The 57,671-nt window shown below is 60.9% G+C and carries 47 protein-coding genes, 1 pseudogene and 1 riboswitch (1 of these 49 running past the window's edge); of the genes and pseudogenes, 22 read left to right on the top strand and 26 right to left on the bottom strand.

Annotated elements, in window-relative coordinates; genetic code table 11:
* On the bottom strand, positions 1–65 hold the 5' end (the start) of the coding sequence (locus tag ACR0AC_RS12815) for an ABC transporter substrate-binding protein (RefSeq protein WP_170453811.1). 1,294 nt of this gene lie to the left of the window's left edge; 65 of the gene's 1,359 nt are visible here — the first part of the coding sequence; its start codon is at positions 63–65; the stop codon falls past the left edge of the window.
* A 220-nt stretch (positions 66–285) separates the two neighbouring features.
* On the opposite strand from ACR0AC_RS12815, the gene ACR0AC_RS12810 reads away from it, so the two are divergent.
* From ACR0AC_RS12810 to ACR0AC_RS12770, 9 genes and pseudogenes are all read left to right on the top strand, one after another.
* Positions 286–1,314, top strand: coding sequence for a substrate-binding domain-containing protein (locus ACR0AC_RS12810; RefSeq protein ID WP_170453812.1), 1,029 nt, complete (start codon positions 286–288; stop codon positions 1,312–1,314).
* A gap of 4 nt (positions 1,315–1,318) precedes the next feature.
* A pseudogene (locus ACR0AC_RS12805) lies at positions 1,319–2,620 on the top strand (GH1 family beta-glucosidase); the annotation flags it as partial.
* Positions 2,621–2,638: 18 nt separating this feature from the next.
* Positions 2,639–3,646 (top strand): glucokinase, encoded by a 1,008-nt coding sequence (locus ACR0AC_RS12800; RefSeq protein ID WP_480874038.1) that lies wholly within the window; start codon positions 2,639–2,641, stop codon positions 3,644–3,646.
* Between the two features lie 34 nt (positions 3,647–3,680).
* Positions 3,681–4,607 carry a carbohydrate kinase family protein gene (locus ACR0AC_RS12795; RefSeq protein WP_480873863.1) on the top strand — a complete coding sequence of 309 codons (927 nt, stop codon included), beginning with the start codon at positions 3,681–3,683 and terminating at the stop codon, positions 4,605–4,607.
* Positions 4,608–4,625: 18 nt separating this feature from the next.
* The gene (locus tag ACR0AC_RS12790; protein ID WP_170453815.1) at positions 4,626–5,291 is read left to right on the top strand and encodes a D-lyxose/D-mannose family sugar isomerase; all 666 of its coding nucleotides are present in this window, start codon (positions 4,626–4,628) and stop codon (positions 5,289–5,291) included.
* A 59-nt stretch (positions 5,292–5,350) separates the two neighbouring features.
* Positions 5,351–5,554, top strand: a riboswitch (cobalamin riboswitch).
* 99 nt (positions 5,555–5,653) lie between these two features.
* On the top strand, positions 5,654–6,010 hold the full coding sequence (locus tag ACR0AC_RS12785) for a DUF1636 family protein (protein ID WP_480873860.1): 357 nt from the start codon (positions 5,654–5,656) through the stop codon (positions 6,008–6,010).
* Positions 6,007–6,783, top strand: a complete 777-nt coding sequence (locus ACR0AC_RS12780; RefSeq protein WP_480873857.1) for an ABC transporter ATP-binding protein — start codon at positions 6,007–6,009, stop codon at positions 6,781–6,783. Before ACR0AC_RS12785 ends, ACR0AC_RS12780 begins: the two co-directional genes overlap by 4 nt.
* A gap of 12 nt (positions 6,784–6,795) precedes the next feature.
* A complete protein-coding gene (locus ACR0AC_RS12775; RefSeq protein ID WP_480873854.1) occupies positions 6,796–7,746 on the top strand; it encodes an ABC transporter substrate-binding protein in 951 nt (316 codons plus the stop codon).
* Position 7,747: 1 nt separating this feature from the next.
* On the top strand, positions 7,748–8,758 hold the full coding sequence (locus ACR0AC_RS12770; RefSeq protein WP_480873852.1) for a FecCD family ABC transporter permease: 1,011 nt from the start codon (positions 7,748–7,750) through the stop codon (positions 8,756–8,758).
* A 2-nt stretch (positions 8,759–8,760) separates the two neighbouring features.
* Here the strand turns inward: ACR0AC_RS12770 and ACR0AC_RS12765 are convergent, their stop codons facing one another.
* On the bottom strand, positions 8,761–9,774 hold the full coding sequence (locus tag ACR0AC_RS12765) for a LacI family DNA-binding transcriptional regulator (protein WP_170622184.1): 1,014 nt from the start codon (positions 9,772–9,774) through the stop codon (positions 8,761–8,763).
* Positions 9,775–10,005: 231 nt separating this feature from the next.
* Here ACR0AC_RS12765 and ACR0AC_RS12760 point away from each other — a divergent pair, with 231 nt between their 5' ends.
* The 5 genes from ACR0AC_RS12760 (at position 10,006) to ACR0AC_RS12740 (ending at position 15,227) form a co-directional block, all read left to right on the top strand.
* A complete protein-coding gene (locus tag ACR0AC_RS12760; protein ID WP_480781206.1) occupies positions 10,006–11,310 on the top strand; it encodes an extracellular solute-binding protein in 1,305 nt (434 codons plus the stop codon).
* A 72-nt stretch (positions 11,311–11,382) separates the two neighbouring features.
* Entirely contained in the window at positions 11,383–12,264 is an 882-nt protein-coding gene (locus ACR0AC_RS12755) for an ABC transporter permease subunit (RefSeq protein ID WP_170453821.1), read from the top strand.
* A 12-nt stretch (positions 12,265–12,276) separates the two neighbouring features.
* On the top strand, positions 12,277–13,170 hold the full coding sequence (locus ACR0AC_RS12750) for an ABC transporter permease subunit (RefSeq protein ID WP_170453822.1): 894 nt from the start codon (positions 12,277–12,279) through the stop codon (positions 13,168–13,170).
* Positions 13,171–13,182: 12 nt separating this feature from the next.
* A complete protein-coding gene (locus ACR0AC_RS12745) occupies positions 13,183–14,229 on the top strand; it encodes a sn-glycerol-3-phosphate import ATP-binding protein UgpC (RefSeq protein WP_170453824.1) in 1,047 nt (348 codons plus the stop codon).
* Positions 14,226–15,227 carry an endonuclease/exonuclease/phosphatase family protein gene (locus ACR0AC_RS12740; RefSeq protein ID WP_480873846.1) on the top strand — a complete coding sequence of 334 codons (1,002 nt, stop codon included), beginning with the start codon at positions 14,226–14,228 and terminating at the stop codon, positions 15,225–15,227. Before ACR0AC_RS12745 ends, ACR0AC_RS12740 begins: the two co-directional genes overlap by 4 nt.
* 21 nt (positions 15,228–15,248) lie before the next feature.
* On the opposite strand, the gene ACR0AC_RS12735 is transcribed toward ACR0AC_RS12740, so the two are convergent.
* Complete coding sequence (locus tag ACR0AC_RS12735; protein ID WP_480873843.1) at positions 15,249–16,163, bottom strand: LysR family transcriptional regulator; 915 nt, start codon at positions 16,161–16,163, stop codon at positions 15,249–15,251.
* A 116-nt stretch (positions 16,164–16,279) separates the two neighbouring features.
* Here ACR0AC_RS12735 and ACR0AC_RS12730 point away from each other — a divergent pair, with 116 nt between their 5' ends.
* Complete coding sequence (locus ACR0AC_RS12730; RefSeq protein WP_480873841.1) at positions 16,280–17,830, top strand: proton-conducting transporter transmembrane domain-containing protein; 1,551 nt, start codon at positions 16,280–16,282, stop codon at positions 17,828–17,830.
* A 14-nt stretch (positions 17,831–17,844) separates the two neighbouring features.
* The gene (locus ACR0AC_RS12725) at positions 17,845–20,256 is read left to right on the top strand and encodes a YbcC family protein (RefSeq protein WP_480873839.1); all 2,412 of its coding nucleotides are present in this window, start codon (positions 17,845–17,847) and stop codon (positions 20,254–20,256) included.
* Between the two features lie 48 nt (positions 20,257–20,304).
* Here the strand turns inward: ACR0AC_RS12725 and ACR0AC_RS12720 are convergent, their stop codons facing one another.
* The 10 genes from ACR0AC_RS12720 to ACR0AC_RS12675 form a co-directional block, all read right to left on the bottom strand.
* The gene (locus ACR0AC_RS12720; RefSeq protein WP_480873836.1) at positions 20,305–21,450 is read right to left on the bottom strand and encodes an iron-containing alcohol dehydrogenase; all 1,146 of its coding nucleotides are present in this window, start codon (positions 21,448–21,450) and stop codon (positions 20,305–20,307) included.
* Positions 21,447–22,829: an aldehyde dehydrogenase family protein gene (locus tag ACR0AC_RS12715; protein WP_480873833.1), complete on the bottom strand. Its 1,383-nt coding sequence runs from the start codon at positions 22,827–22,829 to the stop codon at positions 21,447–21,449. The genes ACR0AC_RS12720 and ACR0AC_RS12715 overlap by 4 nt, the downstream gene beginning before the upstream one ends.
* Before the next feature lie 94 nt (positions 22,830–22,923).
* Positions 22,924–24,285 (bottom strand): glutamine synthetase family protein, encoded by a 1,362-nt coding sequence (locus tag ACR0AC_RS12710; protein WP_480873831.1) that lies wholly within the window; start codon positions 24,283–24,285, stop codon positions 22,924–22,926.
* Entirely contained in the window at positions 24,282–25,031 is a 750-nt protein-coding gene (locus tag ACR0AC_RS12705) for an N-formylglutamate amidohydrolase (protein ID WP_480873829.1), read from the bottom strand. Before ACR0AC_RS12705 ends, ACR0AC_RS12710 begins: the two co-directional genes overlap by 4 nt.
* Before the next feature lie 16 nt (positions 25,032–25,047).
* Complete coding sequence (locus ACR0AC_RS12700) at positions 25,048–25,821, bottom strand: inositol monophosphatase family protein (RefSeq protein WP_480873826.1); 774 nt, start codon at positions 25,819–25,821, stop codon at positions 25,048–25,050.
* Between the two features lie 44 nt (positions 25,822–25,865).
* On the bottom strand, positions 25,866–28,310 hold the full coding sequence (locus tag ACR0AC_RS12695; RefSeq protein WP_480873823.1) for a GcvT family protein: 2,445 nt from the start codon (positions 28,308–28,310) through the stop codon (positions 25,866–25,868).
* A gap of 8 nt (positions 28,311–28,318) precedes the next feature.
* The gene (locus ACR0AC_RS12690) at positions 28,319–29,200 is read right to left on the bottom strand and encodes a phosphotransferase (RefSeq protein ID WP_480873820.1); all 882 of its coding nucleotides are present in this window, start codon (positions 29,198–29,200) and stop codon (positions 28,319–28,321) included.
* A gap of 1 nt (position 29,201) precedes the next feature.
* Positions 29,202–31,193 (bottom strand): ABC transporter permease, encoded by a 1,992-nt coding sequence (locus tag ACR0AC_RS12685; RefSeq protein WP_480873818.1) that lies wholly within the window; start codon positions 31,191–31,193, stop codon positions 29,202–29,204.
* Positions 31,190–32,212, bottom strand: a complete 1,023-nt coding sequence (locus tag ACR0AC_RS12680) for a quaternary amine ABC transporter ATP-binding protein (protein ID WP_480873815.1) — start codon at positions 32,210–32,212, stop codon at positions 31,190–31,192. Before ACR0AC_RS12680 ends, ACR0AC_RS12685 begins: the two co-directional genes overlap by 4 nt.
* 76 nt (positions 32,213–32,288) lie before the next feature.
* Positions 32,289–33,230, bottom strand: coding sequence for an ABC transporter substrate-binding protein (locus tag ACR0AC_RS12675; protein ID WP_170632431.1), 942 nt, complete (start codon positions 33,228–33,230; stop codon positions 32,289–32,291).
* A gap of 181 nt (positions 33,231–33,411) precedes the next feature.
* Between ACR0AC_RS12675 and ACR0AC_RS12670 the strand changes: the two genes are divergently transcribed.
* Positions 33,412–34,215 carry a DeoR/GlpR family DNA-binding transcription regulator gene (locus ACR0AC_RS12670; RefSeq protein ID WP_480873813.1) on the top strand — a complete coding sequence of 268 codons (804 nt, stop codon included), beginning with the start codon at positions 33,412–33,414 and terminating at the stop codon, positions 34,213–34,215.
* Here ACR0AC_RS12670 and ACR0AC_RS12665 read toward each other — a convergent pair.
* From ACR0AC_RS12665 to hutI, 10 genes are all read right to left on the bottom strand, one after another.
* Positions 34,212–34,973, bottom strand: coding sequence for a methyltransferase domain-containing protein (locus ACR0AC_RS12665; RefSeq protein ID WP_480873810.1), 762 nt, complete (start codon positions 34,971–34,973; stop codon positions 34,212–34,214). The genes ACR0AC_RS12670 and ACR0AC_RS12665 overlap by 4 nt on opposite strands.
* Positions 34,970–35,587 carry a pimeloyl-ACP methyl esterase BioG family protein gene (locus ACR0AC_RS12660; protein WP_480873807.1) on the bottom strand — a complete coding sequence of 206 codons (618 nt, stop codon included), beginning with the start codon at positions 35,585–35,587 and terminating at the stop codon, positions 34,970–34,972. Before ACR0AC_RS12660 ends, ACR0AC_RS12665 begins: the two co-directional genes overlap by 4 nt.
* Positions 35,584–36,870: an adenosylmethionine--8-amino-7-oxononanoate transaminase gene (gene bioA, locus ACR0AC_RS12655; protein WP_480873804.1), complete on the bottom strand. Its 1,287-nt coding sequence runs from the start codon at positions 36,868–36,870 to the stop codon at positions 35,584–35,586. Before bioA ends, ACR0AC_RS12660 begins: the two co-directional genes overlap by 4 nt.
* The gene (gene bioD, locus ACR0AC_RS12650; RefSeq protein WP_480873801.1) at positions 36,867–37,487 is read right to left on the bottom strand and encodes a dethiobiotin synthase; all 621 of its coding nucleotides are present in this window, start codon (positions 37,485–37,487) and stop codon (positions 36,867–36,869) included. Before bioD ends, bioA begins: the two co-directional genes overlap by 4 nt.
* Positions 37,484–38,617 (bottom strand): 8-amino-7-oxononanoate synthase, encoded by a 1,134-nt coding sequence (locus ACR0AC_RS12645; protein WP_480873798.1) that lies wholly within the window; start codon positions 38,615–38,617, stop codon positions 37,484–37,486. Before ACR0AC_RS12645 ends, bioD begins: the two co-directional genes overlap by 4 nt.
* The gene (bioB, locus tag ACR0AC_RS12640; protein WP_170453854.1) at positions 38,614–39,594 is read right to left on the bottom strand and encodes a biotin synthase BioB; all 981 of its coding nucleotides are present in this window, start codon (positions 39,592–39,594) and stop codon (positions 38,614–38,616) included. Before bioB ends, ACR0AC_RS12645 begins: the two co-directional genes overlap by 4 nt.
* Positions 39,595–39,739: 145 nt before the next feature.
* Positions 39,740–41,422, bottom strand: a complete 1,683-nt coding sequence (gene hutU, locus ACR0AC_RS12635) for a urocanate hydratase (protein WP_480873796.1) — start codon at positions 41,420–41,422, stop codon at positions 39,740–39,742.
* Positions 41,419–42,213, bottom strand: a complete 795-nt coding sequence (gene hutG, locus ACR0AC_RS12630; protein ID WP_480873793.1) for an N-formylglutamate deformylase — start codon at positions 42,211–42,213, stop codon at positions 41,419–41,421. Before hutG ends, hutU begins: the two co-directional genes overlap by 4 nt.
* Positions 42,210–43,748 carry a histidine ammonia-lyase gene (hutH, locus tag ACR0AC_RS12625; protein WP_480873790.1) on the bottom strand — a complete coding sequence of 513 codons (1,539 nt, stop codon included), beginning with the start codon at positions 43,746–43,748 and terminating at the stop codon, positions 42,210–42,212. Before hutH ends, hutG begins: the two co-directional genes overlap by 4 nt.
* The gene (gene hutI, locus ACR0AC_RS12620; RefSeq protein ID WP_170453861.1) at positions 43,745–44,953 is read right to left on the bottom strand and encodes an imidazolonepropionase; all 1,209 of its coding nucleotides are present in this window, start codon (positions 44,951–44,953) and stop codon (positions 43,745–43,747) included. Before hutI ends, hutH begins: the two co-directional genes overlap by 4 nt.
* A gap of 80 nt (positions 44,954–45,033) precedes the next feature.
* Between hutI and ACR0AC_RS12615 the strand changes: the two genes are divergently transcribed.
* Complete coding sequence (locus ACR0AC_RS12615; protein ID WP_170453863.1) at positions 45,034–46,398, top strand: formimidoylglutamate deiminase; 1,365 nt, start codon at positions 45,034–45,036, stop codon at positions 46,396–46,398.
* Between the two features lie 74 nt (positions 46,399–46,472).
* Positions 46,473–47,174, top strand: coding sequence for a GntR family transcriptional regulator (locus ACR0AC_RS12610; protein ID WP_480584762.1), 702 nt, complete (start codon positions 46,473–46,475; stop codon positions 47,172–47,174).
* On the opposite strand, the gene phnY is transcribed toward ACR0AC_RS12610, so the two are convergent.
* Positions 47,168–48,613: a phosphonoacetaldehyde dehydrogenase gene (gene phnY / locus ACR0AC_RS12605; protein WP_480873786.1), complete on the bottom strand. Its 1,446-nt coding sequence runs from the start codon at positions 48,611–48,613 to the stop codon at positions 47,168–47,170. The two genes, ACR0AC_RS12610 and phnY, sit on opposite strands and share 7 nt — an antisense overlap.
* 76 nt (positions 48,614–48,689) lie before the next feature.
* Positions 48,690–49,655 carry a LysR family transcriptional regulator gene (locus ACR0AC_RS12600; RefSeq protein WP_480873785.1) on the bottom strand — a complete coding sequence of 322 codons (966 nt, stop codon included), beginning with the start codon at positions 49,653–49,655 and terminating at the stop codon, positions 48,690–48,692.
* Between the two features lie 359 nt (positions 49,656–50,014).
* Here ACR0AC_RS12600 and ACR0AC_RS12595 point away from each other — a divergent pair, with 359 nt between their 5' ends.
* The 3 genes from ACR0AC_RS12595 (at position 50,015) to ACR0AC_RS12585 (ending at position 56,925) form a co-directional block, all read left to right on the top strand.
* Positions 50,015–53,752: a beta strand repeat-containing protein gene (locus tag ACR0AC_RS12595; RefSeq protein ID WP_480873783.1), complete on the top strand. Its 3,738-nt coding sequence runs from the start codon at positions 50,015–50,017 to the stop codon at positions 53,750–53,752.
* Positions 53,753–53,815: 63 nt separating this feature from the next.
* The gene (locus ACR0AC_RS12590) at positions 53,816–55,558 is read left to right on the top strand and encodes a type I secretion system permease/ATPase (RefSeq protein WP_480873782.1); all 1,743 of its coding nucleotides are present in this window, start codon (positions 53,816–53,818) and stop codon (positions 55,556–55,558) included.
* On the top strand, positions 55,555–56,925 hold the full coding sequence (locus ACR0AC_RS12585) for an HlyD family type I secretion periplasmic adaptor subunit (RefSeq protein WP_480873780.1): 1,371 nt from the start codon (positions 55,555–55,557) through the stop codon (positions 56,923–56,925). The genes ACR0AC_RS12590 and ACR0AC_RS12585 overlap by 4 nt, the downstream gene beginning before the upstream one ends.
* Positions 56,926–57,028: 103 nt before the next feature.
* On the opposite strand, the gene ACR0AC_RS12580 is transcribed toward ACR0AC_RS12585, so the two are convergent.
* Positions 57,029–57,646, bottom strand: a complete 618-nt coding sequence (locus ACR0AC_RS12580; protein WP_170453869.1) for a TetR/AcrR family transcriptional regulator — start codon at positions 57,644–57,646, stop codon at positions 57,029–57,031.
* Positions 57,647–57,671 lie beyond the last annotated feature (25 nt).

Below are 57,671 nucleotides of genomic sequence, written 5' to 3'. Positions count from 1 at the left end.
TCGGCATGCGCGGACCCGGCCATCAGGGCGAGCACCGCCGCGCCTGCATATAGCGAGTGTTTCATCAATAATCCTCCCAAGACAACAACGCGCTTCTGAGATTCGTTTTTCAAAGCGCTTTGGATGCGGAACTTTATCCGCTAACATTCAGCCTCTGTCAACAATCTGTTTCTGATACTGCACTATGGTTGGCAGAGTTCGAATTGACGGAATACAGGTTGACGAATGGTCGATTTGGCCACAAAACAAGTTTAACACCTCATTTGAAGGCGCTTTGAACCGCTCATGAACCTGAAACAGCTCTCGGAAGTCCTGGGTCTTTCACAGACAACCGTCAGCCGCGCGCTGAACGGCTATCCGGAGGTGAGCGAGGATACGAGGGTTCGGGTTCAGGCCGCTGCGCAGAAACATGGATACCGACCGAACAGCCGGGCCAAAGGGCTGGCGACGGGCAAATCCATGGTGATCGGGCATGTGATCCCCAGCTCATCCCAGCATGAAATGGTGAACCCGATTTTTGGGGATTTCGTCGCCGGTGCTGCAAAGAAATATGCCGAGCATGGCTATGACATGATGTTCACTAATGCCGACGACACCTCGATCGAAGAAGCTTATCGCAGCCTGTTTCAACGCGGCGCGGTAGATGGGGTCGTGCTGCAAGGTCCCAAGGTGAACGAGCATCGGATTTCAGTGCTCAGCCGCATGTCCGTGCCGTTTATCGTGCACGGACGTTCAACTGGGGTGGACATGCCTTATGACTGGATCGACGTGAACAACAAAAGTTCGTTTCAGCGCGCGACCCGGTTTTTGCTGGATCTGGGCCATCGCCGCATCGCGCTGATCAACGGGCTTGAGGATATGGATTTCGCCCATCGCCGCCGCGACGGCTATCTTGCTGCGCTGGCGCAGGCCGGGCTGGAGCTGGATCCCGATCTGATGCGCAGCGCCGAAATGACCGAAGTTTACGGCCATCACGAAACCCGCGCCATGCTGGCGCTGGACAATCCACCCACCGCAATCCTGACCTCCTCCATGATCTCGGCCATTGGTGTGCGCCGCGCTTTGGAGGAGGCCGGTTTGCAGATGGGCCGCGATGTATCCGTGATTGCCCATGACGACGACCTGTCCTACCTCAAGAACGGGCAGGACGTGCCCATTTTCACAGCCACACGCTCATCCGTACGTCAGGCAGGGGAACTGGCCGCCGACATGCTGATCGAGCGCATCAAGTCCCCGAACGATCCGACCAAAACCAAATTGCTCGAGGCGGAACTGGTCGTGGGCAGATCAACCGGCCCGGTGCCAAGCAGGTAACAAAATGAAATACACCCGCGCTGATTTCCCCAAGGATTTTCTCTTTGGTGTGGCAACTTCGGCCTATCAGATTGAAGGCCACGCGAAGGGCGGCGCTGGCCAGACCCATTGGGACACCTTCGCCGCCTCGCCCGGCAATGTCGTGCGCTGCGAAAACGGCGATCTGGCCTGCGATCACCTGAACCGGTTCCCGCAGGATTTCGATCTGGTGCGCGATGCCGGGTTTGATTGCTATCGCTTTTCAACCAGCTGGGCGCGGGTCATGCCCGAGGGGCGCGGTCAGGTCAATCAGGCCGGGCTGGACTACTACGACCGCCTGACCGATGCGCTGCTGGATCGCGGTATCCGCCCCTGCGCCACGCTTTATCATTGGGAATTGCCTTCGGCCCTGGCCGACCTCGGCGGCTGGCGCAACCGCGATATTGCCGGGTGGTTCGCCGATTTCACCGAGGTCATCATGGGCCGCATCGGCGACCGTATGCACAGCGTCGCCCCGATCAACGAGCCCTGGTGCGTGAGCTGGTTGAGCCATTTCGAAGGGCACCACGCCCCCGGCATGCGCGACATTCGTGCGGCGGCGCGCGCCATGCACCATGTTCTGCTGGCCCATGGGCGCGCCATTCAGGCCATGCGGGGGCTGGGGATGAACAATCTGGGCGCGGTGTTCAATCTGGAATGGGCCGAACCCGCCGACAGCAGCCCAACAGCGCGCGAGGCCGCCGATCTTTATGATGGGATTTACAACCGGTTCTTCCTGGGTGGCGTCTTCAAAAAAGCCTACCCGCAGAATGTGCTGGACGGGTTGGAAAAGCACTTGCCAACCGGTTGGCAGGACGATTTCGAAACGATCGGAACGCCAGTCGATTGGTGTGGGCTGAACTATTACACCCGCAAGCTGATCGCCCCGTCCGACACCGCATGGCCCAGCCTGAAAGAGATGCCCGGCCCGCTGCCAAAAACGCAGATGGGGTGGGAGATCGAGCCGACGGCCCTTTCCCGTTTTCTGACCCGCACGGCGCGGGACTACACCGGGGATCTGCCGATCTATGTCACCGAAAACGGCATGGCCAGCCCCGAGCGGCAGCAGGATGACGACCGGATAGAGTATCTGAATCAGCATCTTACGGCGGTGCAAACTGCGCTGGAACAGGGCGTTCCGGTCAAGGGCTATTTCATCTGGTCCCTGCTGGACAATTACGAATGGGCTTTTGGCTATGAAAAGCGGTTCGGGCTGGTCGATGTGGATTTCGACACGCTGGAGCGCAGACCCAAAGCCTCGTTTAATGCGCTGAAATCGGCTCTGGCTCAGGGTGAACCCGTTGCGGTGCCCCTGGCACAACCGGCAGGTGCGGTGCATGAGCATTGGACCCTGGTGGCAGATATCGGCGGCACCAACACCCGGCTTGGGGTCATCACAAACGGAGAGCTGACGGATCTGCGCAAGCATCCGACCGGTACCCTGCCCGACCTGCTGGAGGCGTTCCACAGCCTGCGCGATGACATCGGCACCGACCCTCAGGCTGTTGTCGCCGCAGGCGCGGGCCCGGTTCGCGATGGCGTCATCCAACTGACAAATGCCCATCTGGACCTGTCCGAGGCCGAGCTAGCCAAGGCCACAGGTGCGCGGCATACCTATGTGATCAACGACTTCACCGCTGCGGCATGGTCCGTGGCCGAGGCAACCGAGGCCGATGTGGCCGTACTGCAAGGCGACCCTACACCGCCAACCGGCACCCGTCTGGTCGTTGGCCCGGGAACCGGGCTGGGTGTCGGGGCGCTGTTGTATTCGGAAGGACATTACCACACAGCCTCGGGCGAAGGCGGTCATGTCGGCGTATCCCCGCGCCACCGGGACGAGGTTGATATTTTCGAAGCTGCCCGCCACATCGCGCCGGACTGTTTCTTTGGCGAGGGCCTGACGCTTGAAGCTGAAATGTTCCTGAGCGGCACGGGGCTGCCTGTCCTCTATCAATCCATCGCACTGGCCGCCGGTCACACAGATGTCCCGCACCGTCCGGCAAAGGACATTCTTCACGACGCCCGCAACGGATCGGATGCGCACGCCATTAAAACAGCCGAGATGTTCACGACCCATCTGGGCGCTCTGCTGGGTGATCTGGCCGTCACCTTGATCCCCCGGGGCGGCGTGTTCCTGGTGGGCGGCGTGGCGGAGAAGAACCGCTGGCTGTTCGGCGAGCGTTTTCTGGACGCCTTCAATCAAGGCGGTCGATTCAGCGATTTGCGGCAAGGGATGAACCTTTATATCTCGGAACAGGTCGAATTTGGCATTGTTGGCGCTAACAACTTCTGTAAAAATGCGCTCATGCGGTAAAACCGTGTGACCATTTCCAAAGAAGGACCGCGGGATGATCCTGTGTTGTGGCGAAGCCCTGATCGACATGATCGCCGAACCGACCAATTCAGGCGCGCAGGGCTATGTGCCCCATTCCGGCGGCGCAATTTTCAACACGGCCATCGCCCTTGGGCGCTTGGGCGCGCCGGTAGGGATGCTGACCGGCCTGTCCTCGGATATGTTTGGCGCACAATTGGCGGACACGCTGAAGGCAAGCCATGTGGACACCTCGCATGTGATTGTCAGCGACCGCCCGACCACTTTGGCTTTTGTGAAGCTGGTGGATGGGCATGCTTCGTACAATTTTGTTGATGAAAACACGGCCGGGCGGATGTTGCAGCCCGAGAATATGCCACAGCAATTGCTGGCGACCTCGACCCTGTATCTGGGGGGGATCAGCCTGGCTTGTGAACCCTGTGCCGATGCCTATGCCGCGCTGCTCGACCGTCATGGCGGCGACCGCGCGGTGATGCTGGACCCGAATATCCGGCCGGGATTCATCAAGGACCAGACCCGCTATCGCACCCGCCTGAATCGCATGATCGCGCAGGCCGATATCGTCAAGGTTTCGGACGAGGATCTGGATTGGATCATTCCCGGGCCGGAAACCCATGCCGAGAAGGTGCCCTTGTTGCTGAAGGCCGGGCCGTCCGTGGTGATTGTGACACGCGGCAGACAGGGGGCGACAGGCTATCTGGCGGACGGGTCCGAGACCTCGGTGGCGGTCAAACCGGTGCAGGTTATCGATACTGTGGGCGCCGGCGATACGTTCAACGCGGGCGTTTTGGCCGAACTCCACCGCGCCGGGCACCTGAGCAAAGAGGGCCTGCGCGCCTTGACACCTGATAGCCTGCGCGCGGCTTTGTCCCTGGGCGCCGATGTCGCCGCCGTCACCGTATCCCGCGCCGGGGCAAATCCGCCCTGGGCGCATGAGCTTTGATCCCACGAGGGAACCGACATGAAACGATCCGACATCAACGACATCAAGACCGAGGCGCAGGCCTTCATCAAATCCTTCGGCGCGGTCCTGCCGCCCTTCGCCGACTGGTCCCCTGATCAGATGCGCAGCGCAAAGGCCGACACGATCCGCGCCCGAGGGTTGGGCTGGGACATTACCGATTACGGTCAGGGCAAGTTTGATGAGCTGGGCCTGTTCCTGTTCACCCTGCGCAATGGCGACGTGAATGATCTGAACCAGGGTCGCGGTATGCTCTATGCCGAGAAACTGCTGATTTCGCGCGACAAACAATTGTCTCCGATGCACCGCCATATCATCAAGGCCGAGGACATCATCAACCGGGGTGGCGGTGATCTGGTGATGGAGATCTACGCCTCAGACCCCGAAGGCGGCATTGATCGCGACAATCCGGTTGTTGTGCCCAGCGATGGCTGCGACGTGACCATCACGCCCGGCGAATTGCTGCGCTTGAAACCCGGCGAAAGCGTTACCCTGATGCCCGGTATCTGGCATGCCTTCTGGGCCGAGCGTGGCGATTGTCTGATCGGTGAAGTCTCAACCGTCAATGACGACCGCACGGACAATGTGTTCGAGCAACCGATCCCCCGGTTCGCGACCATTGAAGAGGACGCAGCGCCGGAATTTTTGCTGGTTGCGGACTACTAAACACTCAGTCCGCGTCGCCAAAATCTCGGCCAGAACGCTTGACAATTAAATCCGCGACAGACTAGCTGACCAGCGATGGTTCCCGTAGCGATGCCTGCGGGATGAAAATGGGAATACGGTGCGGCCCTGCGGCCAAATCCGTGACTGCCCCCGCAACTGTAAGCGCAGAGCGACGCCAAATCACCACTGGCCTGAACAGGTCGGGAAGGTTGGCCAAGCCACGACCCGCAAGTCAGGAGACCTGCCATCACCTGTGCAACCAACCCGGGGCGGGGCGTCCTGGAAGGAGGATTTGATGGCTCAATTTTTCGCCTGCGGGCGTGGCGTCTTCTTTTCGCGCGGTTTCCGCAGCGGGGACAGCCATGTCATCCCAAGCTGACCACTTCGTCCTGATCTGTTCGACCTGTCAGGGTGAAATCGAAGCCAAGGCAGCCAAGGCCAGTTTGGACGCAACCCTACCACCGGAGTTTGCGACCCGGTTGATTGCCTGCATGGCAGGGTGCGAACGCCCCATGACCGTTGGGCTGCAAGCCGAAGGCAAGGCGCAGTATCTGTTCGGCGATATCCAAAGCCCAGCCGATCTGGACGCGATTGCCGCCTTTGCCCGTCAGTTCCGCGACAGTGACGACGGCTGGACCAGCGCAACCGACCGGCCCCCTGCCCTGCTTTACAAAACTCTGGCGCGTCTGCCGCGCCTTTCGACAGAGGGCGAGATATGAGTTTTCTGGTTGCCAAGGGGCTCGAATACTACGCCCTGAATGGGGATGTGTTGCTACAGGATGTGTCCTTCTCGTTGGATGAGGGGTCGATCCTGGCCATTGCCGGGCCGAACGGAGCGGGGAAAACCACGCTGTTGAACCTGCTTTGCGGCCTCGAACGTCTGGCCCTTGGCGATGTGACGATCAAGGGGCAAAGCCTGCGTCAATTGTCTGCCCCGGAACGGGCGCGCACCATCGCCGTTGTCGGGCAACAGGAACTGCCTGACGGCCGGCTGAAGCTGCGCGACTATGTGGCCCTTGGGCAAATCCCGATTCAGGCCGACCGGTCCGCCGAGGATCATAAGGCCGATCTTGAGCGGGTGCTTGAGATCACCGAACTGGTCCCGCTGGCCGATAAACCGATGCAACGTCTGTCCGGCGGGGAACGTCAGCGGGCGCATATCGCACGGGCTCTGGCGCAAAGGCCATCGCTGCTGTTTCTGGACGAGCCGACAAACCACCTCGACCCCGATGCCAAGGGCCACATGCTGTCGCTGGTGGCCGAACTGGGCGTTACGGTTGTGATGATCGTGCACGATCTGGTCATGATCCCCGAATTCGCCACCCATATCGCTTTGATGAAGGCAACCCGAATGACCGGCTTCGGCCTGATCCCCGAGGTTCTAACACCCGAGCGTGTGCGCGATACGTTTGGCGTTGACTACCTGTGTTTCCAGCACGAAGGGCGCGTGATCCCGGCGCTGGATATCCGAAAACGAAAGCTGTCATCTTAACAGGAGAATTTGATGATGCAGAAATTCTGGTCCGTAGTCCTTGTTTCGGGCCTCGCGAGTGGTGCGGCGGCACATGAAGTGACCGTCGACAATTGCGGAGAACCACTGGTGTTCGACGGCACGCCCGAGCGGATTGTCGTGCACGACATGAACATGACCGACATGGCCTTTGCGCTGGGTTTGCAGGACAAGATTGTCGGCCTGACCGGCATTACCGGCTGGTACAAGACCAGCCCGGATTTCGATGCAAAACGCGGTGACATCCCGGAACTGGCGCCCAAATACCCCACCGTCGAAAATCTGGTCGCGGTCGAGCCGGATATGTTCTTTGCCGGTTGGTATTACGGCATGCAGCCGGGTGGCGAAGTCACCCCCGACACGCTGGAACCCTTTGGCATCAAAACCATGGTCCTGACCGAAAGCTGCGTTCACCTGAACAAGGACCGCCCCGAAGCCAGCATGGACCTTCTGTTCGATGACGTGCTGCGTCTGGGCAAGGTGATGCATGTGGAAGACAAGGCCGAAGCGTTGGTTTCGGGCTGGAAAGACCAGCTGGCGGCCATCGAGGCGAAGACCGCCGATCTGGCGAAGCCCCGCGTCTTCCTGCTGGACGGTCCCGCCGATGCGCCCTTTACCGCCGGTAAATTCGCCATTCCCGACGCCATGATCGAGGCCGCGGGCGGCGTCAGCGTCACCCATGACATGGACACCAGCTGGGGCCGTACCTCGTGGGAGGCTGTGGCCGCCGCAAACCCCGAATTTCTGGTCCTACTGGACTATCAGACCGGAAACGGTGCCGAAGACACGTTCAAGTTCCTGCAAGAGCATCCGGCCATGTCCCTGACCGACGCCGTCAAGAACGAACGCTGGATCGGTCTGCGCTATGAAGAGCTGACCCCGGGACCGGCAAATATAGACGCCATCGAAAAGATGGTTTCGGCCATGCACCCGGAGCTCAACTAACATGGCTCAAACGGGCCGCGCGGTCCTGCTGGGGGCGGTCATTCTGACCGCCCTTTTGCTGCTGTCTGTTGTCTATGGCACGACACCTATTCCTTTCGCAGACATAGGTACAGCGATCATGCTGGGCACCGGCTTGACCGAAGGCGAGATGTCGCCCCTGCACCGGATCGTGTTCGACCTGCGCCTGCCCCGCGCCTTGTTTGCGGCTGTCATCGGTGCCGGATTGGGCGTGGTCGGCGTGGTGCTGCAAACGACCACGCGCAACGATCTGGCCGATCCGTTTCTGTTTGGCCTGTCCTCGGGCGCAGCCGCCGGGGCGGTTCTGGTCATCACGGTGACCGGCGACGTTCTTGGCATCTGGACCCTGCCGCTTGCCGCCTTCTGTGGCGGTCTGATCGCGTCCGGCATCGTTCTGGCGCTGGTTCAGGGCCTGCGCACAAGCGCGCCGGAAAAGCTGATCCTTGCGGGGCTTGCGGTCTCGTTCCTGTTTTCTGCCATCACCAACTATCTGATTTTTTCCGGCGACAGTCGTGCCGCGCATTCGGTGATCTTCTGGATGCTGGGCGGTCTTGGCCTCGCGCGGTGGGAGACCTTTCCCCTTGTCCTGATCGGGCTTGCGATGATCCTGGGCTATTCACTCTACCGCAGCCGCTGGCTGGACGCGCTGCTGACCGGGGATTTCACTGCTGCTACGCTGGGTATCCCGGTTCAGGGCCTGAGGTTTCGGATGTTCTTTGTTGCGGCTCTGGCCACGGCAAGCTTTGTCTCGGTCGCGGGCGTCATTGGCTTTGTCGGCCTGATGGTCCCTCACATCGCCCGAGGCATTGCCGGAACACTGCACCGCAATCTGTTGGTAACCTCGGCCATCGTGGGTGCGATCCTGCTGACGCTCTCCGACATCCTGTCGCGCTTGCTGCTGGCCCCGCAGGAACTTCCCGTCGGCATCGTCACCACATCCATCGGATCACTGTTCGTCTTCCTGTACCTGTTCAAATCCGCCCGCAACGACTAAGCCTAGTGCGTGCCGCGTGGCACGAAATAGGGATCGACCATGATCGTCTCGCTGGTTTTGGCGGGATCGGCCAGCCTGCGTTCCAGCAGCGCAATGACCTGATCGACAGCCTCAGCAATCGGGTTGTTGACCGTGCTCAGGTTGAAGATCGGCCATCTGGCCATTTCGATGTCGTCGAACCCGACCAGCGACAGCGCGTTTGGAACGTCCAGACCCATCTCGCGCGCCGCTGTCAGCGCCCCGATTGCGCTGGCATCATTGGCGCAGATCAGCGCGTCCAGCCTGTGCTGTCCCAGCAAGGTCAGCGCGATGTCCCGCCCGGTCTCGACCGTGAAATCTCCGGTCTCTTCCGCCACCAGTCCAAGGCCCGCGCGTTCCAGCACCTCGATCACACCCGCCCTGCGCTCGGCCGAGGATGAGAAACTGGGCGCGCCACCCAGAAATCCAAACCGTGTCCGACCTTTCCGGATCAACGCCTCAGTCGCAAGTCGCGTGCCTTGGGCATTGCGGCAGCACACGTTGTCGACCCCTGGCGCCTGCACAATGCGCCCGGCAGAAATCATCGGCACGCCCAGCTTGCTGCATCGTTTGACCAGCGCCTGAGGCATACTGCCCCCGCGAAGGATCAAAGCATCCAGCGGATAGCGCAAAACCTGCTCGATCGCGTCTTCTGCACGCTGATCCCCACCGTCGATGAGAATCGGCCATTTGTTCAAAGCGTTCAGTTTACCGACCAAAGCACGCACAAATTCGGAATCAAAATCGCTGCGCATATTGCCGACAAACACCGCCACAAGGTGCGAGCGTCCGTCCTTCAGACCGGCGGCCAAAGCGTTTGGCTGATAGCCCATACGCTCGGCCATATCTTCGATTATTTTTCTTTTATTTTCATCAAGATATGCGCCGGGTGTAAAGGCGCGGGAAACGGCCGATCGAGACACCCCAGCCGCGTCCGCGACGGCCTGCGCAGTGACCCTTCGGCGCCTTTCGGCGGGTTTGTCACGATCCTGAACCACGCTCAACCTGTCCTTCGATTTGGTGGAATTTGTCAATATTGCTAGAAATCTTTCACCGAACTGTCATACGTTAACACTATGTGGGCACGTGTGCAGATTCCAGACGCGTCCATGATGCAGGTCGGAGGCTGCGCGCATCAAACGCCGCAGGGGAGCCTGCACAATAACCTGGCACAAATTTGCCACCGGTCCCTTAGCTGCAAGGGGCCGACACCGAACCGGAGGATCGAAATGACCAAACTGAAGTTTTGCGCAACGGCTGCCGCACTCGCGTTCACCGCGACCACAGTCTTTGCAGAAACCGAAATCACCTGGTGGCACGCACATGGCGGGCAATTGGGCGAGACCGTCAACAAGGTGGCCGAGAAATTCAACGCGTCGCAGGACGAATACACAATCACTCCGATCTACAAAGGCAGCTACGAAGAGACGCTGACCGCTGGTATCGCGGCCTTCCGCGCCGGTGAGCAGCCGAACATCATGCAGGTCTTTGACGCGGGCGCTGCAACCGTGATCGCCGCCAAGGGCGCAACCGTTCCGGTACAGGACCTGCTGGCCGAAAACGGTGTCGAGTTCGACATCAACGACTACATCGCCGGTGTGCGTTATTTCTATGCCGACAGCGATGGCAAGATGATCGGGATGCCCTTCAACTCGTCGACCCCGATTCTGTACTACAACGTCGACGCGCTGGAAGCCGCTGGCGTGACCCCGCCGAAGACATGGGAAGAATTCCAGTCGACCACCGCCCCGGCGTTGAAAGAGGCGGGCTATATCCCGCTCAGCCAATCGCACCTGCCCTGGATCTTCACCGAGAACTTCATGTCGCGCCACAACCTGCCGTTTGCGACCAACAACAACGGCTATGACGGCATGGATACCGAGATTCTGGTGAACAACGACGCGATCAAGGCGCACTTCACCGCCGTGACCGAGTGGAAGGACAATGGCCTGTTCGAGTGGTACGGCACCGGTTGGGGTGACAACGCCAAGCCGTTTGAAGAGGGCAAAGTTGCCATGTGGCTGGGCTCGTCCGGTTCGTTCGGTGGCCTGTTGCAGAAAAATCTGGGCTTTGAATTCAGCGCGGTTGAACTGCCCTATTGGGAAGCCGTGACGCCCGAGCCGACCCAGACCTTCATCGGTGGTGCCGCCCTGTTCGCGATGGCCGGCAAATCGGACGAAGAAAACAAGGCAACTGCCGAGTTCTTCCGTTTCCTGACCGCGCCTGAAACCCAGTATTTCTGGCATCAGGAAACCGGCTATGTGCCGATCACCGAGGCCGCCTATGACGTTGCCAAGAAAGACGGCCACTATGACCGTTTCCCGGCAGCCGAAGTCGGTGTGAACCAGTTGCAGGCGAAAGCCGGTGACAACACCAAGGGCTATCGCATGGGCTTCTACGTGCAGATTCGCGACATCATGAACCGCGAATATGGCCGTATCCTGACCGGTGAAACCGACGTGGACACTGCGTTCCAGACAATCGAAGACGAAGCCAACGAATTGCTGGCCCGCTTCGCAAAAACCCAGGGCTAAACCCCGGGATCACCCCCAAGATGGTCGCGCCTCCGGGCGCGGCCATCCCCCATTTTCGCAACTGGACGGGTCATGAAACGCGCGGGCTTCGACACTATCTGGCTTCCTGTGGCATTGCTGCTGCCACAGCTGATGATCATCGCAATCTTCTTCTACTGGCCTGCGGGTTGGGCGTTGCAATCGTCCTTCTTTCTGCAGGACCCGTTTGGCTTCGGTTCGACCTTTGTAGGGGCGGATAACTACACCTCGTTGCTGGGTAACGATCAGTACAAGCGCATCGCGTGGTTCACGATTGTCTTCTCGGTCCTGGTCACATTCTTTTCGCTGTCCATCGCCCTGCTGCTGGCGGTCAAGGCCGACAAGGTGATCCGGGGTGCCAAATCCTATCGCACGCTTCTGATGTGGGTCTACGCCATCGCGCCACCGGTCGCCGGGTTCTTGGGCATCCTGTTCTTCGACCAAAGCACCGGCCCGATGACCAAGTTCTTCCAGATGTTTGGCTGGGATTTCAAACTGGGCGTCGACTACAATGCCACCGCAACCGCGATGATCATCGTCGCCGTCTGGAAACAAATCCCGGTCAATTTCATCTTCTTCCTGTCCGGCCTGCAGTCCATCCCGCGTTCGGTCCGCGAGGCGGCGATGATCGACAACCGCTCGGCCACCGGTCGGTTCTGGCAGGTGACCTTTCCGCTGCTGGCCCCGACCGCCTTCTTCCTGCTGATCATCAACATCACCTACGCACTGTTCGACACGTTCGGCATCATCGATGCGCTTATGAAGGGTGAGCCGGGGAACAACCCGATGACGCTGGTCTATAAGGTCTATCTGGACGGGTTCCGGGGCAATGACCTTGGCGGCTCATCCGCGCAATCCGTTGTCCTGATGGTTCTTGTTCTGATCCTGACCGTCTTTCAGTTCCGGCTGGTTGAACGCCGGATCCACTATACGTGATGGGGGCGCAAAATGGCTGACACAACCCTTGAGACAACCCAAACCACCCGCCGCCCCCGCAAGATCAAATGGAGCGCGGTTGGCGATCACACCGTCCTGATCCTGGGCTCGCTGCTGATGATGCTGCCGCCGTTGCTGGCGCTGACCACGGCCAGCCATGATGCGGTGACCATCCACCGGCAGGGCATTCAACTGGGCCTTGGCGACGATCTCGGCAAGAACTTCAACGCCGCCATGTTCGAAAAAGGCGGCTTTACCCAAACCGTCGATGGCACGCTGATGCTGATGAATTCGTTCATCCTTGGCATTGGCTTTGCGGTGGGCAAGATCATCATCTCGATGATGGCCGCTTATGCCATTGTCTATTTCCGCCTGCGTTTTGCCACGCTGGCCTTCTGGATCATCTTCACCACGCTACTGCTGCCGCTTGAGGTGCGGATTCTGCCCTCATACGAAGCGATCCAGAAACTGGGCCTGACGAACACCTATACCGGCCTGATCGTCCCACTGATCGCGTCCGCTACAGGCACGTTCTTCTTCCGGCAGTTCTTTATGTCCGTGCCCGAGGAACTGGCCGAGGCCGCCCGAATCGATGGCGCAGGGCCGTGGAAGTTCTTCATCGACATCCTCGTCCCGCTCAGCCGGACGATGATTGCGGCGATCTTCATCATCATGTTCGTCTTTGGCTGGAACCAGTATCTGTGGCCGACACTGATCACCACGGATGAAAGCTTCTTCACGCTGGTCCGGGGCATCAAGCAGATCGTGCTGACCTATACCGACAGTCAGATCCCCGAACATGGGCAGGCCTTGGCGCTGGCGATCGTTGCGATGATCCCGCCGGTGGCTATCGTCATCTTCTTCCAGAATTGGTTCGTCAAGGGCCTCACAGAATCCGATAAATAAGGAAATACGCGCATGGCTCAGGTCTCGTTAGAGGGCATCCGCAAGGTCTATCCCAACGGCTTTCAGGCCGTTGAGACCACCAATTTCACCATTCAGGACGGCGAGTTTGTCGTTCTGGTCGGCCCCTCGGGCTGTGGCAAGTCCACGCTTCTGCGGATGATCGCGGGGCTGGAGGATATCACCGAAGGCACGCTGAAAATCGGCGACCGGGTGGTGAACGATGTGGACCCAGCGGATCGCGACATTGCGATGGTGTTCCAGAACTACGCTTTGTATCCGCATATGACCGTGCGGAAGAATATCGGCTACGGGCTGAAGAACCGGGGCACGCCTGCCTCCGAGATCGCGGCCAAGGTCGAAGACGCGGCAAAGATGCTGAACCTGACCGAGTATCTGGATCGCAAACCGGCGCAACTGTCGGGCGGTCAGCGGCAGCGCGTTGCCATGGGCCGCGCGGTCGTGCGCGATCCGGCGCTGTTCCTATTTGATGAACCTCTGTCAAACCTGGACGCCAAACTGCGCAACCAGATGCGGATCGAGATCAAGGCCCTGCAACGCCGCCTTGGTACCACGGCGGTTTACGTGACCCACGATCAGGTCGAGGCGATGACCATGGCCGACCGCATCATCGTCCTGAACGCAGGCAAGATCGAACAGATCGGCACCCCGTCCGAAATTTATCACAACCCGGCCTCGACCTTTGTGGCCTCTTTCATGGGCGCGCCGCCAATGAACCTGATCGAGGCGCAAGTGGATCAGGGTCAGGTGCGGATCAATGGCTATGACGGGATCATGACTGCCCCGGCCTCGGCCAATGGCCCTGTGACGCTGGGCATCCGGCCCGAAGATATTGAACTCGACGGTCAGGGCTCGGTTCCGTTTCAGGTCGACATCCTGGAAGAACTGGGCGCGCACCGGCTGCTGCACGGTCAGTTGGGCGGGCAGCCCTTTACCGTTCTGGTCAGCAAGGACCACGATGCACAGACAGGCGAAACACATATCACCCTGAAACCCGACGCACTGCGTCTGTTTGATGTGGAAACGGGAAAAGTCATTTGATTACAGACGTTTTGGACGCCCTGCCCGCTGTAACAGCGGATCAGCGGGCGCGCATCCTGTCGGCGCCCCGTACGGCTGCCGCGCATCGCGAATTGCTGGGTGACATACCTGCGATGAACGCATTGCAAATGGGCGGTCAGGCAACCACCACGCATTTGCCGGCACAGTTCAATGTCGCGGCATGGAATGTGGAACGGTGCCTCTTCCCCGAGGCGACTGCCGCCCATCTGCGCCCGATCCGACCGGACATTGTTTTGCTGTCCGAGGTTGATCACGGCATGGCCCGCACCTCGCAACGGCACACGACCGAAGCCATGGCCGAGGCCTTGGGCATGGTCTATGCCTTTGGTGTCGAATTCCACGAACTGGACCTTGGCGGCCCGACCGAGCGCAGCTTTTGCAAGGACGACTTCAACACGCTGGGTTGGCATGGCAACGCCATTCTGTCCTCGGTTCCGTTCCAGCGCACGGCCCTGATCCGTCTGGACGATCACGGCCATTGGTTTTCCTGCGACGAAGGGGCTGCCGACCCGGATCAGCCGCGAGTCGGGGGCCGTATGGCACTCGCTGCCATCGTGCCGACGGAAAACGGACCAATCTGTGTGATCTCGACCCATCTGGAAAGCAATGCGGATGCTGCGCACCGGCACACCCAATTCGTTCTTCTGCTGGATGCAATCGACAGGTTTGCACCGGGCCTGCCGGTTCTGATCGGTGGCGATCTGAACACCGGCAACCACCTGCCCCCGGATTTCAACTGGCAGGACGAAAGCCTGTTCAGCCTGGCCGAAACGCACGGATATAGCTGGGATTTCACAATTGACGGCCCCACCACACGGCCCAGCCTGATCACCCCGCACCCGCAGCGGGTGATGAAACTTGATTGGCTCGCAGGCCGGGATCTGAGCTGCATCGACAAAGGGTTGCTGACATCAATCTCGGATGAGGGCACGCCCCTGTCCGATCATGACTGCGTCTGGTGTCGCGCCAGCCTTTAGACGATTTGGACAAAGGCTGGGTTAACCCCCGGCCTTTTCCCGTACTATTGCTGCGCCGTCCAGACCCTGACTGTTCGACAGTAATTCCTGCACAAGCGGATTGGGGAACCGCCGCTTGAACGTGACTGCGTGAAAGTTCTCTTTGATGCGCGGATGCTCTTGCGCCTCGATCAACCGGCCCGAGGACAACTCATCCCGCACCACAATTGGGGCCACAAGGGCCAACCCAATATCTTCACGTGCCAGCAGGCGCATCATCGCCATGTCATCCACTTCGGCCACCACCTGCGGGCGAACGGACATCCGGCTGGCCATTGCGTCGAAAGCCGTGCGCACACTGTTTTTGCTGGTCGGCAGGATGAACGGTTGTTCTTCGAGCAGCGCCTTGATGGGGCGCTTGGGATCCAGCCGCGCCGGGGTGCCGACAATGCTGACCGGTTGTTCCGCCAGATGATGGGTGACGAAGCTGGTCAGGCTGTCACTGGCCGGTTCGTGGTTCATCAGGACCAGATCAAAATTCAGCGTCTCAAGCCCCTCAAGCAACTCACTGGGGCTGCCGGAACGCAGAATGACCTCGACATCTGTACGGGCCAGAATGGGCCGCAGAAACCCGATCTGAAAGTTGCGCGACAAGGTCGACTGTGCGCCCACACGCAGCGCTTGTCTGGCGTTTCCGGTATCCTGCAACGTTGCCACAAGCTCTTGCCCTGCCGCAAAAATTGCGTCCGCATGGTCCAGGGCGATGTGCCCGGCCTCGGTCAGGTGCAGCTTGCGCCCGCGCCGTTCGAATAGCGGGTGGCCCAGCCTCTCCTCCAGTTCTTTGATCTGAACCGAAAGCGCCGATTGCGACAGGTTCAGTCGCTGGGCTGTTCGGGTCAGGTTCCCATCATGGGCGACAGCCCAGAAATAGCGCAGGTGGTGATAGTTCAACGGCATATCGTTCTATTTAACTGAATGAAAACCTCAGAACAATGAATTTTTCATTGTGCTGCACCCGCAATATGTCCTGCGAAACGGGCCGAGTCAGCCCAAGACCAAAAGGGACGCGCAAAATGCTTCATCTGTTTCTTCCATTGTTAAGCCCGCTGATTCTGCTGGCATCGGCGTATTACGCCAGTCGCCATCCGGGGTTGCGGCCGGGCAATGTCGCGAAACTGTCCGAATGGGCCGCTCTGGCCGCCTTTGCGGTGGCTGCTATCTCGGCGCTGTTGCTGGTGACGCAGGGTTCCGGCACATCGCCGCTGATTGGCTTTTTGGGCCTGGGGTTATCAGTGCGACTGGATGCAGTCAGCGCCATCATGCTGGTGCTGGTCAGCTTTATCGGCTGGATCGTGTTGCGTTACTCGGCTACTTATATGGACGGCGAAGCACGGCAAGGTGCGTTCACCGGCTGGATGTCTGCCACGCTTGCGGCCGTTCTGCTGTTGGTGATGTCGGGCAATCTGGTCCAACTGTTGGCGGCTTGGATCGCGACCAGCCTGATACTGCACCAGTTGCTTTTGTTTTATCCAGAACGCACCACCGCTCAACGTGCTGCTCGTAAAAAGGCCGTGGTGGCGCGGATCAGCGAAGGCGCGCTGGCCGTTGCGGTCGTACTGCTGCTTGCCAGCTACGGCACCACTGACATTGCGACGATCCTGTCTTCGGCCCAAGGAAACGCCCTGACCATCGTCGCGGCCTTGCTGATCGCGTTGGCTGCGGTCATGGCCTCGGCCCAGTTCCCGATCCATGGCTGGCTGACCGAAGTAATGGAGGCCCCGACCCCGGTATCCGCCCTGTTGCATGCAGGTGTCATCAATGCCGGTGGCTTCCTGCTGATCCGCTTCGCGGACGTCATGCTGGTCGCCCCGGGGATCATGGCAATGCTGGTTATGCTGGGCGGGTTCACCGCGCTGTTCGGCGGGTTGGTCATGCTGACGCAACCGGCTGTGAAAACCTCGCTGGCGTGGTCCACCATCGCGCAGATGGCCTTCATGATCATGCAGTGCGGTCTGGCGCTGTTCCCGCTGGCCCTGCTGCATATCGTGGCGCACTCACTGTACAAGGCGCACGCCTTTCTCAGCGCGGGTGAGGCCGTGCGGAACGTGGCCGCAATTCGCCGCCCCGGCCCGGTTGCGGTGCCAAGCGCACGGAATGTGGTGCTGGCCTTTGCCACGGGCATCCTGATCTACGGCATCGTGGCGGCGGTGTTTGGCATCGACGGCAAGTCGGTCCAGGCCATTGCACTTGGCGTCATCCTGATCTTCGGTGTCGCTTACCTGCTGGCGCAGGGTTTTGCAGATGCAGCTCCCGGAGCACTGACCCGTCGCACGGTAATCTACGCCAGCGTCACCTCGGTCAGCTACTTCGTGCTGCAAATCATCGCGCAAAAACTGACCGCAGGTACCCTGCCCGCGACCCCGGTTCCGGGACCGTTGGAATGGGCGCTGATCATCCTCGCCCTGATCAGCTTTGGCGCGGTCGCGCTGGCGCAATCCACCTTCCCGCTTTGGGCCTCGCATCCTGCTGCGGCGGGCATCCGGGTGCATTTGTCGAACGGGCTTTATGCCAATGCAATCTTTGACCGGCTGTTGGACGGATGGTCCAAGCGGCAGACTGTGTAAGAGGGGTTCCCAAGATGTATATGAAGCACGAAAGCCATCCCGCAGCCCTTTTGGAACTGGTCGCACTGGCCAATGACGCGGCCCGTCAGATCCCGCCTCTGTTTCCCTTGTCCTCGAATGTCGCGGTGAACCCGTTTCTTGGGCAAACCAACGAGCCTTTGGCCGTAACCGCGGCCCGGCTTGGCCGGGTTGCGGGAACGCGGATCATGCCGGATCGCACGGCGTTTGCAGAAAAGTTGAACGCCGGAGAGATCACCGAGGGTGATCTGCTTGAAGCACTGGCCCATATCGACAGCCCGTTTGACACACCGTCGCCAGAGGATTTGGCAGCAGCGCTTGAAACCCAGGCGGCCCATCCCGCACCTCTGCCCACTGTCGCTGATCTGGCCGCAGAAGTTTCGGGGATCGACTGGCCCGGCCTGATTGACGAACGGATCGGAGCCTGGGCCGCCAGCCACTTTGATCAGGGTCAGGCGCTGTGGCAGGCCAACCGCACCGGCGGGGCCTATATTGCCTGGCGTGAATTCGCCACACGTGATCTGACGCTCGAGATACACGGCCTGAAAGGCTTTGGTGCTTTTGTCGCCGGTACCAACCGCTCGCAATGGCGGGCGATTGGCCGGGCGTCCGAGGCACTGGGGGTGACGCCCAAGGCCGCTGGAACCGCCTTCCACCGCTGGCTGATGACGCTGGGCGGATGGGCACAATACGCGCGCTATCTGCTGTGGCAGGCCGAGCTTGAAGGCAAGACCGACACCACCACGACCGAGTTGCTGGCCATCCGCATGGTGTTTGAAGAGGCGCTGTTCGACCTTTATCGCGATCAGATTGCCGAACGCTGGGCCGAGACCGTCGCGCAACATGAAACTCCGGTTACACCATCCCGCGATATGGTGATCGACGCGGTGCTGCAGGATGCCGCTGAACGCGCGCAGCAACGCCAGCTGGGACAGTCGCTTGCCAAGCGGCAGCCGCGCAAGATCGCGGGCCGCCCGATGGTTCAGGCCGCGTTCTGCATCGACGTCCGGTCAGAGGTCTTTCGCCGCGCCCTGGAAGCGCAGGGCGAAGGGATCGAAACCCTCGGGTTCGCAGGCTTCTTCGGCCTCGCCAGCGCCCACAAGGCGGCGGGTTCGGATGTGACCGAATTGCGGGGGCCCGTGTTGCTGAACCCCGGTGTCTGCTCGCATGCGGCTGAGGATACGCAGGCCGACCTCAACCGCCGCTACTCTGCGCGGGCCAAGCGCGCCTGGGGCCGGTTTAAGCTGGCCGCGGTTTCCTCTTTTGCCTTTGTCGAGGCGACAGGACCGGTCTATGCCGGAAAGCTGCTGCGGGATGCGCTGGGGAAAGGACATGGTGGGTCTACGTTCGATCCTGCACCCAAGCTGGACCCATCAATTGACCTGCCCACACGGATCGCATCGGCAAAAGCCATCCTTGGTGCCATGTCCCTGACCAGCAACTTTGGCCACATCGTCATGCTGACCGGTCATGGCGCGGATGTGACCAACAACCCGCATGAAAGCGCCTTGCAATGCGGTGCGTGCGGCGGCCATGCCGGAGATGTCAGCGCCCGCCTTCTGGCAGGTCTTTTGAACGATCCAGCCGTGCGCAACGGGCTGCGCGAAGAAGGGATCGACATCCCCAGGGACACGCTGTTCCTGGCCGCCATGCACCACACGACAACGGATGAGGTGACACTGTTCGATCAGGACCAGCCGACCGGCCAATGGGCGCAGAATATCGCGCAACTGAAGATGTGGCTGCAATCGGCTGGGCGGCTTGCCCGGACCGAACGCTCAACGCGTCTGCCTCGGGCCCGAGGGGCCCGCGACATCGCCCGCCGCGCCACCGACTGGGCCGAACTGCGCCCCGAATGGGGTCTGGCCGGATGCCGGGCCTTCATCGCCGCACCCCGGTCCAGGACGGATGGGACCGGCCTGTCAGGTCAAACCTTCCTGCACAGCTATGACTGGCGGGACGATACCGGGTTTGGCGTGTTGGAACTGATCATGACCGCCCCGGTCGTGGTCGCAAGCTGGATCAGCCTGCAATATTATGGCTCGACCGTTGCGCCGACCCTGTTCGGCGGCGGCAACAAGCTGCTGCACAACGTGGTCGGGGGCATCGGCGTGATCGAAGGCAATGGCGGCGCGCTGCGCCCCGGTCTGCCCTGGCAATCGGTGCATGACGGCGAAGCCTATCAGCACGACCCGCTGCGCCTGTCGGTGGTCATCGAAGCCCCGCGTGAAGCAATGAACGACATCCTGAGACGCCATCAAAGCGTCAAAGAGCTGTTCGACAACCGCTGGCTGCACCTGATCGCCATGGACGAAAACGGCGATCTTGCCTGGCGCTACACGAAAGACCTTGAATGGGTCCCTATGGTGAATTCCGAGATCAGAGAAAACGCCATCGCAGCGGAATAACCGCATCACATGAAAGGCCCGGCGGGGAAACACGCCGGGCCTTGTGCTTTACAACGCCGCTTTGAACAGCTGGGTCAGGTTTTCCCTGGTCAGTTCAATCGGATTGCCGCCGCAGGACGGATCAATGATCGCACCTTCGACCAGTTCCGGGATCGACGCATCGGTCACACCCAGTTCGGACAACGTGCGTGGGATACCGAGCGAGTCGTTGAATTCCTGCACAAAATCCCGGAACCCGTAGAACCCGCCTTCGATGCCCAGATAGGCTGCGGCCGACTGGAACCGGTAAGCAATAGCAGGGGCATTGAACTCCAGAACGCTGGGCATGCAGACCGCATTGGTGGTGCCGTGATGGGTGTTGAAATGCGCGCCGATCGGATGGCTCATGGCGTGAATCGCACCCAGACCCTTCTGAAATGCGGTCGCGCCCATGGCCGCTGCACTCATCATCTGGGCGCGGGCTTCGATATCGGTTCCATCGGCATAGGCGCGCGGCAAGTAGTCCTTGACCAGCCGCATCCCCTCTAGCGCGATACCCTGAGACATCGGGTGGTAGTGCGGGCTGGAAAACGCCTCGACACAATGGGCAAAGGCATCCAAACCGGTGCCTGCTGTGATGAACTTGGGCATCCCCACGGTCAGTTCCGGGTCGCAGATCACCACCGAGGGCAGCACTTTGGGATGGAAGATGATCTTCTTCACATGGGTTTCGGAATTGGTGATGACACTGGCGCGGCCCACTTCGGACCCGGTCCCGGCGGTGGTCGGCACCGCAATGATCGGCGCAATCACGTCGGCATTGGCGCGGGTCCACCAGTCGCCAATGTCTTCGAAATCCCAGACCGGGCGCGTCTGACCGGCCATGAAGGCCACCATCTTGCCCAGATCCAGCCCCGAGCCACCGCCAAACGCGATCACCCCGTCATGGCCACCCGCCTGATAGGCTGCAACCCCGGCGTCAAGGTTCTTTTCACTCGGGTTCGGATCCACATCCGCAAACAACCCGCGCCCAAGACCGGCGGCCTCCATGATATCCAGCGTTGCGACGGTAATCGGCAGATCCGCCAACCCCTTGTCGGTCACCAGCAGAGGGCGCTTCATCCCGGCCGCCGCGCAGGCCTCGGGCAGCTCCCGGATGCGGCCAGCACCGAATTTTATCGCGGTCGGGTAAGACCAGTTTCCAACAAGGCTCATGATGTCACCTTCTTCAGATGGTAGGATTTGGGGCGGGTCAGGTTGTGATAGCCGATGACCGAAAGGCCACCGCCCCGCCCGGTATTCTTGCAGCCGGTCCAGCACAGGCCGGGATCCAGATAATCGGCCCGGTTCATGAACACGGTACCAGTCTCGATCTGGTCCCCTACCCGCGCCGCGCGATCCACGTCGCGGGTCCAGAGGCTGGCGGTCAGGCCGAACTCACTGTCATTCATCAGCGCGATCGCTTCTTCGTCGCCGGACACTTTCATGATGCCCACCACGGGACCAAAGCTTTCATCCCGCATCACCCGCATATCGTGGGTCACATTGGTCAGGATCTGAGGGCTCAGATACGCACCGCCATCATCTTCGGCGAAAGTGTCGATATGGGCCACAGCGCCATCGGCCACGGCCTCGGCAATCTGCGCCCGCACCTCATCAGCAAAACGCACGTTCGCCATCGGACCCAGAGTGGTCTCGCTGTCCAGCGGATTGCCCAGCTCATAGCCCTTTACGATCTCAACCGCCTTGGCGACAAAATCATCATAAAGACTCTCATGCACGTAAATCCGCTCGATCCCGCAACAGCACTGGCCCGAATTGAACATCGCCCCGTCAATCAGCGTATCGACCGCCGCATCCAGATCGGCATCCTCCATGACATAGCCGGGGTCCTTGCCGCCCAGTTCTGTCCCGACGCCGGTGAATGTCCCCGCCGCCGCGCGCTCCATCGCCTGACCGCCACCGACCGAGCCGGTGAAGTTCACAAAATCAAACGCATTGCCTGAGATCAGATCATTGGTCACGTCATGGCTCAGAAACACGTTCTGGAACACATCCTCGGGCACACCCGCCGCATGGAAGGCCCGCGCCATGCGCTCACCCACCAACAGGGTCTGCGTCGCATGTTTCAGGATCACCGTATTGCCTGCGATCAACGCCGGAGCGACCGTGTTGATCGCGGTCATGTAAGGGTAGTTCCAGGGCGCCACCACAAACACCACCCCATGCGGAATGCGCTTGATATACCGCCTGAACGTCTCATCCTCGCCCACCGCGATATCCGCCAGCGCGCCTTCAGCGATCTCGGCCATATGGCTCGCACGTTCGTTGAACCCGCCAAACTCACCGCCATAGCGCACCGGTCGGCCCATCATATGCGCAAGCTCAGGTACGATCTCATCATTCATCGCGCCCACAGCGGCCACGCCTGCCATCACCAAATCAATCCGCTCCTGCAACGGTCGCGCAGCCCAGCCAGCCTGCGCCGCCCGTGCCCGGCCAGCAACCTCAAACGCCGCCTCCGGCGACAGCACCTCGCGTTCCGCAAAAACCGACCCATCAATCGGCGAGACACATCGCAACATCTGCCCCATATCCACTCCATCTACCAGAAACGCAGGGTCCCCTGCTTCTTCTGTTCAAAAATACCTCGGGGAGCGCGAGGGGCTGGCCCCTCGCTCCTGCCCTTTACGCCCGCTCAAACCCGCGCGCAATTTCCCAATCGGTCACCACACGCTCGAACTCTTCGATCTCAACCTCAGCCGCGCGCGCATAGTGATCCACCACCTCATCCCCCATGGCAGCCCGCAACATGGCCGACCCATGCAACGCATCCCGCGCCGCGCGCAGGTTGCCCGGGATCATGCCCGTATCGCCCTGATAGACGTCACCTGCGGCAGGCGACTGTAACTCCAAACCTTCCTCGATCCCTGCAATCCCGGCGGCCAGCATCCCGGCCATCGCCAGATAGGGGTTCATGTCCGACCCCGGAATCCGACATTCCACCCGAACCGCCTTGGTGCCATCGCCGCACAGGCGGAACCCTGCGGTGCGGTTGTCCACCGACCAGATGATCCGTGTCGGCGCAAAACTCCCCTTCATGAACCGCTTGTAGCTGTTGATGTAAGGCGCCATGAAATAAGTGTAATCGGCGGCGTATTTCAAAAGACCCGCCATGTAGCTTTTCATCAGCGCAGACATGCCCAACGCATCCGACTGGTCATAAAACGCAGGCTGCCCATCCATCCACAGCGACTGATGCACATGCGAAGAACTGCCCACCTTTTCATGATGCCATTTCGGCAGGAAGGTCGCTGCGTGCCCATGCTGCCACGCGATCTCTTTCACCGCGTTTTTGGCAATCGAGTGATATTCCGCTGTCGCCATCGCCGGTGCGTATTTAATGTTCAATTCTTCCTGCCCGGTCTCGGCCTCACCTTTCGAATTCTCGACCGGTATCCCCGCGTCCCACAGATGGTTGCGGATCGGACGCATCACATGCTCTTCCTTGGTGGTCTGAAGGATGTGGTAATCCTCGTTATAGCCCGAGATCGGCTCCAGATCGCGAAAGCCTTCCTTGCGGATCTGGTCGAAACTCTTCTCGAACAGGAAAAACTCCAATTCGGTCGCACACATCGCCTCGTAGCCCATCGCCTTCAGGCGATTCACCTGTCTCTTCAGGATCGAACGCGGCGCGTGCGGCACCTCTTCATGCGTATGATGATCCAGCACATCGCACATAACCATTGCGGTGCCCTCAAGCCACGGCACCGGGCGCAGCGTGCTCAGGTCCGGCTTCATGACATAATCGCCATAGCCCCTCTCCCAACTGGTCGAGGCGTAGCCGTCCGGTGTGCCCATCTCAAGATCGGTCGCCAGCAGGTAATTGCAGCAATGGGTCTCTTCCCACGCGCCCGAAACAAAGTGGCCCGCATGGAACCGCTTGCCCATCAGGCGGCCCTGCATATCGACCATGCAGACCAGAACCGTATCCACTTCGCCCGCAGCGACCTGCGTCTTGAGATGTTCGAAGGTAAGTGTTGCGGTCAAGATGCGTCCTCCCTGAGTTCCTGAATGGCGGGTCTGAGCAGCGCCAGTATTTCATCCGCCACCGTGGCAACCTGTTGATCCGAACGCAACAGATCGTTGCGCACTTCGATCATGACATTCGCCAGTCCCCGGCTGATCGCGTGCAGGCGCAGGGAATGGGTCACGCCGTCTAACGGCCCATAGGGCTCGTTCCGCTCGATCCGGCGGCCCGAGACCTGATCCACGTGATCCAGCATCAGATCGACCAGACGGCTGTCCTCATCATGCAGCAAGCCGATTTCGACGGCGCGGGGTTGGCCGAAATAGATAGGCGTAAATGAATGGACCGTAACCAACACCGTGTCAGGCCCGCGCACGCCCAGAACCCGCGCGACGGCGTTGCAGAACGGATCATACACGGTTGTCGTGCGCAGCCTGCGCTGTTCGGGGCTCAGATCAACATTGCCCGGCACCTCGATCAGCTCGGATTTCACCGGCATGGCACTGGCGGCTTCAGGCGGGCGGTTGCAGTCATAGACCAGCCGCGACACGGTCGCGGCCACAGCGGGCGCATCCAGTGCCTGCGATAAACGCACTGTCAGGTCGCGCGCACCGGGATCCCAGGCAGCGTGACTGTCGCGATCCGCCTCGGCCAGTCCCAACCCGTCGTAATACGGCGGGATAAACGCGCTGGCATGTTCGCACAGCAACACCACACGCCCCGCCCCATCGGGGTTAATGATCTCAACAGTAGGGCGGCTTTTCAAATCTTGGCTCCATCGGTTAGGCGTTCAGCAGGCTCAAAAGCTCGGCGTGCAATTCGGGCGTTGCGGCTGACACAACCGCCACGTCGGATTGCATAGTCAGGGCATGCCCCTTCCAATCGGTCATCACCCCGCCTGCCGCCTCGATCAGCGGGCAGAGTGCAAGGTAATCATAGGGTTGAAGCTCATAATCCACCACTGCATCCACATGCCCGGCTGCCAGCAGCGCATGAGGGTAGCAATCATACGCAAATCGACGGGTCTGCCCGGCCCGCATCAGACGGTCAAAGACCGACGGTTGATCGCGGTATATCTTGTCGCCCTCATTCAAATACAGGACCGCCTGATCCAGACGTGTCACGTCCGAGGTCTGAATGGCCCGATCATTCAGCGTGGCCCCGCTGCCACGCGTGCCCACAAAGGTTTCATTCATCGCCGGCATACCGACGATGCCAAGCTGCGGCTGACCATCGACAAGATGCGCCAGCAGGAAGCCGAACAGGGGATGCCCGGACAGGAACGAACGCGTGCCGTCAATCGGGTCAATCACCCACAGATGCCGCCCATCACCGTCTTCCTTGCCCTGTTCCTCACCGAAGATACCGTGATCCGGGAAGTGCTGGCGCAGATAGGCCCGCACCTCGGCTTCCACGCCCCGGTCGGCCTGAGTAACAGGGCTTTCATCCTGTTTGAATTCCACCCCCAGCGTGCCCCGGAAATACCGCATCGCCGCCTGCGATGCGATATCCGAGATCGCCTTTGCGTGGTCTTCAAGCGCCATGGCATCCAGCATGTCAGGTTCCTTTTGACTGCATTTTCCTTTTGACTGCATTCGGGTCACGCCTTGATCCGCTCCATTTTCGGATCGTAAAGCGGCTGTAGCGAGACCTGACACGGCACGCGTCGGGTCGCAACCTCAAGCTCATACGTGCCAGAGGTGACAAAATCGGCGTCAACGCCATCGGGGTTCCGCACATAGCCGTAGCCGATGGATTTACCCACCGTGTAGCCATAGCCGCCCGAGGTCAGCCAACCGACGCGTTTACCGTCGCGATAGATCGTCTCTCGGCCCAGCAGAACCACATCCGGGTCGACGGTGAAACAGGCGAGCATCTTTTTGACGCCCTCGGCCTTTTGTTTTTCAGACGCCGCGCGGCCTTTGAAATCAACATCCTTGCGCAGCTTCACGGCCCAGCCCAACCCGCTTTCGAATGGGGTATGATCCGGCCCGATCTCGGCCCCCCAGGCGCGATAGCCTTTCTCAAGCCGCAGCGATTCAATGGCGCGGTAGCCTGCGTTGACCAGTCCATGGGGCTGACCCGCCTGCATCAGCGCGGTGTATACCGTCTGGGCGTATTCCACCGGTAGGTGCAACTCCCAACCCAGCTCGCCCACATAGGTCACGCGCAGGGCTTTGACCGGGCAACCGGCGATGCCGATGGTGCGGATCGTGCCGAATTTGAACCCGTCATTCGAGACATCATCGCGGGTGACGGCGGCCAAAATATCCCGGGCTTTCGGTCCCATCAGCGACAGCACCGCGTTGGATGAGGTGATGTCGAACAGCTGGCAATTCATGCCATCGGGGATATTGCGGCTGATCCAGTCGAAATCATGGGTGGCAAAGCCGGTGCCGGTGACGATGTAGAACTCGTCATGCGCGACGCGGCCAACGGTCAGATCACATTCGATCCCGCCCTTGTCGTTCAGCATCTGGGTATAGGTCAATGCGCCCACCGGCTTGTCCACGTCATTGGCGCAGATCCAGTTCATCGCGGCCAGTGCATCCGGCCCCTTCAGGGCAAATTTGGCAAATGAGGTCTGGTCGAACAGCACCGCTGCCTCCCGCGCTGCCTTGTGTTCCCGGCCCACAGCGGCGAACCAGTTCTGGCGACCAAAGGTGTATGCGTCTTTGGGCGTCTCACCCAGCGAGGTATCCGCATACCAATTGGGACGCTCCCACCCCAGTTTCTCACCAAAACACGCGCCCTGTGATTTCAGCGTGTCATAGAGCGGCGACTTGCGGCAGGGGCGGCCCGAGTCATGCTCCTCATGCGGCCAGCCCATTGTGTAGTGCTTGCCATATGCCTCGACCGTGCGGGTGCGGACCCAGTCGGTGTCGAAATGCGGGCGGCCAAAGCGGCGAATATCGGCAGACCACAGGTCGAACGGCGGCTCGTCCTTGTGCACCCATTCAGCCAGCGCCATACCCGCGCCGCCGCCTGCGGCGATGCCAAAGGCGTTGAAGCCCGCGCCGACGAAGAAATTGTTCAATTCGGGCGCTTCGCCGATGATGAAATTGCCGTCAGGCGTAAAGCTTTCCGGCCCGTTGGTCAGGGTTTTGACCCCTGCGTTTTCCAAAGCGGGCACACGACCCAGCGCCAGTTCCATCAACTGTTCGAAATGGTCGAAATTGCTGTCGAGCAGCGTGTAGTGGAAGCCCTGCGGAATGCCCTTCGTGGCCCACGGGATCGGGTTCGGCTCGTACCCGCCCATGACCAGCCCGCCGACTTCTTCCTTGTAGTAGGTCAGCCGGTCGGGGTCGCGCAGGGTCGGCAGGTTACCGGGCACGTCAAAGGGCTCAGTCACCATATACTGATGCTCCATCGGCACCAGTGGCACGTTCACCCCAAAGCGCCCGGCAAAGGTGCGGGTCCACTGACCGGCACAGCAGATTACCTTTTCGCATTCGATGCGGCCATGTTCGGTGATCACGGCGCGGATCTTGCCATCTTCGATCTCGATATCGGTGACCTTGGTGTCCTCGAAAATCTTCGCTCCGGCCATGCGGGCACCTTTGGCCAGCGCCTGCGTGATGTCTGAGGGGTTCGCCTGCCCATCCGTCGGCAGATAGGCCGCACCGATCACGTCCGAGACGTCCATCAGCGGCCACAGTTCCTGCGCCTCGGAGGGCGTGAGCAATTGCATGTCCAGACCAAAGGAATGCGCGGTGGTGGCCTGTCGTTTGACCTCGGTCCAGCGTTCCTCGTTACAGGCCAGCCGCAGGCCACCGTTCATTTTCCAGCCGGTACCGAGGCCGGTTTCTTCTTCGATCTTGTTATACAGATCGACCGAATAGCCCAGCAATTGCGTGATATTGGCGTTCGAACGCAATTGCCCCACCAGCCCGGCGGCGTGAAAGGTGGTGCCCGAGGTCAGTTTCTTGCGTTCCAGCAGCACCGTGTCGGTCCAGCCCAGCTTGGCCAGGTGATACGCGGTCGAGCAGCCGATGATCCCGCCACCGATAATGACGGCTTTGGCTGTTGTCGGAAGGTCGGTCATGTCTGTCCTCAGGTGTTTTTGAAATCAAGCAGGGCCGCGCGGAACCGCGCGAGGTTTTCGGTTGTGTAGGCCGCATAGTCAAAGTCGATATCCGAGGTGATCTCGGACACCATGCTCCACATCGTTTCCCGCAGCAGCGAGGCGCATTTCATCGCCGTATAACGGTGGCGCAGGTCGTCGGTGACGGGGGTCTGGAAATAGGTCTCCAGCATCCAATCTTCTTGATCCGGTGAAAGCCCGTTGTTCGAGGCCAACCCGCCCAGATCAAACAGCGGCGAGTTGAACCCGGCATAGTCGAAATCGATCAGCCACAGGCGGCTGCCACCATCCAGAAAATTGCCGCAGAGCAGATCGTTATGGCCAAAGACCATGTCATATGGCCCGGCCTCGGTTTCCAGATCGTCACCCGTTTGCACCAGCTCCGGGATCAGGGCCGCGTGGGCGCTACTGCGCTCGGTCAGCGTGGCGGCATAGTCGCGGATGACGTGGAAAACCCAGAACACCAGCGACGGGCCGCGCAGGTGTTTGGGCACCTCCGTATGGCATCGCTTTACCAGATCCAGCACACGCGGCAGCATGTCGGGGTGGCGCACATCCTCTTCGGACAACGTGCGGCTTTCGATGAACTCCAGCACCGTCAGATCGCCCGAGGCATGGACCACCGCAGGGGAAAGACCTGCGGCATGGGCGGCTTTCGTCGCGGCCAGTTCGTTAAAGCGCATCACCTGATGCAGTGGGATATCGTCGCCGACACGAACCACATAAGATCCGCTGTCATCGGTCACTTTGTAATTCACATTGGTGATGCCGCCGGTCAGCGGAGTGGCCTCGATCTCACCCTGCCAGATCGGCAGAGCATGGATGCGGGTCATCAGATCGGATTGGCTCATGTCAATTCTCCAGTCCAAAGCGGATGCGGGCCTGACGGGCGCTGGCGTTGATCAGCCGGTCGGCGATGATGGCGATGAAGGCAATCGACAGACCGGCCACCAGACCCCGGCCTGTATCGGCCTTGGTCAGGGCGATATAGACCTCTTGCCCCAGATCTCGGGTGCCGACGAGGGCGGTGATCACCAGCATCGACAGCGCCAGCATGATGGTTTGGTTGATGCCCAGCAGGATCTCGGGCAAGGCCATCGGCAGGCGGATATGGCGCAGCAGTTGCGTGCGGGTACAGCCCGAGACCAGACCGGCCTCGATCAACTCCTCACTGACCGAACGGACCCCATGCGCGGCATAGCGCACCGCCGGGGCCAGCGCATAAAGGACGATGGCGATCAGGGCGGTGAAATCGCCAACCCGGAACAGCATCACCACGGGGATCAGGTAGACAAAGCTGGGCAGGGTTTGCAGCGTGTCGATCAGCAGGTTGATCACAGCGCCCGCCCGTTTGTTCAGTGCGGCCAGCACGCCCAGAGGCACCCCGATCAGCGTCGCCAAAATCACCGACGCACCGCATAGATAGACCGTCACCATCGCCTTGGACCACAGACCCGACACAAGGATTAGCGAGGCCATTCCGCCACACAGCAGCGCCAGCCGCCAACCGCCCGCGTGCCAGCCCAGCAGGGTTAGCATCGCGATGGCCCAGGGCCACGGGATGCCCAGCAGGACCGTTTTGATCGGGATCATGAACCATGTCAGGAAAAAGACCTTGATCGCCTCGAACGTGTCGAAATAGCTGACGTTCAGGTATTCGACCGTGTTGTCCCAGAACGCGCCCGTGGTGATGGTCTGGCCTTCGGGATATTCCAGCAGCAAGGGCGAGAACTGGTCCAGCACCCATGTCAGCACCAGCAGGATCAGCACCAGAACCGTGCGGCGATGGCGCGCGATCCACGCGCCCGGCTGTTCATGATGCACCTGCCCCATGCGTTCGGCAAAAGCCTGACTTAGCCGATCCACAGCGATGGCCAGAACCACAATGGCGATACCGGCCTCAAACCCCGCCCCAATATCCAGACGGCGCAGCGCGGCGAGGACGTCGAACCCCAGCCCTCCGGCCCCGATCATCGAGGCGATGATGACCATGTTCAGTGTCAGCATGATCACCTGATTGACGCCGACCATCAGGCTGTGACTGGCCGATGGCACCAGAACGCGCCACATCAATTGCCGCTGGGTTGTACCTGCCATACGTCCGAAATCCAGAATCTCAGGGTCCACGCCTTTCAGCGCCAGCGTGGTAATCCGCACCATCGGCGGGGTGGCGTAGATGATCGTGGCAACCAAAGCCGAGATCGGGCCAAAGCCGAACATGAACAGGATCGGCACCAGATAGGCAAAGATCGGGATCGTCTGCATCAGGTCCAGAACGGGCGAGATGATCTTTTCAAACAACGGATGGCGATAGGCGAGAATGCCCAGCATCAACCCTCCGCCCGCGCCAATCGGCACCGCGATCAGGACCGAGGCCAGTGTCACCATCGCGCTGTCCCATTGTCCAAAGACGGCCAGATAGATGAAACAGGCGCCGACCAGCGCCGCCAGCCCCCAATCACGGCAGTATTGCCCCAGAGCGATCACGGCAGTGATCACCACGACCCAGCTGATCGCGGGCAGGATGACCTGCGCGTCATTGCCCTGACCGCTGACAAATCCGTCAGCCAGCAGGGCCAGCACCAGATTATAGGGCTGCTCGATCAGCCAGGCGATGGCGCGGGTGACATCGGTGAACGAGACCGGGCCAAGGGCGGCATCCTCGATCAGCCATGTCATTGCCGACGAGATATAGGTCTTGAATGGGATCACCCAGGCCGAGGGGAACTTGGTCAGCCAACGCGCATCCAGCGCCTTGCCCAGATCACGACCGAACCAGCCCAGCAGGATCGTGATCAGCACAAGCGACAGGATGACGATCTGGCTGCGGCTTGGGCGGATCATGCGGCGTCCCCGTCACCGAACAGCACATGCGCCACGGCCTTGCGGTCGATGGCCCCGACTATCCGTCCGGTGTCGTCTGAAACCGGGATCGGCGCATCGGCCGCGATGATCCGTTCCGCCACGTCCGAGACGCGGGTAGATTGCGGGATCGGGTCGCCCTGACCATCCGCACCGGCGGCCATCACGCCGCCAACGGTCAGAACCTTCGAGCGGGGTATATGTTTCGTAAATTCAGCCACATAATCAGTGGCCGGGTGCATCACCAGCTCTTCTGGCGTGGCGATTTGAATCACCTCTCCGTCCTTCATGATGGCGATGCGGTCGGCCAGACGGACAGCCTCTTCAAAGTCGTGGGTGATGAAGACGATTGTCTTATGCAGCCGCTCCTGCAGGCGCAGAAACTCATCCTGCATTTCGCGCCGGATCAGCGGATCGAGCGCCGAGAACGGCTCGTCCAAGAACCACAGATCCGGTTCCGTCACCAGCGAGCGGGCGATGCCGACGCGCTGTTGCTGGCCGCCTGACAATTCGCGCGGATAATAATCCTCGCGCCCTTTCAGCCCGACCAGTTCGACCACTTCGCGGGCTTTGACCTCGGCCTCAGCCTTGGGTGTGGCCTGAATGGTCAGTGGGAACATCACGTTCTGCAAAACGGTCAGATGCGGCAGCAGGGCGAAATGCTGGAACACCATGCCCATCTTGTGACGGCGGATCTCGATCAACTCCTTTTCGCTGGCGCGCAGCAGATCGGCATCGTCGAACAGAACCTCTCCGCCCGTGGGTTCGATCAGCCGCGACAGGCAGCGGACCAAGGTGGATTTGCCCGAGCCGGACAGGCCCATGATGATGAAAATCTCACCCTCGGCGATGTCGATATTGGCGTTGCGCACCGCGCCGATCACGCCCGCCTTGCGGATGTCATCAGCTGACGGGTTCGGATTTTGCCGCAACAGCGCATCCGCATTCGGACCGTAGAGTTTCCACACGTTACGGCAGGACAATTTGGTCTTGGGGGTCATCTGGGACGTCCGATTGAAAGGCCGGGTAAGCCGGAGCGGTTGGGGAGAACGGGGTGACCGCTCCGGCCAATGCAGATTACTTGGAGATCCAGCCAGACCATCGGTCTTTATTGGCCCCCATCCAATCTGCAACAACGGTATCAATCTCGACGCCGTCCAAATCTGCCTTGCCGACCATCGCGCTCATCTCATCGTTATTGATGCTGTAGGCTTCGATGATGTCATAGGCGCCCGGCCATTTTTCCTGCAAACCGGACCAGGCCGCCTTCCAGATCGGGCCGCGCGGCTTGCCGCAGTCATAGGCCAGATCGGGGTTCACCCCGACTGACGGATCTGCGTAGCATTCCGGGGAAAACGGCGGGAATTCAACGAATTCACCGTCGTATTTTGCCGGTGCCCAATGGGGGACATAGACCCACAGCATGATCGGATCTTCGCGCTGATAAGCGGATTCCAATTCGGCGAACAGGGCCGCATCGGTGCCTGCGTGGACAACCTCGAACTCAAGCTCCAGCGCTTCGACACGCTCTTCGTCGAACCCGCCCCAGGTTACCGGGCCGCCCACATAACGCCCGTTTGGCGCGGTTTCGGCGGTGGCGAACTCCTCGGCGCAGTCTTTCAGTGCCTCCCAGTTCGGCAGGCCGGGGCAGCGGTCTTTCATGTAAGACGGATACCACCATTCCTCGATCGCCATCAGCCCGGTTTCACCCACGTTCACGACGTTGCCCGAGGCTGTCGCCTCATCCAGCGCCTCGCGCCCGGTGGTTTCCCAGATCTCCATCGCCAGATGCAGATCGCCGGTTTTCAGGCCCGCAAACTGCGCGATGTAATCAGCCTGCACATATTCGACGTTATACCCCGCCTCTTGCAGGATCGAGCCCATGATCTTGGTGTTGATCAATTGCCCTGACCAGTCATGCAGCGTCAGCTTGATCGGGTCCGAGGATTCCACAGCCCCCGCCGAGGTCACGCCCGCAACCGCCAAAGCCAATACGCTAAGTCCCAGTTTGAGTTGCATTATACCATCTCCCTGTCGTGGTTTTTCTTTGTGAATCGGTGGTATTATTGAAAGACGACCACATTGTGGGGTTTTGTGTCAATAAAAACCACGTTAAGCCACATAAATACTCTCAAATTAAAACCTAACCGCGCAAATTCTGGCAATTGCGTTGCTTTATGTGGTAGTTGTGGTACCCCTAGTGTCAACTACTGCCATCACCATGGACCCAATGAACCTGAAAACCACAAATCAGCGAGAAGATGAGATCTTGCGCGCCCTGTTCCGGTCGGGCGGATCCTGTCGGGTCAGCGTGCTGGCCAATGAACTTGGCGTGACGCTGGAAACCATCCGCCGCAATGTGCGAAATCTGGAAGAGCGCAGTATCGTCCGCAAGGTCCATGGCGGCGTTCATCTGGTCGAAAACCTGCTGGAACCTTCGCTGGAAAGCCGTTTGGACAGTAAGGTCGACGCCAAGGAAAAGCTGGCCAAAGCCGTCGCCGAGATCATCAGCGACGGGGATTCCCTGTTCCTCGATATCGGGTCGACGACAGCTTATGTGGCGCAGGCCCTTCGGGATCATAAGGACCTGTTTGTGGTGACAAATTCGGTTGTCGTGGCCAACACGCTGGCCGCGCATAACAACAACCGCGTGTTCATGGCCGGGGGTGAGCTGCGCCCCCATGACGGCGGCGCGTTCGGGGTGGAAGCGCAGGAGTTGATCAGGCGATTGAACGTCCGCTTTGCGATCCTGTCGGTCGGGGCGGTAAACGCCGATCTGGGCTTCATGCTGCATGATTTACAAGAGGCCAACCTGGCGCGGATCGCAATCGACAACGCTCAGGTGCGTGTGGTGGTGGCCGATGGCGAAAAGCTGGGCAAACGGGCGCCCGTGACGCTTGAGGTTCCGACGAAGATCAACCTGTTTTTCACCGACACCCAGCCGTCGCAGGGCATTCGCGACATGTTGGCCGAGAACGAAATCGATCTGGTGGTAAAGGATTAGCCTTCGCGTTTCTGGGCAATGATCCAGACCGGATGGTAGGTCAGCGGCACACCCTGCCCATCGCCGAATTCTGTCCAATAGTCCTGTTCGAACCGGGCCAGCGTTGATTTGGTCCAGGCACGTTGCGCGCGACCGTTCACGCCGGTGTTGCGCAGGTGCCGCAGCACGTCGCGCGGGGTGGCAAAGTAGGAGGGCCGCAGGCTCTCACCGGCGGATTTGACGATCAGTACATCTTCGATAGCTGCGCGCATTTCCTCCGCCCCACACAGGCCCGGTGCCTGCGCAGCGGATCCGATCTGCCGCAACTCCTGATACTGTTTCGGGCCGAAACCGGATACGGCTAGCCAACCGCCGGGGGCCAGAGCCTTGGCCGCTTTGCGCAACAGATCAGCCGGGTTCTCCATCCACTGAATCATAGAAGCGGACACCAACAGATCGATATGCGCGGGCCAGGATACCTGCCGCGCGTCACCTTCGATAAATCCGGCACCCACCGCATGCGCCGTTTCGCGGGCCTGCGGGGCGATGTCGTTCAGGCTCAGGTGATCAACCGAGAACTGCGCGCGCAACAAACGGCTCAGATGCCCGGTGCCGCAGCCCAGCTCGAACCCCGCCCGATACTGATTGGGCGCGCCCAGCCGGTGTAACTCGTCCACCAGCTTCTCGGCCACCCAGGCCTGCTGGTTTGCCGCATCGTGATAGGTGTGAAAACTGCGGCTGAAACTGCGTTGCACCTTGTCTGTCAGATGGACTGTCATGCAAACCACTCCGCCCAGCTTTGACCCGCTGCAAACGGGACATGAGGGGTATCGACGCGCCGGATAATGTCTGACCGATCCGTCCATGCGGCCTCTTGCGCGGTGGTGGGGATGACGCGATCCCGCTGAGGTATCCAGATGCGGTCAAAGCCGGGATCGTGGGCCGCGCCCCGATCGATCACGGCAAGCAGTTCGTCACGTGCGGCGGCAATGTCCAGCGCGGGCACAGACCTGACCAATCCGGCCCGGCGACAGAACTTGGTGAAACTCGCGTCAGACAGGTTATCCGCCGTTGCCCGGATCAGGTCGGGTGCGATGCCAAATTCGGTGCTGGCCGGGTTCAACGTCCCGCTGACAGCAACCAGCCGGTCAGGCCGGAAACCGGTCTGCGCCAGCCAATGCGCTGCCGATACAACCCCGAAAGAAAACGCCAGAAGGCGAACGCGATCAAACCCATCCAACGGTAGTGGCGCATCGATCTGCGTGTAATCCTGAACAAGCAACAGGTTGTCCGCATCGGTCAGACCATCAAAAGGCGCAGCCCCAAGTGCCCAGCCCCCGAAGACAAGGGTCAGGTCGGTTCCGTTCGAACGTGACAGCCACTTATGCTTCACTGCGCACCTCCGGCCAGCGCAACCATGGCCGCCGTGACGCGGCTCAGCTCATCAGCCGAGATGATGTAGGGCGGCATCGTGTAGATGTTGCGCGCAAAGGGGCGCAGCCAGACGCCGGTTTGCGGGGCAAGGCGGTGTGCGATCCGGGGATCAACCGTATCCTTCATCTCGATCACGCCAATCGCGCCCAAAACCCTGACGTCTGCGACGCCCGGCAAGTGGCGGGCGGGCTCCAGTTCAGCCCGCATCTGGCTTTCGATGGCAGCCACCTGCCCGGTCCAATGACCTTCGGCCAGAAGGCTAAGGCTGGCCGAACCCGCGACACAGGCCAACGGGTTGGCCATATAGGTCGGGCCATGCATGAACACGCCCGCCTCGCTGTTGCCGATGCCATAGGCGATCTTCTCGCTGGTCACCGTCGCCGCGAACGAAATATGCCCGCCCGTCAGCGCTTTGCCCAGACACAGGATGTCAGGTGTTACACACGCATGATCGATGGCAAATAACTTGCCGGTGCGGCCAAAGCCGGTTGCGATCTCGTCAAAGATGATCAGAACGTTGTGGGCGTCACACAAAGCCCGTGCCGCGCGCAGCCATTCGGGGTGATAGAAATACATCCCCCCCGTGCCCTGCACGACCGGTTCAAGGATCAGCGCCGCAAGCTGGTCGCCCTTTTCGTCGAGCAGGCGTTCCAGCGGCTCAAGCCCGTTTTGCGCCGAATCCTCAGGCCATTCGTCGTCCAGCCGCACATGCGGACGCGGCAGGAAGTGCTGGATCGACAAGGCACCACGGAACAGCCCATGCATCCCGGTGACCGGGTCACAGACGCTCATCGCTTTCCAGGTGTCACCGTGATAGCCGCCGCGCACGGTCGCAAATTCGACCTTGCCGGTGCGGCCATGGGCCATCTGATACTGCACCGCCATTTTCATCGACACCTCGACCGAGACCGAGCCGCTGTCGCAGTAGAATATCCGGTCCAACCCCTCGGGCAGCATGTCAACCATCCTGCGCCCCAGATTGATGGCCGGATGATGGGTCAGACCGCCGAACATCACATGCGGCATCTTCTCCAGCTGACGCTGCATAGCTGAGGTAATCTCGGGGTGCTTATGCCCATGGATCGCGCACCACCACGAGGACATGGCGTCGATCAACTTCGCCCCGTCTTCACGGTACAGATACACACCATCGGCCCGGTCGATCAGGTGCATCGGGCCGGGATCAGCCACGTTGGTATAGGGGTGCCACAGGTGGCGGGCGTCAAAATCCAGCGGGGTCATAGCTCCCCCCGGATGGCATCGACATCGATGGCCTGGAATGCGTTGGCCAGAGCGTCACGAGACAGGTCGGGCAGCATGGGCAGACGCCCCAGATGACGCACATCGCACATCTGGACGATGGTCTGTTCCACATCCGGCTCGGGCTCACCCACAAAAGCCAAGCCCACCACGCGGCACCCTGCATTTCGCAGCGCCATCAGGGACAACGTGGTGTGGTTGATCGTGCCCAAAGCGGTCCGTGCGACCAGCACAACCGGGGCCCTCCATTGCGCGATCAGGTCCAGATAGAACAGCTTGCGGTTCAGCGGCACCATCAGGCCCCCTGCCCCTTCGACAACCAAGGGCCCGTCAACCTGCGGCAGGGACAGGCGCTTTGCATCGATTTCCAGCCCCATATCCTCGGCGGACAGATGGGGTGAGGCGGGCATGTTCAGTCGGTAGGCCTCGGGCAGAACTTCGGCACCGGACAGGTCCCGAACGATGTCGGTGTCAGTGGCGTCTTCCAGCCCCGACTGCACCGGCTTCCAGTATGTCGCACCCAAGGCAGCGGTCAGCCCGGCAGAGAAGACGGTTTTGCCGACACCCGTATCGGTGCCGGTGACGATCAGCGCGCTCATGCGGCCTCCGATTGCTGTTGGGCCAGCGCGGTGAACAGGGCCGAGATGTCGGCATGATCCACATTGCCGGTGATCGAGATCCTCAGGCGCGACGTGCCGCGCGGAACGGTGGGCGGGCGGATGCCGCGCACGTCAAAGCCACGCTCTTGCAGGGCCGAGGCCATGGCCATCGTGCGCGCCTCATCGCCCAGAATGACCGGGATGATCTGGCTGTTCAGGGCAGTTTCGGCGATGCCCTGCTGGCGCGCCACCGAATGTGCATGGCGAATGCGGCCCTGCGCGGCCTGTACCAGCCCTGTGTCCGAGGCCAGCGCCTGCAAAGCTGCGCGCACCAGCGCTGCGTTCAGCGGCGAAGGAGCGGTTGCGAAGATGAACGGTCGTGCGCGGTTGATCAACGCGTCGATCATCACCCGAGGTCCGCAGATCAATCCCCCGGCGACACCCAACCCTTTGCCGCAAGTGTGCAATGTCAACAGTTGCGCGTCCAGATCATGCGCCAGACCTTCTCCGTGCGCGCCATAGACGCCGGTGGCGTGCGCTTCGTCCACAACGAGAATCGCATCGAATTCCCGTGCAAGGGTCGCGAAATCCGATAGCGGGGCAAGATCACCCTCCATCGAATAGACACTTTCGACGGCAATCCAGATCTGCCCGGTGCCCCCTGCCGCACGCCATTCTGCCGCCACCGCCCGGGCATCGCTTACATCATTGTGCCGGAACGACCGCAGATCCGCGCGGCTGGCGCGCATCCCTTCATGGGCGCTGGCATGGACCAGCGCGTCGTGCAGAACCAGATCATCTGCCGCCGGAAGGGTGGAAAAGATCGCCTGATTGGCCTGAAACCCGCCGCCCATGAACAGGGCAGCCTCGGCACCGAAAAACGCGGCGGCCTCATGCTCCAGCACTTCGTGTTCGGGGTGGTTGCCGCGCAGCAGGCGCGACCCGCCGGACCCCACTGGCACGCCACGCGCCACCGCGTCCTGCGCGGCGTCCCGCAACAGTTGCGAGCTCGCCAGCCCCAGATAGTCGTTCGACGCAAAGTCCAGCCCTTTCGCCGCCGCCAAATGGCGACGACGATGGCGCGCATCCAGCGTGCCAAGCATCGACTCCAGCCGATCGACTGCTGTCATTCGGCAGCTTCCGTCTGCGCGTGATCTTCTGCCGTCTCGGGCTGAATACCCAGCTTGGCGAACAGGATCGAATCCACATCCTCTTCGGGGTTTTCGGCCGTCAGCAGCGTCTCACCCACAAAGATCGAGTTCGCACCGGCAAAGAAACACATGGCCTGCATCTCATCGCTCATGTCGCTGCGACCGGCGGACAGACGCACATAGGATTTCGGCATCAGGATCCGGGCCAGAGCGATGATCCGCACAAACTCAATCGGGTCAATCGGCTCGGCATCGGCCAGGGGCGTGTCCGCCTGCGGCATCAGCATGTTGATCGGAACCGAATCCGGTGCGGGCTGCATGTTGGCCAGCGTCAGCAACATGTCGATGCGGTCGCCCGAATGCTCACCCATGCCCAGAATACCGCCCGAACAGACCTTGATCCCGGCTTCCTGCACCCGGTTCATGGTGTCGATCCTGTCGCTGAAGGTGCGGGTGGTGATGACCTCGGAATAATAGCGTTCCGAGGTGTCGATATTGTGGTTGTAATAGTCCAGCCCCGCATCGCGCAGTTGTACGACCTGAGTGTCATCCAGCATGCCCAGCGTCATGCAGGTTTCCATGCCCATCGCCTTGACGCCTTCGACCATGGCGACCAGTGCAGGCATGTCACGGGGCTTGGGCTCGCGCCACGCCGCCCCCATGCAGAACCGCGTCGCGCCGCCATCCTTGGCTTTCTTCGCCTCGGCCAGAACGCGCTGGATCTCGATCAGTTTCGACGCCGGCAGGGTCGAGCCGTTGCGGGCCGATTGCGAGCAATAGGCGCAATCCTCGGCACAGCCGCCGGTTTTGATCGACAACAGCTTTGAGGTCTGAACCTTATTGGGATCAAAGTTCTCGCGATGCACGGTTTGTGCCCGGAACAGAAGATCCATCAACGGAAGGTCATAGACAGCTTGCGCAGTTTTGCGGGTCCAGCCGGAATGGGGGATGATCATTTTATCTATAAAATTTCCTGCAGCTTGCGTTGCTTTGGAGTTATTATCGATAAAATGTTTTGACGCAACACTCTATACGCCAATCACCCCAATATGACGCATCGTCGTTCTGTGACGATCTCGTACGCAATTGAGAAACAAGGTGTCAGCCCAGAATGCCCGGCAGCCGCAACCCGTGTTCGCGCGCGCAGGCTTTGGCATCCTCGTACCCCGCATCGGCATGACGCCAAACGCCCGAGGCCGGATCGTTCCACAGAACGCGCTCCAGCCGTTTTGCAGCCTCATCCGTGCCATCAGCGCAAATCACCACGCCTGCGTGCTGGCTGAACCCCATACCGACCCCGCCGCCATGGTGCAACGACACCCATGTCGCCCCCGAGGCGGTGTTGACCAGCGCATTCAGCAGCGGCCAGTCGCTAACCGCATCCGAGCCGTCCTTCATCGCCTCGGTCTCACGGTTCGGGCTTGCGACCGAGCCCGAATCCAGATGGTCGCGGCCGATCACCACGGGGGCTTTCAACTCGCCGTTGCGCACCATTTCGTTGAAGGCCAGACCCGCCTTGTGGCGGTCGCCCAGTCCGATCCAGCAGATGCGAGCGGGCAGGCCCTGAAAGGCGATCCGCTCCTGCGCCATGTCGAGCCAGTTGTGCAGATGGGTGTTCTCGGGGAACAGCTCTTTCATCTTGGCGTCGGTCTTGTAGATATCTTCCGGGTCGCCCGACAGCGCGCACCAGCGGAACGGGCCGATGCCACGGCAGAACAGCGGGCGGATATAGGCGGGGACAAAGCCGGGGAAGGCAAAGGCGTTTTCCAGCCCCTCATCCTGCGCCACCTGACGGATGTTGTTGCCGTAATCCAGCGTCGGCACGCCTGCGTTCCAGAAATCGACCATCGCCGCCACGTGTTGTTTCATCGACGCGCGCGAGGCTTTTTCAACCGACTTGGGATCGCTTTCGCGCTTGTCTTTCCACTGCGCCATGGTCCAGCCCAGCGGCAGATAGCCGTTGACCGGATCATGGGCGCTGGTCTGGTCTGTGACGATGTCGGGGCGCATGCCGCCTTCCTGCATCCGCCGATAGATTTCGGGGAAGATTTCGGCTGCGTTGCCCAGCAGGCCGACCGATTTCGCCTCACCCGCCTTGGTCCAGCGGTCGATCATTTCCAACGCTTCGTCCAGCGTCTCGGCCTTCTCATCCAGATATCTGGTGCGCAGACGGAAATCGATGCTGTCCGGGTTGCACTCGACCGCCAGACAGCAGGCCCCGGCAAAGACCGCCGCCAAAGGCTGCGCGCCGCCCATGCCGCCCAAACCGCCGGTCAGAATCCACTTGCCGGTCAGGTCGCCGTCATAATGCTGCCGCCCGGCCTCGGCAAAGGTCTCATAGGTGCCCTGCACGATGCCCTGCGTGCCGATATAGATCCACGAGCCGGCGGTCATCTGGCCGTACATCATCAGGCCCTTCTTATCGAGCTCATTGAAGTGATCCCAGTTCGCCCAATGCGGCACCAGGTTCGAGTTGGCGATCAGCACCCGAGGCGCATCCGAATGGGTCCGCACAATCGCCACCGGTTTGCCGGACTGCACCACCAGCGTCTCATCCTCTTCCAGATCCTTGAGGCTGGCGACGATGGTGTCGAAATCCTTCCACGTCCGCGCCGCGCGTCCGATGCCGCCATAGACCACCAGCTCATGCGGGTTCTCGGCCACGTCCGGGTGCAGGTTGTTCATCAACATCCGCAGCGGCGCCTCGGTCATCCAGCTTTTGGCGTTCAACTCAGGGCCTGTGGGCGGGTACACGTCACGGGTGTTTTTGCGAGGGTCAGTCATCGGGCAAGCTCCAATGCGGTGTCGTGGATAGCGTCGAGAATATCTTTCAGCCAGCGGCGCAGGCGCGTGGCATTGCGTTCGTCATAGGACCACGGTGGGCGCTCGGCGGTCAGGTATGTGGATTGGGCCAGTTCCATCTGAATGGCGTGCAGCCCCTCGGCGGGGCGGCCATAATGGCGGGTCGTCCAGCCGCCCTTGAACCGCCCGTTCAGCACTGTGCTATAGGGCGAAGAGGCCGCAAACTCATGGGCGATGGCCTCAATCTCGGGCGCGCAGGTCGTGCCGTTATTCGTGCCCAGGTTCATGTCCGGTAGCGTTCCGTCAAACAGGAAGGGGATATGACTGCGGATCGAGTGGCAATCATACAGCACCGCAACACCGTGGATCGCCTTGACCCGCGCCAGTTCGGCCTCAAGCGCGGCGTGATAGGGCGCGTGGAAGGTGGCGCGGCGCTCTGCGATTTCTGCCTCCGATGGTGGCTGATCCCAAATGTTCTGCCCGTCAAAATCCGTCAGCGGCACCAGCGTCGTGGTGTTCTGCCCGGGATAAAGCGACACGCCCGACGGGTCGCGGTTGGCATCAATCACATAGCGGTGGAAGGAGGCGCGCACGGTGGTGGCACCGGGCAGCAACCCGTCATAGAGCTGGTGGATATGCCAGTCGGTATCGTCAAGCCCCCTGCCCCGGTCGTTCAGTTTTGCCTTGATCGCGGGAGGGACATAAGTGCCGGTATGGGGCAGGCCCAGCACGATGGGGCTGTCGCCCCGCGTGACCTCAACCGGGTCGATCATGCGCCAAGCTCCGGCATGTCTATACCTGTGCCATGGGCAATCTCACCGTTCGCAATCAGGGTATAGGCGGCTTCGATATCCGGCGCGGTATAGCGGTCGTCGCCCAGGGGCGGCACCACAGCGCGCAGGCGCGCCATCACGCCCTGCAGGGTCTCGCTGGTGGGCAGCGGCGCGCGGAATTCGACGCCTTGCGTGGCGCAGAGCAGTTCGACCCCAAGAATGCGTTCAAGATTGGTCACCATCTGCCCCAGACGCCGTGCGCCATGGGCGGCCATGCTGACGTGATCCTCCTGATTGGCAGAGGTGGGTGTTGAGTCCGTGACGCAGGGATTGGCCAGATGCTTGTTCTCGCTCATCAGCGCGGCCGTCGTGACTTCGGCAATCATGAGGCCCGAGTTCAGCCCCGGATTGGGCGTCAGGAAGGGCGGCAGATCAAAGCTGAGTACCGGATCGACAATCAGCGCTATGCGGCGTTGGGCGATCGCCCCGATCTCTGCCACCGCCAGCGCGATCATGTCGGCGGCAAAACCCACCGGCTCGGCATGGAAATTGCCACCCGAGACGATCAGACCGGCCCCGGACAGGACCAGAGGGTTGTCGGTGGCTGCATTTGCCTCGATCTCCAGCGTGGTGGCCGCCTGACGCAGCACATCCATCGCCGCACCCACGACCTGCGGTTGGCAGCGAATGCAATAAGGGTCCTGAACCCGTGTGTCGCCCTCACGGTGGCTTTCGCGGATCACCGACCCGGCCAGCAGCGCGCGCATGGTGGCCCCGGCCTCGATCTGGCCGCAATGGCCGCGCAACATATGGATTTCCGGTTGCAATGGGGCCGTGGACCCCATGATCGCATCCGTGGTCAGCGCCGAAGTCACCAACGCGCTTTGTGCGGCTTGCCATGCGCCGAACAGACCTGCCAGCGCAAAAGCGGTCGAGAACTGGGTGCCGTTGATCAGCGCCAGCCCTTCCTTGGGGCCGAGTTCCACCGGGGTCAAACCGGCGGCGATCAGCGCCTTGTGGCCGGGTATCACCTCGCCACCATATTCGGCTTCACCCGCTCCCATCATGACAGCCGCCATGTGCGACAGCGGTGCCAGATCGCCCGAAGCGCCCACCGAGCCCTGCGCCGGGATCACCGGGGTGACGCCTTTGTCGAGCATGGCTTCAAGCAGGTCGATCAGTTCCAGCCGCACACCGGACGCGCCACGCCCAAGGCTGAGCAGTTTCAGCACCATCATCAGCCGCGCAACCGCGCGCGGGATCGCAGGACCGACACCACAGCAATGAGACAGGATAAGATTACGTTGCAGGGTCGCCGTATCCTCGGCGGCAATCTTGACGCTGGCCAGTTTGCCAAAGCCCGTATTGACCCCGTAAACCGCCGCCTCACCCGCCGCAGCCTCGGCAATGCGCGCCTGCGCCGCTTCGATGCCGGGGCGGCAGGCCGGGTCAAGCCGCACCGCGCATTCCTCGCGGTAAACCTGTTCCAGTTGCGCCAGCGAGACAGCGCCGGGGGTTAGTGTCAGCGGGGTCAAAACGCACCTCCGATGATGCGGGCGTGAAGCGGGTTGAAGCCGATGCGATAGGCGAGTTCCGCCGGGTGCGAGACGTTCCAGACCGCGAAATCGGCGCGCAGGCCGGGGGCAATCTGGCCGCAATCGCTCAGACCCAGCGCGCGGGCGGCGTTGGTGGTGACCCCTTGCAAGGCCTCTTCGGGCGTCATGCGAAACAAGGTGCAGGCCATGTTCATCGTCAGCAGCAAAGACGTCAGGGGGGCCGAGCCCGGATTGCAATCGGTCGCCAGCGCCATCGGCACATTGTATTTGCGCAGCAGGTCGATCGGCGGGGCCTGTGTCTCGCGCAGCGTATAGAACGCTCCGGGTAGGATGACGCCCACGGTACCTGCCTCAGCCATGGCCTGAACGCCGTCTTCATCCAGATATTCGATGTGGTCCGCCGACAACGCGCCATATGAAGCGGCCAGCTTTGCACCACCCAGATTAGACAGTTGCTCGGCGTGAACCTTGATCGGCAGACCAAGCTGCTGCGCCACATCGAACAACGGCACCAACTGGTCGGGCAGGAAGGCTATTGCTTCGCTGAACGCATCTACCGCATCGACCAGACCCTCGGCATGGGCGGCGCGCAGGGTCGGGATGCAGATTTCGGCGATGTAATCTGTGGGCCGATCGGCAAATTCCGCAGGCACTGCATGGGCACCCAGGAAACTGGTCACCACGCGCACCGGGCGGTGTTCGGGCAAAGCCCTGGCCGCGCGCAGCATGGTCAACTCGGTTTCGTGATCCAACCCGTAACCCGATTTGACCTCGATCACGGAAACGCCCTCGGCCAGCATCGCGTCGACGCGGGGTAGCGCCTGCGCGATCAGGTCATCGACACTGGCCGCGCGCGTCGCCTTCACGGTCGAGATGATGCCACCCCCGGCCCGCGCGACCTGTTCATAGCTGGCCCCGTTCAGGCGCATTTCGAATTCGGCCGCGCGATGGCCGCCATGCACCACATGGGTGTGGCAGTCGATCAGTGCTGGCGTTACCAAACGGCCCTCCAGTGAGGTTCTGGGCAGCGCCGAATACTGTGCAGGCAATTCCGTCTGAGCACCGACCCAGACAATCCGACCGCCCTGAACGGCAATCGCGGCCCCATGGATCAGCCCGTATGCGGCCTCACCCGCCATGGTCGCGGCATTCAGGTCAGTAAACAGGTGGTCGGGGGCCTGCATTCGAATCCCTCTCGTGAAATTCTCTCTTTTCTGGTACAGGTGTTTATGCTTTATGTCTATCCATAAAACCGGAGGCAAATATGACCACCATATTCGCAAACCGCGCCCTGCTGGCGGATGGATGGGCCGAAAATCTGCGGCTGGAGGTTCAGGACGGGCGCATTTTACGCCTGACGACGGACGCGGCAGCCATGCAAGGCGACACCCGCGTCGATACCTTGCTGCCCGCGCTGTCCAATCTGCACAGCCACGCCTTTCAGCGCGCGATGGCCGGGATGACCGAGTACCGTTTGGCGGGTCGCGACAGTTTCTGGACCTGGCGCGAGTTGATGTACCGCTTTACCGCGCATTTGACGCCGGATCAGGTGCAGGCCAGTGCCGCGCTGGTCTACCTTGAGATGCAGGAGGCCGGATATGCCGCAGTCGGAGAGTTCCATTACCTGCATCACCAACCCGGCGGGCAGCCCTATGACCGGCTTGCCGAACTCAGTGACCGGATCATGGCTGCCGCTGGTGAGACCGGGATCGGGCTGACTCACCTGCCGGTGCTTTACAGCTACGCGGGCGTCGGGGAAAAACCTCTTGAGGCCGGACAGGCCCGGTTCGGCAATGATGTGGACCGGTTCTGTGCGTTGGTCGATCAGTCGCGCGGCGCGCATGGCGAACTGCCACCGGACTGCCGCGTTGGCATCGCGCCGCATTCCCTGCGCGCCACCTCACCCGCCGATCTGGCGCAGGTGATCGCCGCGCAAGGCACTGGTCCGATCCACATCCACATCGCCGAGCAACCCAAAGAGGTGGCCGAAGTACAGGCCGGTCTGGGCGCGCGCCCGGTAGAATGGCTGCTGGCCAATGCCCCCGTCGATGCCAATTGGTGCCTGATCCACGCCACCCAGATGACCGAGGCCGAGACCCGCGCTATGGCCGCCAGCGGGGCCGTCGCAGGCCTGTGCCCCATCACCGAGGCCAATCTGGGTGATGGTCCGTTTAACGGCCCGACGTATCTGGCCGCTGACGGGACGTTTGGGGTCGGCTCGGATTCCAATGTGCTGATTTCTTTGACGGAAGAACTACGCACGTTGGAATATTCCCAGCGGCTGCGTGATCTGTCGCGCAATGTGCTGGTTGTGGGTGAAGGCTCGGTCGGGCAAACGCTCTATTGCGGCGCGGCCATGGGTGGCGCACAGGCTTTGGATCGCGATGCGGGCCAGATCGCCGAGGGCAAGCTGGCTGATCTGGTCGCCATAGACAGTCAAAACCCGGCGCTGTGTGCGCTGCGATCCGATCAGGTGCTGGACGGGTTGGTCTTTGCGGCCAGGGACTCGGTCGTGACCGATCTTTGGTCCGCCGGGCGGCATCAGGTGCGCAACGGTCGCCATATCCATCGCGACCGGATCATCGCCACGTACCGAACCGCGATAGAGGGGCTTTTGTCCGCGCTGTGATTAGGTTGATAGCTTTGCATCCAGATTTAATCCGGACATAATATGAATAGAGGCAGATATTAAGTGAGCAACCCGTGACCGTGCCAAAGACAATGGGCTTTCAGGACATACGCGACGAGGTTCTGAACCGCATCCAGACCCGCATCTGGCCACAAGGCAGCCTTTTGCCGACCGAGTTGGAGCTTGCAGCCGAGTTCGGTTGCGCCCGCGCCACTGTCAATCGCGCTCTGCGGGAATTGTCCGAGCAAGGGATCATCACCCGCAAGCGCAAGGGCGGCACGCGCGTCGTGACCACTCCGGTCAAGCAGGCCAAGCTGCCGATCACCGTGGTTCGCCAAACCATCGAGGATATGAATGCCGAATACCGCTATGCTCTGGTCAGTCGGACCCTGATTGATTGTCCCGCATGGTTGCAGGCCAAGCTGGGTCTGGCCGAGGGGGCTCAGGTCCTTCACCTGCACTGCATGCACCACGCCGACAACCGCCCCTTTCAGTTCGAGGAACGCTGGATCAATGTCGAGGCGGTCCCCCATGTGGTGGACGAGGATTTCCTTGCAACCGGACCCAACGAATGGCTGCTGGCCGAGGTGCCCTTTTCAAACGCGGAGATCGCCCTGTCGGCGGTTCCGGCCACGGGGCATTTGCAGGATTTCCTGTCCGTCCCGCCCGGAACGCCGCTGTTCCAGTTGGAGCGCACGACATGGTTTCAGGCCAAACCGGTGACATTCGTGCGCATGACCTTCCATCAGGGATACCAGATGCGCACCACTTACTGAGGCCAGGGCAGCGAGTAGGTTTTGACATTGGTGAAGAACTTCATCGCTTCGATGACACCTTCTTTCACACCATTGCCGCTGTCCTTTATGCCCCCGAACGGAGACATCTCAATCCGGTAGCCCGGTTGCTCCCAGATATTGCAGGTGCCGACGTGCAGCCCGTTGATATAGGCAATCGCGCGGTTCAGATCGTTTGTGCAAACGCCCGATGACAGGCCAAACGGCGTGCCATTGGAAATTGCCATCACCGCGTCGTCATCGTCGGGGACACGCAGGATGGGGATGATGGGGCCGAAGGTTTCCTCCATCACCAACGCACTATTGTAGGGCACGTGATCAACCACGATTGGGGGCAGTAAGGCCCCCTGTCGCCCGGGGTGATACAGAACTTGCGCGCCCTGCCGTTCGGCATCCATCACGCGGGTTTCAAACAGCGCCGCAGCCTCTGCATGGATCACGCAGCCCAGTTCCGTTTCCGGGTCCTGCGGGTCGCCAAAACGGATGGCTTTAGCCTTGTCCAGCACGAAGGGCACAAAACGATCTGCCACGCTGTTTTGAACCAGAATACGTTTGACGGCGGTGCAGCGTTGCCCGGAATTGCCCGTTGCCCCGGCAACCGCAATGGCCGCGGCCCGGTCCAGATCGGCGTCGCTCAGATCGTTCAGCACAATCAGCGGGTCGTTTCCGCCCAGTTCCAAGGCCTGCCGCTTGTACCCCGCCTTGGCCGCGATACTTTTGCCGACGGGAACGCCCCCGGTGAAGGTGATGATGTCGATATGGTCATTGGTGACCATCTCATCCCCGATCTCTTGCGGCCAGCCGGTGACAACCTGAAACATCTCGGGCGGTAAACCGGCCTCATACAGAATGTCGGCCAGGCTGAGCGCGGTCAGAGGGGTCAGTTCGGTCGGCTTGCAGACCATGCAATTGTTCGTCGCAATCGACGGCGCGATCTTGTGGGCGACCATGTTCAAAGGGTGGTTGAACGGCGTGATCGCACTGATCGCACGAACGGGGTCGCGCTTGGTGAAAATCTTGCGGGGCTTGCCGTTGGGGGTCAGGTCGCAGGAAAAGACCTCGGCATCATCGCGCAGCGCCTCGGCGGCGGCGAACTGAAACACATCCTGCGCCCGTTTGGTCTCATAGATCGCGTGCTGATGGCAAATCCCAAGCTCCAGCGTCAGCCATTTCGCGAGGTACTCGCGCCGCTCACCGATCAGGTCGCCTGCACGCTGCAAGATCTGACTGCGCTCATAGCGGGTCAGGTGGGGTGTGTAATTGGCGGCAATCTCGAAGGCCTGCCGAACGTGATCGACCGTGCCTGCGGGAACGGTGCCGACCACCTCGTTCGTGTAGGGATAATGAACCGGAATGGTGGCCTCAGAGAACACCACCTGCCCGCCGATGCGCATGCCTTCGTTCCGAATGTCCATTGCCATCTGCCTACCCCAATTGCCACGGGTCAACGGATAGAACTGCCCTCCGGCCTGCGTCAACAATGGGTTTCGAGAAAACTCAGGCTCGGGCAAGCGCGGGGCGCTGCCCCTGATGGGCGGGAAGCTCGGACCGATAGGTCGGAATAACCCCAACGGGCGGCTTTTCCCGGATATACTCCCCTATTCGCGCCAACATCGGTTTTCTCGGGCAATTGGGGCGTGTGGCAGCCCCCAGATCGCGCAGATGGCCGGGCGCGTCGAACGGAATAAAGCACAACGGCCAGTTGTCGCGCTTGAATTGTTCGGCCGCCAAAGCCGAGACAATGGTGCAGTCATCCGAATGGCAGATATGGCGGCAGATCGTTTCGAACCGCAGGGCAGTCAGGTCAAAGCGCTTGCTGATCCGGGTTGAGGGGTCATGTTTGGGCAACCGCTCCTCAAGCTCATAGCCAAAACTGTGCGGCAGGCGGATGAAGTCATGCGGCGGCACGTCTTCCGGTGCGATCGAGGGTAAGGTGCACAGCGGATGCCCCTGCCGCAGCGCCAGAAACAGCGGCTCGGACCAGATCGAGGTGAAATCCAGCGCGGCACTGTTGTTGATCTTGGCCACCAGAGCCATGTCCAGCGCATGATCTTCGACCATCTGCAGCATATTCTGCGGCAGGTCTTCGATCATGGTGACACGCATGCGCGGGAACAGCGTGTTAAACAGTTCCGAGAAATACTGCGTCAGATAGGGGGCCAGCGTGGGGGTCATGCCGATGGTGAAGGGCACAGCCTCGGGGTCGCGGAACTCGGTCGCGGTATCGCGGATCTTTTGCGCGTCGGCCAGAATGCGCGCTGCGATGTCCACGATCCGCGCACCGCAGGCGGTAGGGCGTACCTCGTTGTTCAGCCGCAGGAACAATTCAGTGCCAAGCTCGTTCTCAAGCTTCTTGATCTGGTTGGACATCGCCGGCTGAGACACGTTGCACGCCTGCGCGGCCTGACTGAACTGACCGTGTTTGGCAATCGCAAGGGCATATTCCAGATCACGGATATTCATTTTGGCAAACGTCACAATTGGAAATGGGAACACTCATGCCGTCAAAATACGCCTGAGGGGCCGGATTCAGAAGACCTGCGCCCGAAATCCGGGGGGATAAACGCTCACTTCCGTTAACAAATCTGTCAACTTTCGAAAATGAATAGGGCAAACCGCGTGGCGTGTATGCGTGAAGCGCCTTGTTTTTCGGGGTTTGAAGGTTTCAGACCTCACGCGTTTTGTGACTATTTGCATCGGTTATAGCCCCGATTTGGATCATGAATTTCCGCTGCCTCGGGGTGGGGCCTACTCCTTTGATGCGTCGGCTGCCCAAGCATTCGGGCCGCCTGCACCACGCAACAAACCTGACGGAGTGACCCATGCTGTCCCAATTCGTAGAAAGCCTGCGCGCCCGTCTCTTGACCACGTCAACCTTGGCGCAAGAGACGACCCGCGACGGCCAAACCCTTTTCAACAACTTCTTCCAGAGCACTGTGGTCGATGACACCCCCGCTTTTGTTCTGGCCAATGATTTCTCGCGCCTGCTGAACTTTGGCGAGATCGTCACCAACAACGCCGTTGCCGCTGTTCAGGCGCAGGGGCAGGATGTTGACATCTTCAACTTCCGCTCGGGCGTGATCGACGCCAATAGCGGCCCTGATGCGCTGGCAACCGGCGTTCAGGTCACCGGCAGCGCCGCTGTCCGCAACTTTGGTGCAATCTCGGGCGACTTCAACGGTGTTCAATTCCTGGGCGCAGACAGCTCGGGCAGCCTGGACAATTTCCGGGGCGGCGTGATCAGTTCCGACAGCCGCGCGGTGGACATCCAAGGTCAAGGCATCGATTTGCGCAACTTCGGCGACATCGTCGGCACTGGCGACCAGCGCAATGGCACGATCTACACCAACAGCACTGCCGAGGATATCTCGATCTCGAACTTCGCGGGCGGGACCGTGGATGCCGGTGAGGGCAATCTGGGCGCAGGCGTTTCGCTTCAGATCGGGGATGAGATCGGCGACCGTGTGGAAACCGATGTGTTCAACGGCTTTGGCGCGACCATTCAGGGCCGGGGTCAGGCGGCGTCGAACACCGCGCTGGCGGGCGACGGTATCCGCATCGACAATGGCGCCGAAGGCACCATTCTGGACACTGAGATCGTCAACAGCGGCCTGATTTCTTCGGAAAGCACCCAAGGCACCGCTGCTGGTATCCGTATCGCTGACGGTGCAAACACCGAAGGCGAGATTCTGAACACCTCGACCGGTGTGATCGAAGGCGCTGCAAATGGCCTGTATATCGGTCAGGGCGCGCATGATCTGGACGTTCTGAACTTTGGCACCATTCAGTCGGACAGCCGCGCGGTGAATATCGATGGCACGGGTGTCAACCTGATCAACGGCGGCGACATCCTCGGCACCGACGATCAGCGCAACGGCACTGTTTATGCCGATGGCACAGCCGACGACTTCTCGGTCAACAACCTGGCCACCGGGACCATCGACGCGGGCGAGCACAATCAGGGCTCGGGCTTTGGCGTCGAAATCGGCGGGGCCGCAGATGGCGCGAACTCGTTCACGCTGGACAATGCCGGGACAATTCAGGGCCGTGGCAATGCCGCAGCGGGGACAAACGCTGCCGGTGACGGTATCCGGATCGGCAATGTTGGCAATGTCGGCACCACCGACGCGATCATCAACAACACTGGCACCATCGACTCGGAAGGGGCAAACGCAACTGTTGCGGGTGTGCGTTTCGTCAACGGTGTTTCGTTCCAGGGTGAGTTCAACAACTCGGGCGATATCTCGGGCGTTCAAAACGGTGTCTATTTCGGCAACCCCGTTGCAGGCGAAGGCGCAGATCACACCGGCGGTGTGTTCAACAACCTGGAAGGCGGAACCATTTCGTCGGACAGCCGGGCGTTCAACATCGATGGCATTGGCCTTGAGGTGAACAACGCCGGTGAAATTATCGGCACTGACAGCCAGCGCAACGGCACGGTCTACGCTGACGGCACCGCGCAAGACTTCACCTTCAACAACCTGGAAACCGGTGTTGTGGACGCAGGCGAAGGCAACGAAGGTTCGGGCTTTGGCGCTGAGATTGCAGGCGAGAATTCGTTCGAGCTGAACAATGCCGGCACAATCCAGGGCCGTGGCAACGCCGCCGCAGGCACCAACGCAGCCGGTGACGGTATCCGCATTGGCAATGTCGGCAACGCCGGGACCTTCTCGGGCACCATCACCAACGCGGGCGTGGTCGCCTCGGAAGGGGCTAACGGTACCGTCGGTGCATTCCGCGCGGTGAACAACGTCAACTTCCAGGGTCAGTTGATCAACGAAGAAGGCGGTCTGTTCGAAGGTGGCCAGAACGGTGTGTACTTTGGCACCGGCGACCACACAGGCGGTTCCTTTGTGAACCGAGGCACCGTCACCTCGGACAGCCGTGCGGTGAACATCGATGGTGAAGGGCTGGAGGTTGTCAACGAAGGCGAAATCCTGGGTACCGGCAACCAGCGCAACGGGACTGTCTACGCTGATGGCACCGCCGACAACTACACCTTCAACAACTCCGGTGTGGTGGATGCAGGTGAAGGCAACAACGGGTCTGCCGTTTCGCTGCAAACTGGTGACGTCTCGGGCGATGTGGTTTCGGCCGCGATCCTGAACGAAGGCACGCTGCAAGGTCGTGGCGACGCGATCGAAGGCAATCAGGTCGGCGACGGTCTGCGCCTGTTCACCAGCCAGGATGATGCCTCTTTCGCCGGTGTTGTTGTCAACGAAGGCCTGATCGCAGGGTCCGAGGACTCGGACGCGGCAGCCGGTATTCGTATCGATGGCGGCCTGAACCTGCTGGGTGCGATCCTGAACGAAGGTGAGATTCGCGGCACGGTCAATGCAATCGACGCCTCGGACGCAGCCAGCGTGACCATCGTCAACGACGACGAAGGTGTGATCAACGGCAACGTTCTGCTGAGCGATGGCGACGACATCTTTGTCGATCTGGGTACCACCAACGGTGACATCGTTGGCGGCGCAGGGGATGACGTGCTGATCGCAGGCGATGGGGACAATGTTCTGACCGGCGGTCTGGGCAATGACTTCATCGACGGTGGCGACGGCATCGACACAGCCGATTTCTCGGATCTGGATGTCGCGGTCGAGGTTCGTCTGGACGCCAACGGCAACGGCACCGCCACACGCGATACGGGCTTCAACATCTCGGTCGTCGATGCGGTTGTCGCAGCACCGGGTCAGTTCGGGTCGGCTATCGAAGATGGCGCTCAGTTCGTGGAACAAGCGGTTCAGGGCAACCTGTACTACAACATCCACACCTCTGAGTTCCCGGGCGGTGAAATCCGCGGGCAACTGCTGGTCGATAGCGACGTGACCGAGAACGGCATCCGTACCGTATCTCTGAGCGGCGGTCTGGACGCGGCGCAAGAGCCTGGGCCGACCTCGGACAGCGACGCCACTGGTGACGCAACCGTTGTCATCACCCAGAACCTAGCGACAGGCGAGGTCACCTATTCTAGCGAACTCAGCGTTGTGGGTCTGAACGAAGCCGACCTGAACACGCCGATCCCGGGTGTTGTCTCTGCCATCCACCTGCACAATGCACCGGCGGGCGCGAATGGCCCGGTCGTGCAGGACACGCTGGTGGACGCGGGCGCCACGCTGGACGTCAATGCCGTGGGTGGCATCGGTGTCATCGGTCAGGACGTCATCGAGAACCAGATCGAGACAGACATCCTGCAATCCATCGAGAACGTCATCGGCTCGGACGATGGTGATGTGATCTTTGGCAGCGATCTGTCCAACGTTCTGAACGGTGGCGAAGGCGACGACCTGCTGAACGGTGAGGGTGGCGATGACATCCTGATCGGCGGCGCAGGTGCAGACACCTTCTCGTTCGGTTCGAACTTCGGCAACGACGTGATCCAGGACTTCGAAGTTGGTCTCGACCAGCTCCAGTTCGGTGACTTCGGTCCGGACTTCGGCGGCGCGCTGAGTGTCGCGCAGGATGGCAACGACGCTGTCATCTCGTTCGGAGGCGAAGGCTCGGTCCGTCTGGCCGGTGTCAACAGCACCGACCTGAGTGACGACGACTTCGTCGCGTAACCAACTCCAATCGGGGCGGCCCTCGGGTCGCCCCGTTTTTGATCAACCGGAAAGGGCTATCCGATGTTCAAGAAATCCAACCCCGTCGAAACCGCTTGGGCCGCGCTGCGCAAAGGCTTTGTCGCCGTCGCGCTGTTCAGCCTGTTTCTGAATCTGCTGATGCTGGCCGGGCCGCTTTACATGCTTCAGGTCTATGACCGTGTACTGACCAGCCAGAACATTGACACGCTGATCGCACTGACCCTGCTGTTGGGCGGCGTGTTTGTCGTGATCGCCTGCCTCGACCTGATGCGGATGCGCATCCTTGGCCGTCTTGCCGCCCGGTTCGAGATGTCTGTCGGCGCCCCAGTCCTTGGTGCGGCCATGCGCCGCCGGGTTCAGGGCCACGGTCAGGCCGGTGAAAATCTGGTCGAAGACGTCAACGGATTTCGCGAATTCATTTCGGGCAGCACCCTGACTGCCTTTTTTGATGCGCCATGGATCCCGATCTATCTGCTGGTCCTTTACGTCTTGCACCCGCTGCTGGGTCTGTTGGGGCTGGCCGGAGCCGTAACCCTGACCCTCATGGCGCTGATCAACAACGCCCGCGCCCATACTCCGATGCAAAACGCCGCGCAGGCGCGGGGACGGTCGGATGCGTTGTTCGACACCAGCGACCGCAACGCGGAACTGGTCCATGCGCTGGGGATGAAATCCGATCTGGTGCGCCGCTGGACCGCGCTGCAGATCGATGCGCACAGGCACAAGACCAAGGCCGCTGACCGGATCGCCAGCTTTTCGGTCATGTCCAAAACCATTCGCATGGGCCTGCAATCCGCGATTCTCGGACTGGGGGCCGCCCTTGCGATTACCGGCGAATCCACCGCAGGCGTGATGATCGCCGCCACAATTGTTCTGGCCCGCGCCCTGTCGCCCATCGACCAGTTGATCGGCCAATGGCGCGGCTTTCTGGCGGCGCGCGGGTCCTATGCCAAGATCAAGGCCCTGACCGACGAATTTGCCGAGACCCCGCCCAACCTGCATCTGCCCCGCGCGTTCAAATCCCTGAACGTCCGCATCGCGCAGGCCGGGCCGCCCCGCGCCATCAACGCCACGATCCGATCGATCGATTTCGCCCTGGACGCGGGCGATGTGCTGGCGGTCATCGGCCATAGCGGCTCGGGCAAGACCACGCTGGGCAAGATGCTGGCGGGCATCTGGCATCCGCAACGGGGCGAGGTTCTGCTGGACGGCAGCCCGATGGCCAAATGGAATGCCGAGGATCTGGGCAAGCAGATCGGCTATCTGCCACAAGACGTTGAGCTATTCGACGGAACGATCCGCGAAAACATCGCGCGCTTCTCGGTCGCCATCGACGATGCCGAGGTTCTGCGCGCCGCGCGCGAGGCGGGCATTCACGAGATGATCAACGCCCTGCCCGACGGCTATGAAACGCGCATCGGTCAGGGATTCTTCCTGTCCGGCGGTCAGAGGCAACGTCTGGCACTGGCCCGCGCGCTCTATGGCGATCCGTTTGTACTGGTCCTGGACGAGCCCAATTCCGATCTGGATGCCGAAGGCGAACACGCATTGCGTGAGGCTATTCTGGCCGCTCAGGCGCGCGGTGCCATTGCCATCGTGATGACCCATCGCCCCGCCACCCTTCAGGCCGCAAACAAGGTCATGGTCATGCGCAACGGGGCCCAGACTCAGTTTGGTGACAAAGAGGATGTGCTGAAGGTCAACCGCCGCAACGTATTGGAGACGCAAGCGAAATCCACACCCCAGCCCGCCCCCGCACCCCAAGTCACAGGAGCCGCACAATGAGACAGCTTGTTCCACACACCCAATCGCAGACTACTCTGACCCTGAATGACGGGCAGATGATCGACATCACCGACACATCGCCCGGTATTGCGCGCTATGTCCTGTTTGGACTTTTGGCAATGGTGGCTTTTGGGGCTGGTAGCGTCTACTGGGCATTTGCCTCGAAACTCGACGGGGCGGTGGTGGCCCCGGCCTCTTTCGTGGTCGAAGGTGACCGCAAGACGGTCGAGCATCTGGATGGCGGCATCATCCGCTCGATCCTGATCGCGGACGGGGATTTTGTCGAACAGGGGCAACCTCTGATCCGGCTCGACAGCACTGAGATTGATGTCGACCTGAACGTGCTGGGCAGCCAATTGGGAGGGCTGTCGGTCCGCCGCGCGCGGTTGATCGCGCAGATGACGGGCGAGGCCAGCTTTGACGAGGCCGCAGCCCTTGCCCAGTTCTCGGCCAACGTGAACCGTCTGCACTGGTTCCCGGCCTATCTGACCCAGAAACAACTGTTCGACGCCGAAGCCCGCGCCCGACGGACCGAGGCCGACATCAATGCCCAACGCATCACAGGGCTGCGCGATCAGATCGCCGGGCTGGCCGAACAGCGCCTGAGCACCCAAAACCAGATCTCGATCACGCAGGTCGAATTGGACAACCTGCAGGGTCTACTGGACAAGGGTCTGGTTGCCGCAACCCGTGTCAGCGCCCGGCAGATCGAGCTTGAGCGTCTTTCGGGCGTCGATGCCTCGCTTCGGACGCAGATTGCGCAGGCTGAGAACCAGATTCATGAGCTACAACTGACCCTGCTCAGCCAGCAAAAGCTGCGCGATGAGGTCATTGCCGGTGAACTTGCGGTGGTCGAGGCGCAACTGGACCTGATCCGCCCGCAATATGCAGGCACCGCCGAACGGCGCAGCCGGATCGAGCTTGTGGCCCCGGCCAGCGGGCGCGTGGTGAACCTGACCGCCTCGACCACTGGCGGTGTGATCCGGCCGGGTGAGCATATCATGGACATTGTTCCCGCCGACCAAGCCCTGATCGTCGAAGCGCGGGTGAAGACCGCTGACATCGACAAGCTGCATGTCGGACAATCCACGCGCATCCGCCTGTCGGCCTTTGCGCAGGCCGATGTGCCCGAAGCCCATGGCCAGATCTTCGATATATCAGCGGACGTGCTGGAGGATGAACGGACGGGCGAGCCCTATTACCAGGCCCGCGTCAGGCTGGATGCGGATCAACCCGCGCCGGTTACCGCGCTCGATCTGGTTCCGGGCATGCCTGCCGATCTGTTCGTCAATACCGGCGAGCGCACGGTGATCGCCTATCTGGCGCAACCCATCAGCGACCGGCTGGCACGAACTTTCATCGAATAAAGGATTTCCAAAGACCTGTGCCTTAGACCCAATACTTACCGAGTGCCATTTTAATGAGTGAAGGATGGCCTGCACCGCAAGCCCCGGTGCAGGCCATCAATTTTCAGGCACCATAGCGGGCCAGGAACATATCCACGGCATGCAGCGCGACTTCGTCAATCTCGGCCTGGCTGAACTCTTTCTGGATGCCAAAGGCAGCGCGCACCCACAGCCGAACCTTGCACAGTTCGGCAAATTGCTCGGCGGCAATCTGGACATCTTCAATGGCAAGTTCCCCTCTGACAACGGCCTTTTCCAGGTACTCGGCAATCTTGCGTTGCCCGTTCTGAGGTCCGGCCTCATAAAACGCCTGCCCCAGTTCCGGGAACCGATCGCGTTCTGCGACACAGACCCGGAAGACCTGTTGATTAAAGTCCGACACAAAAAACCCGACCAACTGTGTTGCGGTGATGGTCAACACCTCACGTGCTGGCTTGGTTTCATCGATCATCGACAGAACACGCTCGGCCATAAGGCGGCACTCGGTCTGGGCCACCTCGACAAACAAAAGCCGCTTGTCCGGGAAATAGCTGTACAGGGTCGCCTTGGACACACCCGCCGCACGGGCGATGTCGTCCACACTTGCGCCTTCGAACCCATCCGCCATGAAAACCTCTCGGGCCCCGCGCAGAACCTGGTCGAATTTTCGGCCGGTGCGCAGGATGGTAGCGGTCTGGGTCATGTCGTCTCCTGATGCTTGAGGTGGT

Source organism: Ruegeria sp. H7, assembly GCF_056532945.1.
This window is presented reverse-complemented; position numbering and strand designations above follow the sequence as displayed.

Bases quoted from the DNA above. Each gene is read 5' to 3' on its own strand.
- ACR0AC_RS12810 (WP_170453812.1), top strand. From the start codon at position 286: ATGAACCTGAAACAGCTCTCGGAAGTCCTGGGTCTTTCACAGACAACC.
- ACR0AC_RS12795 (WP_480873863.1), top strand. From the start codon at position 3,681: ATGATCCTGTGTTGTGGCGAAGCCCTGATCGACATGATCGCCGAACCG.
- ACR0AC_RS12790 (WP_170453815.1), top strand. From the start codon at position 4,626: ATGAAACGATCCGACATCAACGACATCAAGACCGAGGCGCAGGCCTTC.
- ACR0AC_RS12785 (WP_480873860.1), top strand. From the start codon at position 5,654: ATGTCATCCCAAGCTGACCACTTCGTCCTGATCTGTTCGACCTGTCAG.
- ACR0AC_RS12780 (WP_480873857.1), top strand. From the start codon at position 6,007: ATGAGTTTTCTGGTTGCCAAGGGGCTCGAATACTACGCCCTGAATGGG.
- ACR0AC_RS12775 (WP_480873854.1), top strand. From the start codon at position 6,796: ATGATGCAGAAATTCTGGTCCGTAGTCCTTGTTTCGGGCCTCGCGAGT.
- ACR0AC_RS12770 (WP_480873852.1), top strand. From the start codon at position 7,748: ATGGCTCAAACGGGCCGCGCGGTCCTGCTGGGGGCGGTCATTCTGACC.
- ACR0AC_RS12760 (WP_480781206.1), top strand. From the start codon at position 10,006: ATGACCAAACTGAAGTTTTGCGCAACGGCTGCCGCACTCGCGTTCACC.
- ACR0AC_RS12755 (WP_170453821.1), top strand. From the start codon at position 11,383: ATGAAACGCGCGGGCTTCGACACTATCTGGCTTCCTGTGGCATTGCTG.
- ACR0AC_RS12750 (WP_170453822.1), top strand. From the start codon at position 12,277: ATGGCTGACACAACCCTTGAGACAACCCAAACCACCCGCCGCCCCCGC.
- ACR0AC_RS12745 (WP_170453824.1), top strand. From the start codon at position 13,183: ATGGCTCAGGTCTCGTTAGAGGGCATCCGCAAGGTCTATCCCAACGGC.
- ACR0AC_RS12735 (WP_480873843.1), bottom strand. From the start codon at position 16,163: ATGCCGTTGAACTATCACCACCTGCGCTATTTCTGGGCTGTCGCCCAT.
- ACR0AC_RS12730 (WP_480873841.1), top strand. From the start codon at position 16,280: ATGCTTCATCTGTTTCTTCCATTGTTAAGCCCGCTGATTCTGCTGGCA.
- ACR0AC_RS12725 (WP_480873839.1), top strand. From the start codon at position 17,845: ATGTATATGAAGCACGAAAGCCATCCCGCAGCCCTTTTGGAACTGGTC.
- ACR0AC_RS12720 (WP_480873836.1), bottom strand. From the start codon at position 21,450: ATGAGCCTTGTTGGAAACTGGTCTTACCCGACCGCGATAAAATTCGGT.
- ACR0AC_RS12715 (WP_480873833.1), bottom strand. From the start codon at position 22,829: ATGGGGCAGATGTTGCGATGTGTCTCGCCGATTGATGGGTCGGTTTTT.
- ACR0AC_RS12700 (WP_480873826.1), bottom strand. From the start codon at position 25,821: ATGCTGGATGCCATGGCGCTTGAAGACCACGCAAAGGCGATCTCGGAT.
- ACR0AC_RS12695 (WP_480873823.1), bottom strand. From the start codon at position 28,310: ATGACCGACCTTCCGACAACAGCCAAAGCCGTCATTATCGGTGGCGGG.
- ACR0AC_RS12690 (WP_480873820.1), bottom strand. From the start codon at position 29,200: ATGAGCCAATCCGATCTGATGACCCGCATCCATGCTCTGCCGATCTGG.
- ACR0AC_RS12685 (WP_480873818.1), bottom strand. From the start codon at position 31,193: ATGATCCGCCCAAGCCGCAGCCAGATCGTCATCCTGTCGCTTGTGCTG.
- ACR0AC_RS12680 (WP_480873815.1), bottom strand. From the start codon at position 32,212: ATGACCCCCAAGACCAAATTGTCCTGCCGTAACGTGTGGAAACTCTAC.
- ACR0AC_RS12675 (WP_170632431.1), bottom strand. From the start codon at position 33,230: ATGCAACTCAAACTGGGACTTAGCGTATTGGCTTTGGCGGTTGCGGGC.
- ACR0AC_RS12665 (WP_480873810.1), bottom strand. From the start codon at position 34,973: ATGACAGTCCATCTGACAGACAAGGTGCAACGCAGTTTCAGCCGCAGT.
- bioA (WP_480873804.1), bottom strand. From the start codon at position 36,870: ATGACCCCGCTGGATTTTGACGCCCGCCACCTGTGGCACCCCTATACC.
- bioD (WP_480873801.1), bottom strand. From the start codon at position 37,487: ATGAGCGCGCTGATCGTCACCGGCACCGATACGGGTGTCGGCAAAACC.
- ACR0AC_RS12645 (WP_480873798.1), bottom strand. From the start codon at position 38,617: ATGACAGCAGTCGATCGGCTGGAGTCGATGCTTGGCACGCTGGATGCG.
- bioB (WP_170453854.1), bottom strand. From the start codon at position 39,594: ATGATCATCCCCCATTCCGGCTGGACCCGCAAAACTGCGCAAGCTGTC.
- hutU (WP_480873796.1), bottom strand. From the start codon at position 41,422: ATGACTGACCCTCGCAAAAACACCCGTGACGTGTACCCGCCCACAGGC.
- hutG (WP_480873793.1), bottom strand. From the start codon at position 42,213: ATGATCGACCCGGTTGAGGTCACGCGGGGCGACAGCCCCATCGTGCTG.
- hutI (WP_170453861.1), bottom strand. From the start codon at position 44,953: ATGCAGGCCCCCGACCACCTGTTTACTGACCTGAATGCCGCGACCATG.
- ACR0AC_RS12615 (WP_170453863.1), top strand. From the start codon at position 45,034: ATGACCACCATATTCGCAAACCGCGCCCTGCTGGCGGATGGATGGGCC.
- phnY (WP_480873786.1), bottom strand. From the start codon at position 48,613: ATGGCAATGGACATTCGGAACGAAGGCATGCGCATCGGCGGGCAGGTG.
- ACR0AC_RS12600 (WP_480873785.1), bottom strand. From the start codon at position 49,655: ATGAATATCCGTGATCTGGAATATGCCCTTGCGATTGCCAAACACGGT.
- ACR0AC_RS12595 (WP_480873783.1), top strand. From the start codon at position 50,015: ATGCTGTCCCAATTCGTAGAAAGCCTGCGCGCCCGTCTCTTGACCACG.
- ACR0AC_RS12590 (WP_480873782.1), top strand. From the start codon at position 53,816: ATGTTCAAGAAATCCAACCCCGTCGAAACCGCTTGGGCCGCGCTGCGC.
- ACR0AC_RS12585 (WP_480873780.1), top strand. From the start codon at position 55,555: ATGAGACAGCTTGTTCCACACACCCAATCGCAGACTACTCTGACCCTG.
- ACR0AC_RS12580 (WP_170453869.1), bottom strand. From the start codon at position 57,646: ATGACCCAGACCGCTACCATCCTGCGCACCGGCCGAAAATTCGACCAG.